The organism is Diaphorobacter oryzae DSM 22780 (genome assembly GCF_059568935.1).
Genome location: NZ_JCANUL010000012.1, coordinates 1 through 55,165 on the forward strand (window position 1 = coordinate 1; position 55,165 = coordinate 55,165).

Annotated in this window: 53 protein-coding genes, 2 tRNA genes and 1 riboswitch (1 of these 56 cut by a window edge); of the genes, 22 read left to right on the forward strand and 33 right to left on the reverse strand. The window is 68.7% G+C overall.

The window, feature by feature from the left end:
* The 6 genes from BP68_RS15810 to BP68_RS15835 all read right to left on the reverse strand — a co-directional run.
* Nucleotides 1–931: plasmid recombination protein (locus tag BP68_RS15810; protein ID WP_496373487.1), on the reverse strand; the 931-nt coding region annotated here is incomplete at its 3' end.
* Between the two features lie 3 nt (nt 932–934).
* Nucleotides 935–1,135, reverse strand: coding sequence for a DNA-binding protein (locus BP68_RS15815; RefSeq protein WP_496373489.1), 201 nt, complete (start codon nt 1,133–1,135; stop codon nt 935–937).
* 764 nt (nt 1,136–1,899) lie between these two features.
* Nucleotides 1,900–1,989, reverse strand: a tRNA-Ser gene (locus BP68_RS15820).
* Between the two features lie 76 nt (nt 1,990–2,065).
* On the reverse strand, nt 2,066–3,007 hold the full coding sequence (locus BP68_RS15825; RefSeq protein ID WP_496373706.1) for a bestrophin family protein: 942 nt from the start codon (nt 3,005–3,007) through the stop codon (nt 2,066–2,068).
* Nucleotides 3,008–3,406: 399 nt separating this feature from the next.
* On the reverse strand, nt 3,407–4,399 hold the full coding sequence (locus BP68_RS15830) for a tripartite tricarboxylate transporter substrate binding protein BugE (protein WP_496373491.1): 993 nt from the start codon (nt 4,397–4,399) through the stop codon (nt 3,407–3,409).
* Between the two features lie 51 nt (nt 4,400–4,450).
* The gene (locus BP68_RS15835) at nt 4,451–5,689 is read right to left on the reverse strand and encodes an alpha-hydroxy acid oxidase (protein WP_496373708.1); all 1,239 of its coding nucleotides are present in this window, start codon (nt 5,687–5,689) and stop codon (nt 4,451–4,453) included.
* A 111-nt stretch (nt 5,690–5,800) separates the two neighbouring features.
* Between BP68_RS15835 and BP68_RS15840 the strand changes: the two genes are divergently transcribed.
* Entirely contained in the window at nt 5,801–6,700 is a 900-nt protein-coding gene (locus BP68_RS15840; protein ID WP_496373493.1) for a LysR family transcriptional regulator, read from the forward strand.
* 155 nt (nt 6,701–6,855) lie between these two features.
* Here BP68_RS15840 and BP68_RS15845 read toward each other — a convergent pair.
* The 3 genes from BP68_RS15845 to BP68_RS15855 all read right to left on the reverse strand — a co-directional run bounded on the left by BP68_RS15845 (nt 6,856) and on the right by BP68_RS15855 (nt 10,172).
* Nucleotides 6,856–6,932 (reverse strand) — tRNA-Val (locus BP68_RS15845).
* A gap of 58 nt (nt 6,933–6,990) precedes the next feature.
* Entirely contained in the window at nt 6,991–9,213 is a 2,223-nt protein-coding gene (locus tag BP68_RS15850) for a RelA/SpoT family protein (RefSeq protein ID WP_496373710.1), read from the reverse strand.
* Between the two features lie 20 nt (nt 9,214–9,233).
* Nucleotides 9,234–10,172, reverse strand: a complete 939-nt coding sequence (locus tag BP68_RS15855) for an alpha/beta fold hydrolase (RefSeq protein WP_496373495.1) — start codon at nt 10,170–10,172, stop codon at nt 9,234–9,236.
* Nucleotides 10,173–10,241: 69 nt separating this feature from the next.
* Here BP68_RS15855 and BP68_RS15860 point away from each other — a divergent pair, with 69 nt between their 5' ends.
* The gene (locus tag BP68_RS15860; protein WP_496373497.1) at nt 10,242–11,024 is read left to right on the forward strand and encodes a 3-hydroxybutyrate dehydrogenase; all 783 of its coding nucleotides are present in this window, start codon (nt 10,242–10,244) and stop codon (nt 11,022–11,024) included.
* Nucleotides 11,025–11,110: 86 nt separating this feature from the next.
* Here the strand turns inward: BP68_RS15860 and BP68_RS15865 are convergent, their stop codons facing one another.
* Nucleotides 11,111–11,827: an SIMPL domain-containing protein gene (locus BP68_RS15865; RefSeq protein ID WP_496373499.1), complete on the reverse strand. Its 717-nt coding sequence runs from the start codon at nt 11,825–11,827 to the stop codon at nt 11,111–11,113.
* A 222-nt stretch (nt 11,828–12,049) separates the two neighbouring features.
* Here BP68_RS15865 and ompR point away from each other — a divergent pair, with 222 nt between their 5' ends.
* Nucleotides 12,050–12,781, forward strand: coding sequence for an osmolarity response regulator transcription factor OmpR (gene ompR / locus BP68_RS15870; RefSeq protein ID WP_496373501.1), 732 nt, complete (start codon nt 12,050–12,052; stop codon nt 12,779–12,781).
* Between the two features lie 82 nt (nt 12,782–12,863).
* Nucleotides 12,864–14,369: a sensor histidine kinase family protein gene (locus BP68_RS15875; RefSeq protein WP_496373503.1), complete on the forward strand. Its 1,506-nt coding sequence runs from the start codon at nt 12,864–12,866 to the stop codon at nt 14,367–14,369.
* A gap of 72 nt (nt 14,370–14,441) precedes the next feature.
* On the opposite strand, the gene ispF is transcribed toward BP68_RS15875, so the two are convergent.
* Nucleotides 14,442–14,921: a 2-C-methyl-D-erythritol 2,4-cyclodiphosphate synthase gene (ispF, locus tag BP68_RS15880; protein WP_496373505.1), complete on the reverse strand. Its 480-nt coding sequence runs from the start codon at nt 14,919–14,921 to the stop codon at nt 14,442–14,444.
* Between the two features lie 20 nt (nt 14,922–14,941).
* Complete coding sequence (locus BP68_RS15885) at nt 14,942–15,814, reverse strand: IspD/TarI family cytidylyltransferase (RefSeq protein ID WP_496373507.1); 873 nt, start codon at nt 15,812–15,814, stop codon at nt 14,942–14,944.
* Between the two features lie 90 nt (nt 15,815–15,904).
* On the opposite strand from BP68_RS15885, the gene mfd reads away from it, so the two are divergent.
* Complete coding sequence (mfd, locus tag BP68_RS15890) at nt 15,905–19,390, forward strand: transcription-repair coupling factor (protein ID WP_496373509.1); 3,486 nt, start codon at nt 15,905–15,907, stop codon at nt 19,388–19,390.
* 3 nt (nt 19,391–19,393) lie between these two features.
* Nucleotides 19,394–20,074, forward strand: a complete 681-nt coding sequence (locus tag BP68_RS15895) for a hypothetical protein (RefSeq protein WP_496373511.1) — start codon at nt 19,394–19,396, stop codon at nt 20,072–20,074.
* A gap of 118 nt (nt 20,075–20,192) precedes the next feature.
* Here BP68_RS15895 and mtlD read toward each other — a convergent pair whose 3' ends face one another.
* On the reverse strand, nt 20,193–22,367 hold the full coding sequence (gene mtlD / locus BP68_RS15900; protein WP_496373513.1) for a bifunctional mannitol-1-phosphate dehydrogenase/phosphatase: 2,175 nt from the start codon (nt 22,365–22,367) through the stop codon (nt 20,193–20,195).
* A gap of 510 nt (nt 22,368–22,877) precedes the next feature.
* Between mtlD and BP68_RS15905 the strand changes: the two genes are divergently transcribed.
* From BP68_RS15905 to BP68_RS15925, 5 genes are all read left to right on the forward strand, one after another.
* Complete coding sequence (locus BP68_RS15905) at nt 22,878–23,117, forward strand: sigma factor (RefSeq protein WP_496373515.1); 240 nt, start codon at nt 22,878–22,880, stop codon at nt 23,115–23,117.
* Nucleotides 23,118–23,149: 32 nt separating this feature from the next.
* On the forward strand, nt 23,150–23,278 hold the full coding sequence (locus tag BP68_RS15910) for a hypothetical protein (protein ID WP_496373517.1): 129 nt from the start codon (nt 23,150–23,152) through the stop codon (nt 23,276–23,278).
* A gap of 9 nt (nt 23,279–23,287) precedes the next feature.
* The gene (locus tag BP68_RS15915) at nt 23,288–23,449 is read left to right on the forward strand and encodes a hypothetical protein (protein WP_496373712.1); all 162 of its coding nucleotides are present in this window, start codon (nt 23,288–23,290) and stop codon (nt 23,447–23,449) included.
* Between the two features lie 72 nt (nt 23,450–23,521).
* Nucleotides 23,522–24,229, forward strand: a complete 708-nt coding sequence (serB, locus tag BP68_RS15920) for a phosphoserine phosphatase SerB (RefSeq protein WP_496373519.1) — start codon at nt 23,522–23,524, stop codon at nt 24,227–24,229.
* 246 nt (nt 24,230–24,475) lie between these two features.
* Complete coding sequence (locus tag BP68_RS15925) at nt 24,476–25,261, forward strand: MetQ/NlpA family ABC transporter substrate-binding protein (RefSeq protein ID WP_496373521.1); 786 nt, start codon at nt 24,476–24,478, stop codon at nt 25,259–25,261.
* Between the two features lie 134 nt (nt 25,262–25,395).
* Here BP68_RS15925 and BP68_RS15930 read toward each other — a convergent pair whose 3' ends face one another.
* The 4 genes from BP68_RS15930 to BP68_RS15945 all read right to left on the reverse strand — a co-directional run bounded on the left by BP68_RS15930 (nt 25,396) and on the right by BP68_RS15945 (nt 31,363).
* Nucleotides 25,396–27,021, reverse strand: a complete 1,626-nt coding sequence (locus tag BP68_RS15930; protein WP_496373523.1) for a SpoVR family protein — start codon at nt 27,019–27,021, stop codon at nt 25,396–25,398.
* On the reverse strand, nt 27,018–28,286 hold the full coding sequence (locus tag BP68_RS15935; protein ID WP_496373525.1) for a YeaH/YhbH family protein: 1,269 nt from the start codon (nt 28,284–28,286) through the stop codon (nt 27,018–27,020). Before BP68_RS15935 ends, BP68_RS15930 begins: the two co-directional genes overlap by 4 nt.
* A 45-nt stretch (nt 28,287–28,331) precedes the next feature.
* Nucleotides 28,332–30,254, reverse strand: a complete 1,923-nt coding sequence (locus tag BP68_RS15940) for a PrkA family serine protein kinase (protein ID WP_496373527.1) — start codon at nt 30,252–30,254, stop codon at nt 28,332–28,334.
* 200 nt (nt 30,255–30,454) lie between these two features.
* Nucleotides 30,455–31,363 (reverse strand): HTH-type transcriptional regulator ArgP, encoded by a 909-nt coding sequence (locus BP68_RS15945; RefSeq protein WP_496373529.1) that lies wholly within the window; start codon nt 31,361–31,363, stop codon nt 30,455–30,457.
* Between the two features lie 69 nt (nt 31,364–31,432).
* On the opposite strand from BP68_RS15945, the gene BP68_RS15950 reads away from it, so the two are divergent.
* Entirely contained in the window at nt 31,433–32,062 is a 630-nt protein-coding gene (locus tag BP68_RS15950) for a LysE/ArgO family amino acid transporter (protein ID WP_496373531.1), read from the forward strand.
* A gap of 60 nt (nt 32,063–32,122) precedes the next feature.
* On the opposite strand, the gene BP68_RS15955 is transcribed toward BP68_RS15950, so the two are convergent.
* Nucleotides 32,123–32,995 (reverse strand): LysR substrate-binding domain-containing protein, encoded by an 873-nt coding sequence (locus BP68_RS15955; protein ID WP_496373533.1) that lies wholly within the window; start codon nt 32,993–32,995, stop codon nt 32,123–32,125.
* Between the two features lie 200 nt (nt 32,996–33,195).
* On the opposite strand from BP68_RS15955, the gene BP68_RS15960 reads away from it, so the two are divergent.
* The 5 genes from BP68_RS15960 to phnX are packed head-to-tail and all read left to right on the forward strand — an operon-like array spanning nt 33,196 to nt 39,122.
* Nucleotides 33,196–34,230 (forward strand): putative 2-aminoethylphosphonate ABC transporter substrate-binding protein, encoded by a 1,035-nt coding sequence (locus tag BP68_RS15960; RefSeq protein ID WP_496373535.1) that lies wholly within the window; start codon nt 33,196–33,198, stop codon nt 34,228–34,230.
* A 9-nt stretch (nt 34,231–34,239) separates the two neighbouring features.
* Entirely contained in the window at nt 34,240–35,316 is a 1,077-nt protein-coding gene (locus tag BP68_RS15965; protein WP_496373714.1) for an ABC transporter ATP-binding protein, read from the forward strand.
* 18 nt (nt 35,317–35,334) lie between these two features.
* Nucleotides 35,335–37,122, forward strand: coding sequence for a putative 2-aminoethylphosphonate ABC transporter permease subunit (locus BP68_RS15970; protein WP_496373537.1), 1,788 nt, complete (start codon nt 35,335–35,337; stop codon nt 37,120–37,122).
* Nucleotides 37,123–37,155: 33 nt separating this feature from the next.
* The gene (locus BP68_RS15975; protein WP_496373539.1) at nt 37,156–38,280 is read left to right on the forward strand and encodes a TIGR03364 family FAD-dependent oxidoreductase; all 1,125 of its coding nucleotides are present in this window, start codon (nt 37,156–37,158) and stop codon (nt 38,278–38,280) included.
* Nucleotides 38,281–38,288: 8 nt separating this feature from the next.
* Complete coding sequence (gene phnX / locus BP68_RS15980; protein ID WP_496373541.1) at nt 38,289–39,122, forward strand: phosphonoacetaldehyde hydrolase; 834 nt, start codon at nt 38,289–38,291, stop codon at nt 39,120–39,122.
* Nucleotides 39,123–39,125: 3 nt separating this feature from the next.
* Here the strand turns inward: phnX and BP68_RS15985 are convergent, their stop codons facing one another.
* Nucleotides 39,126–39,602 (reverse strand): RrF2 family transcriptional regulator, encoded by a 477-nt coding sequence (locus BP68_RS15985; protein WP_496373543.1) that lies wholly within the window; start codon nt 39,600–39,602, stop codon nt 39,126–39,128.
* Between the two features lie 89 nt (nt 39,603–39,691).
* Here BP68_RS15985 and ytfE point away from each other — a divergent pair, with 89 nt between their 5' ends.
* Nucleotides 39,692–40,411: an iron-sulfur cluster repair protein YtfE gene (gene ytfE, locus BP68_RS15990; protein ID WP_496373545.1), complete on the forward strand. Its 720-nt coding sequence runs from the start codon at nt 39,692–39,694 to the stop codon at nt 40,409–40,411.
* 30 nt (nt 40,412–40,441) lie between these two features.
* Here the strand turns inward: ytfE and BP68_RS15995 are convergent, their stop codons facing one another.
* Nucleotides 40,442–40,813: a translation initiation factor Sui1 gene (locus tag BP68_RS15995; protein WP_496373547.1), complete on the reverse strand. Its 372-nt coding sequence runs from the start codon at nt 40,811–40,813 to the stop codon at nt 40,442–40,444.
* A 192-nt stretch (nt 40,814–41,005) separates the two neighbouring features.
* Here BP68_RS15995 and BP68_RS16000 point away from each other — a divergent pair, with 192 nt between their 5' ends.
* Complete coding sequence (locus tag BP68_RS16000) at nt 41,006–42,301, forward strand: DEAD/DEAH box helicase (RefSeq protein WP_496373549.1); 1,296 nt, start codon at nt 41,006–41,008, stop codon at nt 42,299–42,301.
* On the opposite strand, the gene BP68_RS16005 is transcribed toward BP68_RS16000, so the two are convergent.
* Nucleotides 42,286–42,606 (reverse strand): DUF6172 family protein, encoded by a 321-nt coding sequence (locus BP68_RS16005; RefSeq protein ID WP_496373551.1) that lies wholly within the window; start codon nt 42,604–42,606, stop codon nt 42,286–42,288. The two genes, BP68_RS16000 and BP68_RS16005, sit on opposite strands and share 16 nt — an antisense overlap.
* Nucleotides 42,607–42,765: 159 nt before the next feature.
* On the opposite strand from BP68_RS16005, the gene BP68_RS16010 reads away from it, so the two are divergent.
* Nucleotides 42,766–43,365, forward strand: coding sequence for a 3'-5' exonuclease (locus BP68_RS16010; protein ID WP_496373553.1), 600 nt, complete (start codon nt 42,766–42,768; stop codon nt 43,363–43,365).
* An 80-nt stretch (nt 43,366–43,445) separates the two neighbouring features.
* Here the strand turns inward: BP68_RS16010 and BP68_RS16015 are convergent, their stop codons facing one another.
* From BP68_RS16015 to BP68_RS16045, 7 genes are all read right to left on the reverse strand, one after another.
* Nucleotides 43,446–43,682: a DUF3820 family protein gene (locus BP68_RS16015; protein WP_496373555.1), complete on the reverse strand. Its 237-nt coding sequence runs from the start codon at nt 43,680–43,682 to the stop codon at nt 43,446–43,448.
* Nucleotides 43,682–44,128, reverse strand: coding sequence for a CopD family protein (locus BP68_RS16020; protein ID WP_496373557.1), 447 nt, complete (start codon nt 44,126–44,128; stop codon nt 43,682–43,684). The genes BP68_RS16015 and BP68_RS16020 overlap by 1 nt, the downstream gene beginning before the upstream one ends.
* Before the next feature lie 23 nt (nt 44,129–44,151).
* Nucleotides 44,152–45,153: an aldo/keto reductase gene (locus tag BP68_RS16025; RefSeq protein ID WP_496373559.1), complete on the reverse strand. Its 1,002-nt coding sequence runs from the start codon at nt 45,151–45,153 to the stop codon at nt 44,152–44,154.
* Nucleotides 45,154–45,177: 24 nt separating this feature from the next.
* Nucleotides 45,178–45,411 carry a SlyX family protein gene (locus BP68_RS16030; RefSeq protein WP_496373561.1) on the reverse strand — a complete coding sequence of 78 codons (234 nt, stop codon included), beginning with the start codon at nt 45,409–45,411 and terminating at the stop codon, nt 45,178–45,180.
* Between the two features lie 6 nt (nt 45,412–45,417).
* Nucleotides 45,418–46,614 carry an aminotransferase-like domain-containing protein gene (locus BP68_RS16035; RefSeq protein ID WP_496373563.1) on the reverse strand — a complete coding sequence of 399 codons (1,197 nt, stop codon included), beginning with the start codon at nt 46,612–46,614 and terminating at the stop codon, nt 45,418–45,420.
* Nucleotides 46,615–46,702: 88 nt separating this feature from the next.
* Nucleotides 46,703–47,686, reverse strand: a complete 984-nt coding sequence (locus tag BP68_RS16040) for a Bug family tripartite tricarboxylate transporter substrate binding protein (protein WP_496373565.1) — start codon at nt 47,684–47,686, stop codon at nt 46,703–46,705.
* 42 nt (nt 47,687–47,728) lie between these two features.
* Nucleotides 47,729–49,192: an amidase gene (locus BP68_RS16045; RefSeq protein WP_496373567.1), complete on the reverse strand. Its 1,464-nt coding sequence runs from the start codon at nt 49,190–49,192 to the stop codon at nt 47,729–47,731.
* A gap of 118 nt (nt 49,193–49,310) precedes the next feature.
* Between BP68_RS16045 and BP68_RS16050 the strand changes: the two genes are divergently transcribed.
* Nucleotides 49,311–50,246: a LysR substrate-binding domain-containing protein gene (locus tag BP68_RS16050; RefSeq protein WP_496373568.1), complete on the forward strand. Its 936-nt coding sequence runs from the start codon at nt 49,311–49,313 to the stop codon at nt 50,244–50,246.
* Between the two features lie 5 nt (nt 50,247–50,251).
* Nucleotides 50,252–50,890, forward strand: coding sequence for an endonuclease III (nth, locus tag BP68_RS16055; protein WP_496373715.1), 639 nt, complete (start codon nt 50,252–50,254; stop codon nt 50,888–50,890).
* 80 nt (nt 50,891–50,970) lie between these two features.
* Here the strand turns inward: nth and cobT are convergent, their stop codons facing one another.
* The 5 genes from cobT to BP68_RS16080 form a co-directional block, all read right to left on the reverse strand.
* Nucleotides 50,971–52,029 carry a nicotinate-nucleotide--dimethylbenzimidazole phosphoribosyltransferase gene (gene cobT, locus BP68_RS16060; protein WP_496373569.1) on the reverse strand — a complete coding sequence of 353 codons (1,059 nt, stop codon included), beginning with the start codon at nt 52,027–52,029 and terminating at the stop codon, nt 50,971–50,973.
* 68 nt (nt 52,030–52,097) lie between these two features.
* Nucleotides 52,098–52,859: a 5,6-dimethylbenzimidazole synthase gene (bluB, locus tag BP68_RS16065; RefSeq protein ID WP_496373570.1), complete on the reverse strand. Its 762-nt coding sequence runs from the start codon at nt 52,857–52,859 to the stop codon at nt 52,098–52,100.
* 47 nt (nt 52,860–52,906) lie between these two features.
* A riboswitch (cobalamin riboswitch) is annotated at nt 52,907–53,099 on the reverse strand.
* 11 nt (nt 53,100–53,110) lie between these two features.
* The gene (locus tag BP68_RS16070; RefSeq protein WP_496373572.1) at nt 53,111–54,577 is read right to left on the reverse strand and encodes a cobyric acid synthase; all 1,467 of its coding nucleotides are present in this window, start codon (nt 54,575–54,577) and stop codon (nt 53,111–53,113) included.
* Between the two features lie 22 nt (nt 54,578–54,599).
* Nucleotides 54,600–54,995 carry a DUF3037 domain-containing protein gene (locus tag BP68_RS16075; RefSeq protein WP_496373574.1) on the reverse strand — a complete coding sequence of 132 codons (396 nt, stop codon included), beginning with the start codon at nt 54,993–54,995 and terminating at the stop codon, nt 54,600–54,602.
* A protein-coding gene (locus BP68_RS16080) for a HipA family kinase (protein ID WP_496373717.1) crosses the window boundary here: on the reverse strand, nt 54,982–55,165 show its 3' portion. It continues 602 nt past the right edge of the window; 184 of the gene's 786 nt are visible here — the last part of the coding sequence; its start codon lies off the right edge, out of view; it ends in the stop codon at nt 54,982–54,984. The genes BP68_RS16075 and BP68_RS16080 overlap by 14 nt, the downstream gene beginning before the upstream one ends.

A 55,165-nucleotide genomic window follows, 5' to 3' on the forward strand; every position in this document is an offset into this window, starting at 1 on the left:
GCCTGTTCACCGCAAGCCCCACGTCGGGGAGGACTGCCTTCTCTTGCAGAGCCGGAAGGGCCTCAAAACTCTCCATCTCGTCAATTGCGACAGAGCATAGAGTTTTGGTGCCCGCGGCCACACGCTGCGCGTGACTTGGTTCCCGAGTCGGCCCCTTGCCCTTGCTCGTAAAAATCTGCGCCATGGTGCGCATCCGCTTCTGGCGAGGGGCGACCTCCAAGCCGAGTTGCCGCATGTACGAACCAGGGTCAAGCTCAATCGACCTCCGCACGGCGGGCCAAGTGGGATCATTCAGCAGAGCGGGCAAGGCCTGCCGATAGTGCGCCAGAACCATCGTGACGGCTTCTGCCTTGTCCTCGCCGCGCAGCTTCTGCGCAGGAGGCGACAGCCCATGGCGGATACCGACCTCGGTGTAGAGGGTCTCGCGCCACCTATTGAGCTGAGCGGGACTTCCACACACTTTTCCGCCCTGCATTCGACCTTCCAGGAGCGGAAGCACCAGCACATGCATGTGCGGAGCACCTTCATCCAAGTGCACATCGGCGCTCAGGATGTTGCGGGGATCGCAAAAGTGCCGGCCCATCCAGGCCAGGCAATCGTTGAAATAGGCGCGATGGTTCTCCGCATTGAAACCGGGCGGCAGGCTAAAGATGACCTCCACGGCGAGCACCACGTTTTTTCGCAGTGGCTTGAGGCCGCGGCCCTTGCCCAGGCCTGCAGCACGCAGCATCGCCCGGGCAGCATGCGTGATCGCCAGGCTCGCGCCGTGACCGGCGTCCGGGCCGGCCAGGGCGTAGTTCAAACGAACGCGCTCTGGGTCAATATGCGGTTGAAGACGCTCGCGCTTGTTATGGCGCCCCGCTTCCAGCAGTTGTCGGAAGGTATGGATACGCCCAATGCGCATGACGCCGCACAGGGCTGGAGCGGCCATCCGTTATCCCTCAATGCCCAGGAGGCGGCGCAAGTCGGCCACAGGCCACGCAAGGCGACCATGGACCCGAATCGGGCGCAGGGGACCGTTTTCATGACAGGCCCAGAGGCGAAGCGTCTGCGGCTTGCGGTTGAGGTGGATTGCAGCTTCGGTGGTCGGCAGTGCTGCGCGGGTTTCCTGGATCAGGGGCTTGATCGAAACCATGGGGGCTCCAGCAAGGGGGAGCCAACTCAGTTTTCTTTGAGTGCATGACATCCCCCGGATTGACGGGAAATTGCCAAGCACTCCTGCGCTACAGCCTTCTTGCGCACTCCTGCCGTATCGACCACAGATCGGTCAAAAGGCTGGATGCACGTACATATGTTAGTGGGCGCGTTGAAATAGTCAAGACGCAGACGGTGATTGCCAAGGGCCGAGGCGGCGCCTGTGGTCGCGGAGATGAGGCCACGCCTACATGGGCAAGCGATTTAGCACTGCTCCAGGCGCACCACGGTGCGGTAGCCGATGGCATGTGCATAGCGCTGCGCACGTCGCAGTGACGGCGTGGCCTTGCTGCCTTCCAGGCCGCGCGATGGTACTTTGCGCAGTGCCCATACGCTCGGCCACGTCTGCCTACTTCAGCCCGGCACGGGTGCACATTGCAAGCAGGTCGCGGACCATCGCAAATTCGCCGGCTTGGGCTTCATACCCTGCTCGGGTTGACGGTGCGGCCAGTAGTTCACCCCTCAAGGGGTTAAGCGGTTTCAATCGCCCGTGCGGGTGGCCAGCGTCATCTTCACAAAGGAAGGCCTGCAGTACCAGCCGGCGGCAGCCTTGCCCACTGTAAGCTCACCGGGCTAAGAGCTTTTTTGTTTCTGGCGCTGGATGGCTACATGGCGCAAAATCCTGTACCGCTGGCTACATGGTGGCTACATGACCCGGAAAAGAAAAACCCCGCTATTTTTTTTATAGCGGGGTTTCCTTTGTATTGGCGGAGAGGGTGGGATTCGAACCCACGGTAGTGTTGCCACTACGCCTGATTTCGAGTCAGGTACATTCGACCACTCTGCCACCTCTCCTGTGTGTCGAAGCATAAGAGTATAGCAAGGTTTCGGAGGGCTGCAGGAGATTGCGCCAAAGAAGCGGCGGCGCGCCTCAAGTCAACTGGAAATTCATGGCTTGAACGGGTGGAGGCAGGTCTTTCTCGCCCAAGGACTCGCGCAGATTGATCTCGATCGCCCGGCACAACGTGTCCAGGGGCAAATCGTTGCTCTCCAGACCAAAGGGTTCCTCGATCTCGTCGCCCAATGCGTCCAGGCCAAAGAAGGTGTAGGCCACGATACCCACAACGAAGGGAGTCATGAAGCCCGTGGTGTCCACCAGTCCGAAGGGCAGCAAGAAGCAATACATGTACGCCGTGCGGTGCAACAGCAAGGTGTACGAAAACGGAATGGGCGTGTTCTTGATGCGTTCACAGGACGCGGCAGATGCGGTCAATGACGACAGGGTGGAATCCAACACCGCCGCCAGGCACGGGTCTATCTGACCCGCGCGCACACAGCTCCCCAGGTCCCGCCCCATGTAGAGCATGACCGCGCTCGCCGGATCCTGCGTCGCGCGCACAGCCTCGAACTCCGGCGGGGTCAGCCACTTCTGCAGCGGCGCTTCGTCGCGTTGGTTTCGCAACTGCAAGCGCAACGCATGCACAAAGGCAATCGCACGGTGGACCATGCGCACGCGCACGTCCGTTTCGCGGCGTACCGAATCGACGGGCTCTGAATTCTGTATGAAGCCCTGGCACTGGCGGGACAAAGAGCGGGTGCGGTGCACGATCTCCCCCCACAGCTTGCGGGCCTCCCAATAGCGGTCGTAGGCCGTCGTGTTGCGGAAACCCAAAAAAATGGCCAACGGCAGACCGATCAGCGTGAAGGGTATCGCCGTGAGCGTGATCTTGATGCTGAACAGATTGCCATGCGCGATCGTGACCAAGGTCGCGAGCAGGATATTGAGCAACAGCGTGCGCCGAATACGCTGCAGCACCGAACCTCGCAATATGAGGAACAGACGAAGCCCGGACGGCCGCTCACGAACGATCATTTTTTCAAACCAAAGGGTAACCCCTAATTGAACCACAACAGATAGGTTGTCTGCGGTTTTCACCAACTCCCGTCCAGCGGTCGTCTTGTTTGCGAATCAAAAGACTTCCGCACCGGACCACGATGAGCCCAAAAGCACCAGCGCTTATGCGTTCAAGATCGGGCAGCGACAGGACCTGAAGAATGGCTCAGGCAGGGACTTCAGAAAACGCAAAACGGGCCGCACAGGCCCGTCTCGTATGGATACTTGCAATGGAGGCAGGGCTTCAAACCCGCGACAGTACCGCCGCCACACCTGATTTCAAGTCAGGCACCTGCGATCACCCTGCCGCCTCTCCTGTGCATCGAAGCATGCGGGTCTAGCAGGTTTTTGCCAACTGCCAGGCAAGCAACCCCGCACTCACTCTGCTGAAATCCGCCGCTCGGTGGCGATCTTGCGGTACACCGCATTCTCGGCCGCGATCTCGCGCGCGAACTCCTCCGGGCGGTTGCCAATCACGCGCGAGCCCGTGTCCTCGATCTGGCGGCGCACCTCGGGGCTGCTCAGTGCGCGCTGCACGGCCGCTTGCACGCGCGACACGACTTCGGGCGACAGCCCCTTGGGGCCAACGATGCCGTAGAACGCGCTGCGGTTCACCTCGTCCAGCCCCAGTTCCTTAAATGTGGGCACCTGGGGCAGTTGCGGCAGGCGCTCGGGCGCGGCCACCGCGAGGGCCACGAGGCGGCCTGCCTTGATGAAAGGCAGCGCCGAGGGCAGGTTGTCGAAAACGATGGGGATCTGGCCCGCCACGGCGTCGTTGAGCGCCGGGCTCGACCCGCGATAGGGCACATGCATGAGCGCCAACCCGGCGCGGCTCGCCATCAGCTCCGTGAGCATGTGACCGATGGAGCCCGTACCCGCCGTACCGTAGGCGTGCTTGTGGGGATTCTTCTTCACTTCGTCCACGAAGGCCGCGAAAGTCTGCGCCTTGAAGCCCGGATGCACGGCCAACACGTTGGGTGTGGCGGCGATGTTGATGATGGGCGCGAAGTCGGTCAACGGGTTGTACGGCAGGCGCGCATTGATGGCCGGGTTGGTCGCCGTGGTGGACACGGTGGCCACGCCAAGCGTGTAGCCATCGGGCTGGGCGCGTGCAGCTTCGTGTGCGCCGATCGATCCGCCCCCGCCGCCCTTGTTGTCCACCACCAGTGGCTGGCCCAGTGCCTCACCTACACGCGGTGCGATGGCGCGCGCAACAATGTCGGTGGTGCCGCCCGCGGCGAACGGCACGATGAGCCGCACGGGCCGCGCCGGGTACGGATCGGCGGCGGCCGCGCCAGTCACGGCGCCCGCCGCCAGGGCCAGGCCGCACAGCAGCACACGAGCGCTGGGGCGCGAAGAAGGAATCGGCATGGGGAATGTCTCCTGAAGTGGATGTCGTAGAGAAAAAGAAGGCGTACCCGCTCAGCCGCAGCGGCGGATGAGGTGCTGCGGCCCGAGGTCCGCACAGGCCATGGCGCCCAGCATGGCGAGGTTGCGGTCCACCTCGTCGCGCAGCAACCCGATGGCGTGGAGCACCCCGGCTTCGCCGGCCACGGCGGCCGCATAGTTGAAGGGGCGGCCCACGAGCACCATGCGCGCGCCGAGCGCGATGGCCTTGAGCACGTCGGAGCCGCGCCGGAAGCCTCCGTCGATGAGCACGGGGTAACCGGGCCCCACGGCGGCCACCACGGCTTCGATCACGCGCATGGCCGACACGGCACCGTCGAGCTGGCGGCCGCCGTGGTTGGACAGCACCACGCCGTCGGCCCCCACGCGCTGGGCCTGCAGCGCGTCCTCCACGCTCAGCACTCCCTTCACGACCAGCGGTCCCTTCCAGCGCCGGCGGATGGCCTCGAGGTGACTCCAGTTCAAATGGTCGCGCGCCGAGAAATCACGCAGCACGGTGGACGACACGATGGGCGCGCCGCGCGTGGCGAACGAATTCTCGAAATGCGGCATGCCATGGCACAGCAGCGTGCGCAGGAACGTGCCCGCTACCCAGCGCGGCCGCACGAGGCCATCCCATGCCAGGCGCAGACTGGGCTTGAGCGGCGTCGAGAAGCCCGTGCGGATGTTGTTCTCGCGGTTGGCCGAGATGGGAATGTCCACCGTGACCACGAGCGTGCGGAAGCCCGCGCGCTCCACGCGATCGATCAGCGCGTCGATGCGCGCCTGGTCGCCGGGCAGGTAGGCCTGGAACCAGGTGCCCGGGCTCTCGCGCGCCACCTCTTCCAGCGGGATCAGCGAGGTGCCGCTCATCACCGACGCAATGCCCGCACGCCGCGCCGCACGTGCCAGAACGAGGTCGCCCCGGTAGGTAGACAGCGCGTTGATGCCCATGGGCGCGATGCCGAAGGGACTGCTGTAACGCTCGCCGAACAGCTCCACGGACTGCGAGCGCTGCGACACGTCGCGCAGCACGCGCGTGGTGAAAGCGTAGTCGCCAAAGACCTCCCGGTTGTCACGCAGCGAGGCGTTGTCCTCGGCAGCGCCCGCGATGTAGCCAAAGATGGGCCGCGGCAGACGCCGGCGTGCCGCTTCCTCGAAGTCGTGCAGCGACAGCATGCGACGCAACACGGCCGGTGGGCGCGGCGCAGGCGCCTGCGCGGCGGCCAGTGCGGGCTGCGGAGCAGTGGATGAGGAAACAGTGGTGGTGGCCATGTCGCGGGCGTGGATTTCGTTCGGATGGAACGCCACTTTAGGTTTCCATTTCAATGCATGAAAGCGAAATATTTAGAATTCATTTATTCGCCTTTTGCCAACTAAAATCCTATGCAATCCCCTTCGATCAAGCAGCTCGAAGCCTTCTGGTGGGCCGCCACCTGCGCCAACTTCGCTACGGCCGCGCAGCGTGTGCACCTGTCGGTGTCTTCGCTGTCCAAGCGCATCAGCGAGCTGGAATCGGTGTTGGGCCAAGCACTGTTCGACCGCAGCGGCCACCGCGCCGTGCTCACCGAAGCCGGCGAGCGCCTACTGCCCGCCGCACTCGATGTACTCAACGCCATGGCGGCTCTGGGCCACGCCCTCGACACGCGCACTGCGCTCACGGGCCACTGCCGCTTCGGTGTGGGTGATCTCTCGGCACTCACCTGGCTGCCGGCCTTCGTGGCGGCAGCCCGGCAGGCGCACCCGCACCTGGTGCTGGAGCCCTACGTGGACGTGGGGGGCGTGCTGGAGCGCCGCCTGGACGATGGCGAACTCGACTTCGCAGTGATCGCGGGTCGCTCGTCACGCAGCACCTTGCTCTCGCAGCCCGTGGGCGCCGCCCGCTTCGCCTGGGCCGCCGCACCTGCCCTGCCGGGCACGGGCCGGCCTGGTGCGGGCGCGCTGCTGCAGCGCCATGCGCTGGTCACGCTGCCGCCGAACGCGGGCACCACGCGGCTGCTCGACGACTGGTTGCTCGCACACCGCGCCACGGTGCGCGAGCGCATTCTGTGCAACAGCTGGGGGGCCGTGGCTGGCATGCTGCGCGCGGGCGTGGGCATAGGCTTCCTGCCCGCGGGCTGGATCGGCACGCTGGGCCTGCGCGCCGTGGGCGGTCGTGCGCCACTGGCGCCGCTGCACTACACATTTCAGTGGCGGCGCGGCGATGCACGGGCACTGATCCCCGCCATGCAGCGGCTGGCGCAGGATCAGGTGGACTTTTCTGCCCCACCCGCACTGGCTGCCTAACCCCCCCAACCCGTCACGGAAAAGCCGGAGCCGGAAACAGTACTCAGATACGAAAAAGCCGCCTTGGATAAGGCGGCTTGATCTCAGGAGAAATTGCGTGCATTTCTCTGCGCTTCCCTTGAAATCTGAAGCCTGGTGCTCTTCAGAGGGAAACTTGGTAGGCGCGATTGGACTCGAACCAACGACCCCCACCATGTCAAGGTGGTGCTCTAACCAGCTGAGCTACGCGCCTGTGTTTGTTCGAGAAGCGAGAGTATATCAGTAAAAACCGCTCTCAAAAAAGAGTGTGGTCAGCGTCTGCGCGCCGACCGCACTCCCTGTACGGAAGCGACGATGCCCAGGACCTTGTTCAACCGCCCGGCATCGGAGACTTCCACGGTGAAGGTCATCCATGCCGTTCCCTTCACCGACTGGGTCTGCACGCCGATTACGTTCGTCTTCTCGCGCGCGAACACCTCGGAGATGTCGCGCAGCAGGCCCTGGCGGTCCGATGCCTCCACCGCCACATCAACGGGATAGACGGCGATCTCCCCGGCCCGGGGCGGCGGCCTTCCCCATTCCACGTCAATCACACGCTCGGCGTTGCGCGCGGCCATTTCACGGAAGTTGCTGCAGTCTGCGCGGTGCACGCTGACGCCCTTGCCCCGGGTCACAAAGCCGCGGATCTCATCGGGCGGCGCGGGCTTGCAGCATTTGGCCAGCTGCGTCATGAGCGAATCCACGCCGACCACCAGGACGCCACCCTTGGGCGCTCCATCGCCGGTGCGCGCCTTCTTGAGCAGCAGGTCCGGCACCTCCTCTACCGGCTCAGGCGGGCGCAGCAGGGTTTCGATGGTGCGCAGAGAAAGCTCGTCCTTGCCCACCACCTCGAACAATGCTTCCGCAGACTTGAAGCCCAGCTGCAAGGCCAGATCGTCCAGTTTGACGGCCGTCTTGCCCTCGCGCTGCAGCAGCTTTTCCACCAGCTCGCGGCCGCGCGCGACCGTCGCATGGGTGGCCTGCGCGTTGAACCAGGCCCGCACCTTGGCCTTGGCGCGGCTGCTGGTGATGTAGCCCAGTTCGGCATTGAGCCAGTCGCGCGAGGGCCGTCCTTCTTTCACGGTGGATATTTCCACCGTTTGGCCGTTTTGCAGCGGCGTGTTGAGCGGAACCATGGCGCCATCCACGCGCGCGCCGCGGCAGCGGTGGCCCACGCTGGTGTGCACCGCGTAGGCGAAGTCGACGGGCGTTGCCCCCTGAGGCAGCTCCACCACGGCAGCGTCGGGCGTCAGCACGTAGATGCGGTCTTCGAACAGGCCGCTGCGACTGGCCGAGCCGACCAGGTCCCGCTCCCACGCCAGCAACTGGCGCAGCACGGCGATCTTGGCGTCGTAGTCGCTGCTGGCCGACACGCCCGCATAGCCTTTGGTGCCGGCCTCCTTGTAGGCCCAGTGCGCGGCCACGCCGTGCTCGGCATGGTCGTGCATGGCCTGGGTGCGGATCTGGATTTCTATGGCCTTGCCCCCCTCGTCGCGCACCACGGTGTGCAGCGACTGGTAGCCATTGGGCTTGGGGCGGGCGATGTAGTCGTCGAACTCCGCCTCGATCGGACGGAAATGGCTGTGCACCCAGCTCAAGGCCGCATAGCAGTCCTTGACGCTGGGCACGATCACGCGCAGCGCGCGGATGTCGAACACCTGGTCGAAGTTGAGCGACTTGCCGCGCATCTTCTTCACGATGCTGTAGATGTGCTTGGGGCGCCCCCGCACGCTGGCGCTGATGCTGCGCGCGCGCAGCTCGGATTCCAGCCGGCTGCGCAGCTGCTCCATGTACAGCTCGCGCTCCACGCGCTTTTCGTCGAGCAGGCGCGCCACTTCCTTGTAGGTGTCGGGCTCCAGAAAGCGGAAGGCCAGGTCTTCCAGCTCCCATTTCATCTGCCAGATGCCCAGCCGGTTGGCCAGCGGGGCGAACACCTGCAGCGCCTCGCGCGCCAGGGCCGGAGACACCGTGCGCTTGGCGGCCGCGTAGTAGCGCAGCGTCTGCAGGCGCGATGCCAGGCGCAGCATCACCACGCGCAGATCGCGCGAGAAGGCCAGCAGCATCTTGCGCACGTTCTCGGTCTGCGTCGCCTCGTCATCCACCTGCAGGCCGGCCACCTGCGCCTCGCGCGCCTGGAGCTGCACGCGCATGAGCTTGGTGGTCTCCATGGCCAGGGCCGCGAAATTGCTGCCGAAGGCCTTGCTGATCACCTCCTCGGGCTTGTTGAGGTGCGCGCAGGTGTAGACCAGATAGACCGCCGCCTGCATGGTCTCCGAGCCGCCCAGATTCCGCAGGATGGTGGCCACCGCGTCTGCGTGGGCCAGCGTGTTCTCCCCGGTTTCCAGCGATTCGCCGATCAGCAGCGGCTCTGCAAAGGCGCGGGCACGCACCAGCGCGTCCACATGCCCGGGGTCGGCCAACGCCGTGGCGGCGATGAGCTGCGGCACCGCCTCAGGGCGCCCTGCCGTGCCCGCGGCGCCCTGCGCCATGGGCATCTGGCCAATCGAACTGCTCTTCATGCTGCCGCCCCCTCCTGCCCACCCAGCAGAAAGCGCGAGACCACGTCCACCTGCCCTTCATCGACCAGCGTCGGGGCATGGCCGACCTCCGCAAACTCCACCAGGCGCGCGCGCGGGCCGCGCTGCGTCATCTGCTGCGCCGTCTGCGGCGACAGCAGGTCGGACTGTGCGCCGCGCAGCAGCAGCACCTGCGCCGTGATCTGCTCGTAGATCTGCCACATCTGCTGCTCGCCGGCACGCGCCATGTCCTGCGTCAGTGCGCGAAACGGCACGGCGATGGCCGGGTCATAGTGCAGCGCCAGGCCGCCCTGCGCCGCGGAGCGCACCATGGCCCGCGACAGTTCCAGCCATTGCGCGGGCGTGTGCGGGCCGAAGCTGCGCGAAATCTCCCACAGCGCGTCGGCCGCCTGCTGCAGCGAATCGAAATGCGCCGGCTCGCCCAGGTACTGTCCGATGCGTTCCAGGGCCTGCCACTCGATGCTGGGCCCCACGTCGTTGAGCACCAGGCGCCGCACGGGCACCGGCAACGGCAGGCCCGGCTGGCCGCACACCACCATGCCGATGAGCCCGCCCATGCTCGTGCCCACCCAGTCCAGCGCACCGATGGGCGCCTGCTGCTGCAGATCGGCCAGAAGGGCCAGCATGTCGGCCACGTACAGGGGCAGCTGGTAGCCCATGGGGTCGGCCAGCCAGTCGCTGCGGCCGCGGCCGACCACGTCGGGGCAGACCACGCGCGCATGGCCGCTCAGTGCGCGGGCCAGCGTGTCGAAGTCCCGTCCCTGCCGCGCCAGGCCATGCACGCAGACGATGACATGCGGATGGGCCGGGTCGCCCGTGCCATTCCACTCCCAGTAGGCCATGCGGTGGCCCTCAGTGGCGCCCCCCGTGGCCGCGTGACTGGGACACGGTACGTATTTCAGCGTAGGTTGAATCATGGAAACGGTACCGTCATGCAGCGCTCGATAATGCCTGCGCTGCATCCTAATTCATTCGGAGAGACTCTCATGCTGAACGGCAAGACCGCCCTCGTCACCGGTTCCACCAGCGGCATCGGCCTTGGCATCGCCAAGGCCCTGGCACGCCAGGGGGCGAACATCGTACTCAACGGATTCGGCGACGTGGACGGGCCACGCGCCGAAGTCCTGGCCGCCGGCCAGGCCGCGGGCGCGCGCGTGGCCTACCACGGCGCGGACATGAGCCGCCCCGGGGAAATCGAAGACATGCTCAAGTACGCCGCCGCCCAGTTCGGCCGCGTGGACATCCTGGTGAACAACGCCGGCATCCAGCATGTGGCCAGCGTGCAGGACTTCCCCGTCGAGAAGTGGGACGCCATCATCGCCATCAACCTCACCAGCGCCTTCCACACCACGCGCCTGGCGCTGCCGGCCATGCTGGCCAACAACTGGGGGCGCATCATCAACGTGGCCTCGGTCCACGGACTGGTGGGCTCGGCGCAGAAGTCCGCCTACGTGGCGGCCAAGCACGGCATCGTCGGCCTGACCAAGGTGACGGCCCTGGAGAACGCCACCACCGGCGTGACCTGCAACGCGATCTGCCCGGGCTGGGTGCTGACCCCGCTGGTGCAAAAGCAGGTGGATGCCAAGGCCGCCGCCTTGGGCATCTCCAACGAGGACGCCAAGAAGCTGCTGTTGGGCGAGAAGGAGCCTTCCATGCAGTTCACCACGCCCGAAGAGCTGGGCGAGCTCGCCGCGTTCTTCTGTTCAAAGGCCGCCGACAACGTGCGCGGCGTGGCCTGGAACATGGATGGCGGCTGGGCCGCCCAGTGAGCCGACACCGGCGATGAGGCCATTGCTACTGATACTGTAGCTGACAGCGCCCGCCAATCGGGCGCTGCAGGTCTCAAACGCCGAAATCAGCGCAGCTGCACCGAGCCCGAGACGGTGACCACCACCTGGGCCTTGCCGGCCTCGACCGGCACCGGCGCATCGGACGCGTAGGACGCCGCCTTGGCCTCCATGGCCATCATGCGCGGGCGCGGGCCGGGCACCATCTCGTTGCTGTGGACCGCCACCTCGCGCAGGCCGTAGCCGCCAAAGCCGAAGCCGCGCGCCAGCTCGGTGGCGCGCACCTTGAACGCCTCGATCGCCCGGGACTGGGCCTCGCCCTCCACCTTGGCGCGCGCCTCGCGCGACAGGTCGAAGGCGGCCTGGCTGATCGTCAGGCTCTGGATCTTCGCCGCCGTGCCCGTGATGCGCGCGAAGTCGCGCCCCTCCAGCACCAGTTCCGCGCGGCCCTGCCAGCCGGTGATCTTGCCGTCCTTGCCGTAGCGCGGGTACATGCCGAAGGTGCCCGTGCGCACCTCCATCTGCTGCGGCTGGGCGGCGCGGCGGGCCTCGGCCATCGCCGCGTCCAGCGCCTGCCGGAGCTGGGTCTGCACTGCCGCAGCGTCCGGCGCCTCCTTGGTGGTGCCCAGCGTCAATACCAGCACATCCTGCTGCACCTCCACCGTGCCGGATGCCGACAGCTGCAGCACGTTCTGCGGCGGCGCCGATGCGCCATTTTGAGCGAACACGGCAGAAGCACCCGCCAACAAAGCGCAAGCAGCTATCATTTTTGAATATTTCTTCATCTTGGTTCTTTCCTTCCTGGTGCTGGCCGGCCGGCGACTGCGGCAGCCATGGACAGATACGCTAACAGCGCCATGCCGCACCCTTGGTGAATGCCGGGTAATGCCATTGCGAGGCCTCGCAAAACCTGTAACAGTTGGTCAGACCCCTCGGAAAAACCTGAACTTCGGGCCACAAGCTGGTCAGAATCGGCTCTGTTACAAATTGGACTGGGGAAAGACAGCATGGCTTCAACAACCAACCGTACCGACAAAGTGCTCGTGGTCGACGACGACGCGCGCATCCGCGACCTGCTGCGCCGCTATCTGACGCAGGAAGGCTTCGAAGTCATGGTTGCGGAAGACGGCAAGGCGCTCAACCGCATCCTGCTGCGCGAGACCGTGGACCTGATCGTGCTCGACCTGATGATGCCCGGCGAGGACGGCCTGTCGATCTGCCGGCGCCTGCGCGCGGCCAACGACCGCACGCCCATCATCATGCTCACCGCCAAGGGCGAGGACGTGGACCGCATCGTCGGCCTGGAAGTGGGCGCCGACGATTACCTGGGCAAGCCCTTCAACCCGCGCGAGTTGCTGGCGCGCATCCACGCCGTGCTGCGCCGCCGCCCGCCGCAGGAGGCGCCGGGCGCCCCCTCGGGCGACAACGAGGTCGTGACCTTCGGCCCCTTCACCTTCGACCTGGGCACGCGCGCGCTGCAAAGGAACGGCGAGGAGCTGCCGCTGACCACGGGCGAGTTCGCCATGCTCAAGGCCCTGGTGCGCCACCCGCGCCAGCCGCTGTCGCGCGAAAAGCTCGCCCTGCTGGCGCGCGGACGCGAGTTCGAGCCCTTCGACCGCAGCCTGGACGTGCAGATCTCGCGCCTGCGCAAGCTGGTCGAGGTGGACGCCGCCGCGCCGCGCTACATCCAGACCGTCTGGGGCGTGGGCTACGTGTTCGTGCCGGACGGCACGAACTGACCCGCCCTTTCCGCGGCGGACGCGGCGGGCCCGGCCCTGCGGGCACCGCGTCCCTCCAGATGCCCTGCCAACCTGCCTATCCATGAGCGCCCTTCACGACGCCCCCTCCGACGCCACCAGCCCGGCGCCGCTGGAGGCCTCCATCACCCGCCGGCCCCAGCGTTCGCGCGTGGGGCTGAATCTTTTCTGGCGCACCTTCTTCCTGCTGGCGATCCTGCTGGTGGGCAGCATCCTGGCCTGGCTGCAGACGCTGCGCGCGCTGGAGTTTGAGCCGCGCGCGCTGCAGACGGCGCAGCAGATCGCCTCGCTGGTCAACCTGAGCCGCGCGGCGCTCATCCACTCGGACGCCATCGCCCGCGTCTCCCTGCTCAAGACCATGGCCGACCAGGAAGGCGTGCGCATCCTGCCGCGCGAGCCGGGCGACAAGTTCGAGCTGCTCGCCCCCTCGGCGCTGGGCTCGCGCCTGTCCGAAGAGCTCATGCAGCGCCTGGGGCCCGGTACCATCGTGGCCAGCAGCGTGAACGGCGAGCATGGCCTGTGGGTGGGCTTCACCATCAACGGCGACCCCAACTGGCTGCTCATGGACCGCTCGCGCCTGAGCGCCGCCGGCGGCAAGACCTGGATGATCTGGCTCATCACCGCCGGCGCGCTGTCGCTGGCGGGAGCCGCGGTCATCGCCCGGCTCATCAACCGCCCGCTCAAGCAGCTCAGCGACGCCGCCAACCGCGTGCGCGACGGCGACTTCGCCAACAGCCGGCTTGACGAAGAGGCCGTGACCAGCGAGATCCGCGAGGTCAACATCGGCTTCAACCGCATGGCGCAAAAGCTCGCCAAGCTGGAGCAGGACCGCGCCGTGATGCTGGCCGGCATCTCGCACGACCTGCGCACGCCGCTGGCGCGCCTGCGCCTGGAGACCGAGATGAGCGTCACCGACGAAGTGGCGCGCGAACACATGGTGGCCGACATCGTGCAGCTCGACGCCACCATCGACAAGTTCCTCGACTACGCGCGCCCGGACACCGTGGCGCTCAGCCCCGTCAACCTGCATGGCGTGGTGTCGTCGTGCGTGTACGCGGTGCAGGACCACCGCGAGCTGCAGATCACGATGAGCGTGCCCGAGGACCTGATCGTGATGGCCGACGAGGTGGAGCTGGCCCGCGTGATCTCCAACCTGCTGGAGAACGCGCGCCGCTACGGCAAGAACCGCGAGACCGGCATCACCACGGTGGACATCGCCGCCAAGGCGCGCGAGAAATGGGTGCTGGTCAAGCTGCGCGACCACGGCCCCGGCGCGCCGCCGGAGCAGCTGGCCAACCTCACCAAGCCGTTCTTCCGCGGCGACGCGGCCCGCACGGCGGCGGCCGGTGCCGGGCTGGGGCTGTCCATCGTGGACAAGACCGTGCAGCGCATGGGTGGCATCTTCGCGCTGGCCAATTCGGCCTCGGGCGGGCTGGTCGCCCATATCCAGCTGCAGCGCGCCACCAACCTGCCCGAGGGGCAGGACCCGCAGCAGCGCCTGCAGCGCCCGCAGATCAAGCGCCACCTGCCACCCCGCAGCGGCACGCCGCCGCCGCGTCAAAAACCATAGCTGTCAGCGCTTGTCAGACGGACGATTCAGGCATGTTCATGCCTGAAATCACCGATTGGCAAGCGCAACCAGCTACTCTTTCAATAGCAGCACGGCGGCGCGCGCCTCGATGGACAGGCCCTGCCCCACCGGGCCCAGGCGCTCGGCCGTCTTGGCCTTCACGTTCACCCGGTCGGGCGGCAGGCCCAGGGCGGCGGCGATGCGCTCGCGCATGGCCGGTATGTGCGCCGCCAGGCGCGGCGCCTGCGCCACCACGGTGCTGTCGATGTTGCCGATGGCGTAGCCCCGGTCGCGCACGCGGCGCGCCGCCTCGGTCAGCAGCACCACCGAATCCGCGCCGTGAAAGCGCGCGTCGGTGTCCGGGAAATGGCTGCCGATGTCGCCCAGCGCCGCCGCGCCCAGCAGCGCGTCGGTGATGGCGTGCAGCAGCACGTCGGCGTCCGAATGGCCCAGCAGGCCCATGGCATGGGGAATCTCCACGCCGCCGATGACCAGGCGCCGCCCGGGCACCAGCGCATGCACGTCCCATCCCTCGCCAATCCTGAAATCCATGCCTGCTCCGTTCATTGCTGTCACTGTGTCCTGTGGGAAAACAAGGTCTTGGCGGGCTCGCTGGCAGCCGCGCCGCGGTCGCCGCCAAAGCGCTCCAAGGTGGCGCCGTGCATGCGCTGGGCCAGCACGGCCTCGGCCAGGGCGAAGTCGTCCGGGTACGTGACCTTGAAGTTCTGCGCGCCGCCCGGCACCAGCCGCGGGCGCAGGCCCATGGCCTCCATGGCGCTGGCCTCGTCGGTGGCCGCCGCGCCCACATGCTCCAGCGCGCGGCGCAGCGGGCCGATGCGGAACATCTGCGGCGTCTGGGCCAGCCACTTGTCGCTGCGGTCCACGGTGGAGGCCACGCGCACGCCGCCCGGGCCGTCGGTGGCGGTCTTCAGCGTGTCGGCCAGCTTGTGCGCCAGCAGGCCGCCCACGCCGTCGTGCTGGCAGGCGTCGATGAGCGCGTCGATCTGCGCCGTGGTCACCAGGCAGCGCGCCGCGTCGTGCACCAGCACCCAGTCGTCCTCGGCGGCGCCGCGCGCCTGCAGGGCCTTGAGTCCGCCCAGCACCGTGTCGGCGCGCGTGGCGCCGCCGCAGGGCACGGCAAAGAAGGCGGGGTGCGGATGGCCGTCAAAGAAACCGTCGCCCGGCGCCACGGCCACCAGCGTGCCCGCCAGCCGCGCCACGCCCGCAAACGCCGCCAGGGTGTGCAGCACCATGGGCAGTCCCGCCACGGGCTGGTACTGCTTGGGCTGGTACTGCTTGGGCTGGTACTGCTTGGGCTGGACGGCACCGCCGGCCGGCGCCGCGGCGCGCACGGCCCGCGTGCCCGTGCCCGCGCAGGGCACCAGCCCCCAGAAGCGCCCTGGCACGTGGCGGGCAGGGGCGGAGGCGGGCAGCAGGTCGGTCATGGGTGGGCATTCTAGAATCTCCGGTTACCGCCCCGAGCCGCCCGGCGCGCGCTGCACCTGCATTCGCAGCCGCCCGCCGGCACCACCCGCATGGACCTGCCCAAACTCTCCCCCGGAAAACGATTCACGCTGCCCCGCCCCGTGGGCAGCGCCGACGCCCTGCTGCTGGCCCGCCTGGGCGAGCGCGAGAAGGCCGCCGGGCGCACTACCGCCATCGTCACGGCCGACGCCACCGATGCGCAGCGGCTCATCGACGAGATGGCCTTCTTCGCGCCCGAGCTGCGCTGCGCCCTGTTTCCCGACTGGGAAACCCTGCCCTACGACAGCTTCTCGCCGCACCAGGACCTGATCAGCGAGCGCCTGGCCACGCTGTGGCGCATTTCGCAGAAGGACAAGGACACCGGGGCTGACGTGGTGCTGGTGCCCGCCACCACGGCGCTGTACCGCCTGGCGCCGCCCGCGTTCCTGGCGGGCTATACCTTCCACTTCAAGGTCAAGCAGCGGCTGGACGAGGCCAAGCTGCGCGCGCAGCTCACGCTCGCGGGCTACCAGCATGTCTCGCAGGTGGTGGGCCATGGCGAATACGCCGTGCGCGGCGGGCTCATCGACCTGTTTCCCATGGGCTCGGCCGTGCCCTACCGGGTGGACCTGTTCGACGACGAGATCGACTCCATCCGCACCTTCGACCCCGACACGCAGCGCAGCCTCTACCCCGTGCCCGAGGTGCGGCTGCTGCCCGGGCGCGAGTTCCCCATGGACGAGGCGGCGCGCGCCAAGTTCCGCCAGCGCTGGCGCGAGCTGCTGGAGGGCGACCCCACGCGCAGCCGCATCTACAAGGACATGGGCAACGGCGTGGCCACGGCCGGCATCGAGTACTACCTACCGCTGTTCTTCGACGACACCGCCACCGTGTTCGACTATCTGGGCGAGCAGGCCACGGTGGTGCTGCACGGCGACCTGGAGACCGCCTTCCAGCGCTTCTGGCAGGACACGCGCGACCGCTACCGCCTGATCCAGGGCGACCCCGACCACCCCACCCTGCCGCCCGAGGCCCTGTTCCTAGGCACCGAGCAGTTCTACGTGCAGGCCAACCAGCACGCCCAGCTGTCGCTGCGCCCCCGCGGGGACGACGCCGCCGACGACGCCCGGTTCCAGAAGCTGGGCGACCTGGCCGTGGTGCGCGGCGCCGAGGACCCGCTGGCCAAACTGCAGGCCCATATCCGCGCCACGCCGCAGCGCGTGCTGCTGCTGGCCGAGAGCGACGGCCGGCGCGAGAGCCTGCTGGACTTCCTGCGCGCCTCGGGCCTGAACCCGCCGGCATTCGACAGCCTGGCCGAATTCCAGTCCACGCCCGAGGAGCGCGTGGGCATCGCCACGGCGGCGCTGGCCACGGGCTTCGCCTGGCCGGAGGAAGGCCTGGATCTGGTCACCGAGACGGAGCTGTTCGCCGCCGGCAGCACCACGCGCCGGCGCAAGAAGCAGGAGCAGGCCAGCGACGTCGAGGCGCTGATCAAGGACCTGTCCGAGCTGAAGGTGGGCGACCCGGTGGTGCACAGCCAGCACGGCATCGGCCGCTACCGGGGCCTGATCCACATGGACGTGGGCAACCGCAACCCCGACGGCAGCCCCGCCCTACAGGAATTCCTGCACCTGGAATACGCCGACAAGGCCGTGCTCTACGTGCCCGTGAGCCAGCTGCAGCTCATCGGCCGCTACACGGGCGTGTCCGCCGAAGAGGCGCCGCTGCACAAGCTGGGCAGCGGCCAGTGGGAAAAGGCCAAGCGCAAGGCGGCCGAGCAGGTGCGCGACGCCGCGGCCGAGCTGCTCAACATCTACGCCCGCCGCGCCGCGCGCGAGGGCCATGCCTTCCGCTACTCGCCCAATGACTACGAGCAGTTCGCCAACGACTTCGGCTTCGAGGAAACGGCGGACCAGAAGGCCGCCATCCACGCTGTGGTGCAGGACATGATCAGCCCCCGCCCCATGGACCGCCTGGTCTGCGGCGACGTGGGCTTCGGCAAGACCGAGGTCGCCCTGCGCGCCTGCTTCGTGGCCGTGACCGGCGGCAAGCAGGTGGCGTTCCTGGCGCCCACCACGCTGCTGGCCGAGCAGCACTACCGCACGCTTTGCGACCGCTTCGCCAAATGGCCCGTGAAGGTGGCCGAGGTCTCGCGCTTTCGCTCGGGCAAGGAGATCTCCGCCGCCGTCAAGGGCATTGCCGACGGCACGGTGGACATCGTGGTCGGCACGCACAAGCTGCTCAGCGAATCGACCCAGTTCAAGAACCTGGGCCTGCTCATCATCGACGAGGAACACCGCTTCGGCGTGCGCCACAAGGAGGCCATGAAGGCCTTGCGCGCCGAGGTGGACGTGCTCACCCTCACCGCCACGCCCATCCCGCGCACCATGGGCATGGCGCTGGAGGGCCTGCGCGACCTGTCCGTGATCGCCACCGCGCCGCAGCGCCGCCTGGCCATCAAGACCTTCGTGCGCAGCGAGAACACGGGCGTGATCCGCGAGGCCGTGCTGCGCGAGCTGAAGCGCGGCGGCCAGTGCTACTTCCTGCACAACGAGGTGGAGACCATCGAGAACCGGCGCCAGAAGCTGGAGGAAATCCTGCCCGAGGCGCGCATCGCCGTGGCCCACGGCCAGATGCCCGAGCGCGAGCTGGAAAAGGTGATGCGCGACTTCGTGGCGCAGCGCTACAACATCCTGCTGTGCTCGACCATCATCGAGACCGGCATCGACGTGCCCACGGCCAACACCATCCTCATCAGCCGCGCCGACAAGTTCGGCCTGGCGCAGCTGCACCAGCTGCGCGGCCGCGTGGGCCGCAGCCACCACCAGGCCTATGCCTACCTGATGGTGCCGGACATCGAGGGCCTGACCAAGCAGGCCCAGCAGCGCCTGGACGCCATCCAGCAGATGGAGGAACTGGGCAGCGGCTTTTACCTGGCCATGCACGACCTGGAAATCCGCGGCGCGGGCGAGGTGCTGGGCGAGAGCCAGAGCGGCAACATGCTGGAGGTGGGCTTCCAGCTCTACAACGAAATGCTGTCCGAGGCCGTGCGCAGCCTGAAGGCCGGCAAGGAGCCCGACCTGCTCGCCCCCCTGTCCGCCACGACCGACATCAACCTGCACGCACCCGCCCTGCTGCCCGACGACTACTGCGGCGACGTGCACCTGCGCCTGTCGTTCTACAAGAAGCTGGCCACAGCCAGGACCAGCGACCAGATCGACGGCCTGCTCGAAGAGATCGTGGACCGCTTCGGCAAGCTGCCGCCGCAGGCGCAGACGCTGCTGGACGTGCACCGCCTGCGCGTGCTGAGCCAGCCCTACGGCGTGGTGAAGGTGGACGCGGCGCCCGGCGTGATCCACATCACCTTCAAGCCGCAGCCGCCCATCGACCCGATGAGCATCATCCAGCTGATCCAGAAGAACAAGCACATCCGGCTGGCGGGCAACGAGAAGCTGCGCATCGAGCGCGAGCTGCCCGACCCCGCGGCCCGCGCCCAGATGGTGCGCGACGTGCTGCGCAGCCTGGGCCAGCCGCTGGCCGAGGCCGTGCCGGCCTGAGCCATGTTCCTGGAAGCCACCCTGGCCCTGCTGGCCCTGGCCGCCGCCCTGGCCGCCCGGCCCTGGCGCCTGCTGGCCAGCCGCAAGCCCCTGGTGCACGAGGCGCACGGCGCGCCCGCCGCGCTGTGGACGCCGCTGCTGGCCACGCTGGCGCTGCTGCCCTGGGCCTGGGCGCTGCCCACGCTGCACGCCATGCCGCTGCAGCTGCAGTGGTCGGGCGCCTGCCTGGTCACGCTCATGCTGGGCTGGCCTCTGGCCGTGCCGGCGCTGCTGGCCGTGGGCACCATTGCGGCGCTGATCTCCCCCGGCCTGGGCTGGCCCGAGGCCCTGGGCCTGTCGGTCTGGCAGGGCGTGGTGCCCGCAACCCTCACGCTGCTGCTGGGCGTGCTGCTGCGCCGGCTCTCCGGCAACCGCGCCCTGGGCGGCGCGCGCATCTTCGTCTACGTGCTGGGCCGGGGCTTCCTGGGCACGGCGCTGTGCGTGTTCGTGGCCGGCTCGCTGTCGCAGTGGGCGGGCCATGTGCTGCCGGGCGTGGGCGAGCAGCTGTCGCTGGTGGCGCGCTGGCTCATGGCCTGGGGCGACGCGGTGATCACCGGCATGCTGTGCGCGGTGTTCGTGGCCTTCAAGCCCGAATGGCTGGCCACCTGGTCGGACACGCTGTACCTGCACGACAAAAAGCCATGAAGCGCGCATCCACACAGCGCAAGAAGCTATTAATTCAATAGCACTCGATGCACACGGGGTGCCCGTGCGCCTGTGACACCGGTTTTTCCAGGTGCGGCACGTTGACGCCGTCTGCCGCTCAGCCCAGGGCCGCCCCCGTGGCCCGCTCCCAGCGGTAGTCCAAGCCGCCGGCCTGCAGCCCGTCGAACGGCACCTGCACGGCGGCCAGCAGCGCGGCATCGGCCACGGGGTCCAGGCCGTCGAACGGCGCGCCATGGTATTCGCCGCGCCAGGCCAGCACGTCCTGCAGCGCCCCGCGCCGGGCGTACAGCGCGCGCATCGCCTGGCACTCGTCCTCCTCGGCCGCCTGCGGGTGGTGCAGCGCGTAGTGCACGGCCAGCGCCGCGCCAAAGGCCAGCGCCGGCGCGGCCACGCCCTGGGCGGCGGCCATGGCCAGGCTGCCCAGCACGCGCTCGCCGCGCTGCAGCTTGCGCAGCGGGTCGCGCCCCACGCGCTCGCACGGGTCCTTGAAGGCATGGGCGCAGCGGTTGCGGAAGGTGGCGACGAACTCGGGCAGCCGCGCGCGCAACGCCGGGAACTGCGCCGCCAGCGCGGGGGCCAGCTCCGCGTCGAGCAGCTGGTCCATCAGCGCCTGCACGCGCGCATCGCCCATGGCATGGCCGATGCTGGGGTAGCCCAGCAGCGCCGCATACCAGGCGACGATGGCGTGCGTGCCGTTCCACAGCCGGTTCTTCAGCAGCTGGATGGCCCCGATGTCGGCCACTGTGTCGATCTGGCGCAGGTGCTCCAGCAGGTCGCTGCCCCGTTGCACGTACAGCGGCATGTCGGTCTCGCTGTTGAACAGGATCAGGTGCAGCGGCGCCAGCGCGCTGGCGGGCTCGCCGGCATCGCGCAGCGTGTTCACATGCGGGGCCACCACCTCGGCCGTGTCGTCCGGCAACGCCTCGGCCCAGTCGTCCGCATGGGGCGACGACTCGCGCACGGCCTCCACGTTCTTCTTGTACAGCTCGCTCTTGATGCGCAGCTGGCGCACCAGCGCGTCTTCGCTCAGTTTGGAGACGATGCGCGTGACCACCGTCTCGCTGAAACGCGTGCGCTCCAGAATCCGGCGGCAGACCTGGGGCGCCACCTGCTGCTGCAGCGCCGCCTCCACCTGCGCGCGCACGAACTCGGCGCCGCCCACCTTGTTGAGCACGACCAGCACCGTCAGCTCCCGCCCGTGCGCGGCAAAGCGCTCGGCCAGCCCCTGCGCGATCACGCCCGCCTGCGCGGCCACGGCCTGCTCGGGCACGCACAGCGCCACGATCTCGCAGTCGCGGTACATGCCGGCCACGGCATCCGTGTCGGCGGCGTCGATCACGCGCAGCTGCTCGATGGTCTGGTCGAACGCCAGGCTGCCGTAGCGCACGCTGAACTTGCCGAACGCGTCGATGGCCTCGCGCAGCAGCGCATTGCCCGTGGAGGCGATGATTTCGCAGGGCCGCGTATAGCCGTCCCAGTGCGAGAACACCTGCGCCAGATACCCGCCGCCCATGGCCCCGAAGCCGTGGATGCCGGCCTTGAGCAGGTTCACCGCCTGCGGAAATGGCTCGGTCACGGCGGGCATGGACATCTTGGGCGTGCAGGCCGCCAGGTCCTGCAGAAACTCGCTCAGGCCGCCGTAGACCCCGAAGGCGCGCCGCGCCACGGCAGGCGGCGGCAGCTGGATGTCTTCGACCAGGATCACCACGCCGCCCGCATCGGCGGCCGAGCGCACGCCGTTTTCCGAATCCTCGAACATCAGGCATTGCGCCGGCTGGCTGTTCAGCGCCTCGGCCGCGCGCACAAAGATCTCGGGGTGTGGCTTGCCCTGCGCCACCTCGTCGCCGCACACGCACAGGTCGAAGTACTTGTAGATGTTGGCGTTGATGAGGTATTCCTCGGCAATGGCGCGGCGGCTGGACGTGGCCACGGCCATCTTCAGGCCCGACTTGCGCAGCCGCTCCAGCACGGGCAGCAGGCCCGGCTTGATGGGCACGCCCTGCGTGCGCACATGCGCCAGCTCCAGCTCGTCGGCCCGGCGACGGATGGCGGCATACGGAAAGTCCTGCCCGTAGTGCTGTTTGGCAAGCGCTTCGGCCTTGGTCGCGCTCAGACCCAGTGAACCCAGGAGCACGGGCTCGGTGAAAGGCTTGCCAAACAGTTCTTCGGAGGCTTGGGGCAGGGTCTGGAACCGCAGGCGTTCGGTGTCGAACATGGTTCCATCCATGTCAAAGATGGCGGTATCGATCGTCTTGCCCTGGAATTGAAGCATCGAGTTCCTTTGTCAAATTTGCTGCATTGCAAAAAAATTCTAGCGAGCGATGCAACAAAAGCCGGCTTTTTTCACAATTTATCTGGCTATTTGCAGCATTTGCATGCATTTCAAAAATGCTGTATTTGGGCTGCGCCCGGCGGCACCGGCTCTGCGGCCCCCACGCCCCGGACAACACCCGAATGGCCGCCGGCCCGATCCGATAGGCCGCAATTACATGAAAAACCCATGAAATGCCCATCCACAAAGCGCAAACAGCTATCAATTAAATAGCATTCATTGCTTGAAGCGCTGCGCCCCATGCCCCAGCCCGGGAGCGCCCCCCGATCGGTGTCGCGCCGGCCGCAGGGCATGGCGCCACGCACCGCCCTGTGCGCGGTGCCCAAGGTCCACGGCCAGCGTCAGCCACGCCCCGCTCACTACGCCCCCCGCATCGGACAAGCCAACGAATAGGAATTGTTTTTATTTAGAACGCCAGGTATCTTCATTGCCCCCGCCCGACGACTTCCCATGCAGCCGGTTCCGTTCCATGCGCAGGTGGATCACCTCTTTCGCGAGCACCATGCGTGGCTGCGCGGCCGCCTGTTGCGGCGCGTCTCCTGCCGCAGCGAAGCGGAGGACGTGGCGTCGGAAACCTTCCTGCAGCTGAGCGAGGACGGCGGACGCACCGACATCCGCGACCCGCGGGCCTTTCTCACCACCATCGCCAAGCGCGTCCTGTTCCAGCAGTGGCGGCGCCAGGACCTGTAGCAGGCCTATATCGACACCCTGCGCCACATGCCATGGCGCTGTCCCCGGAGGGGCATGCCGTGCTCGTGGCGCCATCGCGCACCTCGGCCTTTGGCGTGAAAGAGGCCGTACGCCGCGCACGCATGCACCCAATCCCTTCGGCGCACGGCTTCCTGACCTGACAGTACCTCCTGCACACCGGGCGCATGCTGGGCATGGGCGGGCGCATCGCGGTGCTGCTGGCCGGCCTGGCGACCTCCGCCGTGGCGCTGGCCGGGCTGGCGGTCTGGTGGACGCGCTGGCGCGCCCGCTCACGCGCCGGCGCCCAGCGCCCGCCGCGGCCCCGCCCGTAGAATCCCGCTGCCACCGCGCCCCTGGCGTCCCGCCCGCGCCGGCGCCCCCTCCCTTTCCTGCACACGCCTCTTATGACCGCCTCCTTTGCACCCGGAATCACCGTCCAGGGCACGCTGCCTTCCACCCGCCTGGCCGACTACAAGCTGATCGCCTTCGACATGGACTCCACGCTCATCAGCATCGAATGCGTGGACGAGATCGCCGACTTCGTCGGCCGCAAGGCCGAGGTGGCCGCCATCACCGAGGCCGCCATGCAGGGCCTGATTGCCGACTTCAAGGACAGCCTGCGCCAGCGCGTGGCGCTGCTCAAGGGCGTGACCACGACCGACCTGGAGCGCGTGTTCACCGAGCGCCTGCGCTTCAACCCGGGCGCGGCGGAACTCATCGCCGCCGCCAAGGCCGCCGGCATGGCCACGCTGCTGGTCTCGGGCGGCTTCACCTATTTCGCCGACCGCGTGAAGTCCCACCTGGGCATCGACTTCGCACGCGCCAACGTGCTGGAGGTCGAGGGCGGCCAGCTCACCGGCCGCATGGTGGACCAGCCCTGGGGCGACATCTGCGACGGCGCGGAAAAGCGCCGCACGCTGTTGGAGGTGGCCTCGCTCATGGGCATCGACCCGCGCCAGGCCATCGCCGTGGGCGACGGCGCCAACGACCTGCCCATGATGGGCGCGGCCGGCCTGTCGGTGGCCTACCACGCCAAGCCCGCCGTGCGCGCCCAGGCCCAGGTGGCCATCAACCAGGGCGGGCTGGACCGGCTGCTCGAAGTGCTGCGCTGAAGCCGCGGCACGCGACAAGCTCTCATATTCATAGCTATTAGCGCTTACCAAATAAGCGCTTTTGCCGTTTTTCATCCACATCTCAATGGATAAAAAACCATTCGTATATATGAATATGAAAATAAAAACGTCGCACCCGCACACCGGCCGTCTTACACTGCGCCCCTGTCAACCGCCCTTGCGCATCATTGCCCCGCTGCACCAGGCAGCGCTGCCGAGTAACCCATCCAAAGGAATCCGTTCGCCATGTTGAAGAAAACCCTGTCCGCCATTGCCCTGGCCGCCGTTGCGCTGGGTGCGCAGGCCGCCGACGTGCTCAAGGTAGCCGCCACGGCCGTGCCGCATGCGGAAATCCTGAACTTCGTGAAGCCCCAGCTCCAGGCCCAGGGCGTAGACCTGCAGGTCAAGGAGTTCAGCGACTACGTGCAGCCCAACGCCGCCGTGGAGGACAAGCAGCTGGACGCCAACTTCTTCCAGCACCAGCCCTACCTGGACAGCTACAACAAGGACCGCAAGAGCAGCCTGGTGGCCGTGCCCAACGGCAAGGTGCACGTGGAGCCGTTCGGCGCCTATTCCAGCAAGATCAAGAACATCAAGGACCTGAAGGCTGGCGCCTCCGTGGCCATCCCCAACGACCCCTCCAACGGCGGCCGCGCCCTGATCCTGCTGGCCAAGCAGGGCCTGATCGAACTGAAGGACCCCAAGAGCCTCACGCCCACGCCGCTGGACGTGGTGAAGAACCCCAAGAAGCTCAAGTTCAAGGAACTCGAGGCCCCGCTGCTGCCCCGCGCCCTGGCCGACGTGGACCTGGCCCTGATCAACACCAACTACGCCATCGAGGCCAAGCTCAACCCCACCAAGGATGCGCTGTTCATCGAAGGCGCCGATTCGCCCTACACCAACATCGTCGCCGCCCGCGCCGACCGTGCGAACGACGCCAACATCGCCAAGCTGATCAAGGCCCTGCATTCGCCCGAAGTGAAGAAGTTCATCCAGGACAAGTACAAGGGCGCCGTGGTGCCGGCGTTCTAAGCCCGCCCATCACCCTGATCACCCCCTGCCAAAGCGCTGCCCATGGGCAGCGCTTTTTGATATGTTATTAATAGCTAATCGCGCTTGATACGCAAGGCCATCAAGCGCATTTCACTTAAATCCACCCACCACACTCAGGCGGGCGGCGCCGGCACGCTGTGCAGCAGCACCGGCAGCTCGCCATGGCCGTTGACGCTTTCGAGCTGCACGCCAAAGCCCCACAGGCGCGCCACATGCTTGAGCACCTCCAGCGCGTCGTCGGCCAGGGGGCGGCCCTGGTACTGGGTGTGGCGCAGCGTGAGGCAGCGGTCGCCACGCAGGTTCACGTTCCAGACCTGGATGTTGGGCTCGCGCACCCCCAGGTCGTACTGACGGGACAGCAGCTGGCGCAGCTGGCGGTAGCCGTCCTCGTCGTGGATGGCGCTGACCAGCAGCTCGCGCTCGCCGGGGTCGTCGTGGATGGCGAACAGGCGCATGTCGCGCATCAGTTGCGGGCTCAGGAACTGGCCGATGAAGCTCTCGTCCTTGAAGTTCTGCATGGCGTGGTGCAGCGCCGGCAGCCAGGGCGTGCCGGCCATGTCGGGGAACCAGCGCCGGTCTTCCTCGGTGGGGTTCTGGCAGATGCGCCGGATGTCGCTGTACATGGCGAAGCCCAGGGCGTAGGGGTTGATGCCGCTGTAGGCGCGGTGCCCCGCCGGCGGCTGGTAGATCACGTTGGTGTGCGATGACAGCCATTCGATCATCACGCCATCGGTAAGCCAGCCCTCGTCGTACAGGGTGTTGAGCAGGGTGTAGTGCCAGAACGTGGCCCAGCCCTCGTTCATCACCTGGGTCTGGCGCTGCGGGTAGAAGTACTGGGCGATCTTGCGCACGATGCGCACGATCTCGCGCTGCCAGGGCTCCAGCAGCGGCGCATTCTTCTCGATGAAGTAGAGGATGTTTTCCTCCGGCTCCTTGGGAAAACGCTCTGCCTCCTGGGCCTCGCTGTCCTTGCCGCGCCGCCTGGGCAAGGTGCGCCACAGCACGTTGACCTGCTGCTGCACGTAGGCCTCGCGCTGCTCGAGTTCGGCGCGCTCGCGCGCCAGGCTTTTCTTGGACGGACGGCAATAGCGGTCGACCCCGAAGTTGGCCAGCGCGTGGCACGAATCCAGCAGCTGCTCGACGGCATCCAGCCCGTAGCGCTCCTCGCATTGGGAGACGAAGTCGCGGGCATAGACCAGATAGTCGATGATGCTGCCCGAATCCGCCCACATGCGAAACAGGTAGTTGTTCTTGAAGAAGCTGTTGTGCCCGTAGGCCGCGTGGGCGATCACCAGCGCCTGCATGGCGGTGGAGTTTTCCTCCATCAAGTAGCTGATGCAGGGGTTGGCGTTGATGACGATCTCGTACGCCAGCCCCATGGCGCCCCGCCGGTAGCGCCGCTCGGTGGCCAGGAACTCCTTGCCGTAGCTCCAGTGGCGGTAGTTGACCGGCATGCCCACGCTGGCGTAGGCGTCCATCATCTGCTCGGCGGAGATGATTTCGAGCTGGTTGGGGTAGGTGTCCAGGCCGTAACGCTCGGCCGTGGCGGCAATGACCGCGTGGTAGCGCTCGATCAGCTCGAAGGTCCAGTCGCTGGGGTCGGGCAGGGGGCGGTCGGGGCGCTCCCGGGCCTGCAGCGGGGCGCGGGGCACGCCGCGCTGGCGCTCGCCCGCGGCGGCCGGCCTGCCGGCCTTCCTGCTTGCCCGGCGTTCCAGGGCGGGGTACAGAGAGAGGTTCATACCGATACCCCCTCTTTCTTGAACAGGTCGCGAAACACCGGGTAGATCTCGCCCGGCTCGGACACCTTGCGCATGGCGAAGTGAGGAAACAGCCGCGCCAGCTGGCTGTATTCATCCCACAGGTTCTGCTCCTCCTGCGCCACCTGCACGTAGGCGAAGTAGCGCACCAGCGGCAGGATTTTCTCCGCCAGCAGGCTGCGGCAGTGGGCGCCGTCGTCCTGGAAGTTGTCGCCGTCGCTGGCCTGGGCCACGTAGATGTTCCAGTCGTCCGCGGGGTAGCGCGCGCGCACGATCTGGTCGAGCAGCACCAGCGCGCTGCTGACCACCGTGCCGCCGCTCTCGGTGGAATGGAAGAACTCGTCCTCGCTCACCTCGGCGGCCTGGGTGTGGTGGCGGATGAAGACGATGTCGATCTTCTCGTAGTGGCGCGTGAGAAACAGGTACAGCAGGATGAAGAAGCGCTTGGCCAGGTCCTTGCGCGCCTGGTCCATGGAGCCGGACACGTCCATCACGCAGAACATCACGGCCTGGGTGGTGGGCACCGGCACCCGGGTGCGGTTGCGAAAACGCAGGTCCAGGGGGTCGAGAAAGGCCACCTTGTCCATGCGCTCCTTCAGCGCGTCGATGCGCTGCTGCAGCTCGGCCACGGCCTCGCTGGTGCCGTCGTCCTGGGCCAGCAGGGCATCCAGCTGCGCCTGCAGGACCTGCAGCTCGCGCTGTGGTGCCTTGGTCAGGGCAATGCGCCGCCCCTGGGCGCCGCGCATGGTGCGCAGCAGCGCCAGGTTGTGCGGCGTGCCCTCGTGGCTGTAGCCGGCGCGGCGCGTCTTGTACTGCAACGTTTCACCAATGTGGGTGCGCAGCAGGCGCGGCAGTGCCAGGTCTTCAAAGAACAGCTGCATGAACTCTTCCTTGGACAGGGTGAAGGTGAAGTCATCTTCCCCCTCCCCGCTGTCACTGGCCTGCGAGCCCGCCCCGCCCCCGCCGCCCTGGGGCCGGGGAATGCGGTCGCCGCGCACATGGTCGCTGTTGCCCGCATGCACGGTGTCGCGTATGCCGCCCGGGCCGTGGTGAAACACCGGCTCGCGGATGTCCTTCCTGGGGATGGTGATGTTCTCGGCCTGCTCGATATGGCGGATGTCGCGCGCAGACACGGCACGCCGCACCGCCTCGCCAATCTGCTCCTTGAAGCGGCGTACGAAACGCTCGCGGTTGCCCACCGATTTGTTCTTGCCTGCAAGCCTGCGGTCGATGATTTGCAATGCCATCTGTGTCCCCCTGCATGGCCCGGCGCGTAACGTCCGGCGGGCCGGTCAGCTGCTCTTGCGCACGCGCAGGTACCACTCGCACAGCAGGCGCACCTGCTTGGGCGTGTAGCCCTTGGCCTCCATGCGGGTGACGAAGTCCTCGTGCTTGCGCGCATCCTCGGCGCTGGCCTTGGCGTTGAAGCTGATGACGGGCAGCAGCTCCTCGGTGTTGGAGAACATCTTCTTCTCGATCACCAGGCGCAGCTTCTCGTAGCTGGTCCAGCTCGGGTTCTTGCCCTGGTGGTTGGCACGCGCGCGCAGCACGAAGTTGACGATCTCGTTGCGGAAGTCCTTGGGGTTGGCGATGCCCGCGGGCTTCTCGATCTTCTCCAGCTCGGCGTTGAGGGCATTGCGGTCGAACACCTCGCCGGTGTCGGTGTCGCGGTATTCGCTGTCCTGGATCCAGTAGTCGGCATAGGTGACGTAGCGGTCGAAGATGTTCTGGCCGTACTCGCTGTAGCTCTCCAGGTAGGCGGTCTGGATCTCCTTGCCGATGAACTCGGCGTAGCGCTGCGACAGGTATTCCTTGATGTAGCCGATGTACTTGGTCTCCAGCTCCGCGGGGAACTGCTCGCGCTCGATCTGCCGCTCCAGTACGTACATCAGGTGCACCGGGTTGGCCGCCACCTCGGTGCTGTCGTAGTTGAAGACCTTGGCCAATATCTTGAAGGCGAAGCGCGTGGAGATGCCCGACATGCCCTCGTCCACGCCGGCATAGTCGCGGTACTCCTGGTAGCTCTTGGCGCGCGGATCGGTGTCCTTGAGGCTCTCGCCGTCATAGACCTGCATCTTGCTGAAGATGCTGGAGTTCTCCGGCTCCTTCAGCCGCGTGAGCACCGAGAACTGCGCCATCATCTTGAGCGTGCCGGGCGCGCACACGGCCTTGGCCAGCGACGATTCGCGGATCAGCTTCTCGTAGATCCTCACCTCCTCTGAAACGCGCAGGCAGTAAGGCACCTTGACGATGTAGATGCGGTCCAGGAAGGCCTCGTTATTCTTGTTGTTGCGGAAGGCCTTCCACTCGCTCTCGTTGCTGTGCGCCAGCACCAGGCCGTCGAAGGGAATGGCGCCAAAGCCCTCCGTGCCCTTGTAGTTGCTCTCCTGCGTGGCGGTCAGCAGCGGGTGCAGCACCTTGATGGGCGCCTTGAACATTTCCACGAACTCCAGCAGGCCCTGGTTGGCCAGGCACAGGCCACCCGAGTAGCTGTAGGCATCGGTGTCGTCCTGTGCGAAGTTCTCCAGCTTGCGGATGTCCACCTTGCCCACCAGGCTGGAGATGTCCTGGTTGTTCTCGTCGCCCGGCTCGGTCTTGGCAATCGCCACCTGCTTGAGGATGCTGGGATAGCGCTTGACGACGCGGAATTGGCGAATGTCGCCGCCAAACTCGTCCAGCCGCTTCACGGCCCAGGGCGAGAGCACATGCTGCAGACAGCGCCGCGGAATGCCGAACTGCGCCTCCAGCACCGGCCCGTCCTCCATGGCATCGAACAGTCCCAGCGGCGACTCGTTCACCGGCGAACCCTTGAGCGCGTAGAACGGCACCTTCTGCATGAGGTACTTCAGGCGCTCGGCGATCGAACTCTTGCCGCCGCCCACCGGCCCCAGCAGGTACAGGATCTGCTTGCGCTCCTCCAGCCCCTGGGCCGCGTGGCGGAAATAGCTCACCACCTGCTCAATGGCATCTTCCATGCCATAGAACTCGGCAAAGGCGGGATAGCGGCGGATGACCTTGTTGGCGAACAGGCGCGACAGGCGCGGGTCATGGCGCGTGTCCACCATCTCCGGTTCGCCTATGGCCGCCAGCATGCGCTGTGCGGCACTGCCGTAGGCCATGGGATCGCGCTGGCACAGGGCGAGGTATTCGTCGACCGACATTTCCTCTTCGCGCAAGCGAGCGTAGCGGGCAGCTGAGTTGCTGATGGCGTCCATACGACCTCCCGTGGCGGCACCCCGGGGCCCAGCAGTGCCGCAAAGTTGCAAGGCATTCACTACCGCATGGGGTTGTTGTAGCACCTTGCACCCGCTTTGGATAGGCCGTAAAAGCCATACCTTTCTGCGGCGGGTGCAGATCGCGGACGCTGCACGGCAGGAACGGGGCGCACCCGCCCGCCGGGGACCGGCCCCGCAGGTCAGGCCGCGGGAGGTTCCAGCCACTGCCGCGCGGCGGCCATGACGCAGTGCGTGAGCCGCTCCAGGGCCGATTGGGCCGTGCGCGGGTGGGCCCAGTACATGGGCACGTCCATCGCAGAGCCCGGCAGCATCTCCACCAGCCGGCCTTCGGCCAGTTGCTGTCGGATCAGCGCCGTGGGGTGCATGCCCCAGCCCATACCGGCCTCGCAGGCGCGCACGTAGCCAAAGTTGGACGGCAGGAAATGCCGCGGCGCATGCGCGCGCGAGGCCAGGCCGTTGGCCTGCATCCACTGGTCCTGCAGACGGTCCTTGCGGTCGTAGATCATCATGGGCGCGCGGGCCAGGGCGGCGGCCGTCACGCCCTCGGCAAAGTGCCGCTCCACGAAGGCCGGGCTGGCCGCCGCCACATAGCGCATGGTGCCCAGCGGCCAGGTGTTGCAGCCGGCGATGCTGGTGCTCGTGGCGGTGACGGCGGCGATCACCTCGCCCTGGCGCAGGCGCTGGGCCGTGTGCTCCTGGTCGTCGATGCGCAGGTCCAGCAGCTCGTTGCCGCCCGCGGTGAAGGCGGCCATGGCGTCCATGAACCAGGTGGACAGCGAATCGGCATTCACCGCGAGCTTGAGCGTGGGCGCCGGCGCGGGCGCGTCGGGCAGCAGGTCGGGGTTGGTGCGGCGCAGCTGGTTTTCCAGCAGCGCCACCTGCTCCAGGTGCAGGCACAGACGCAAGCCTGCTTCCGTGCCGGTGCAGGGGTTGCCGCGCTGCACCAGCACCTGGCCCACACGCTCCTCCAGCTGCTTGATGCGTTGCGACACGGCCGAGGGCGTGACGTGCAGGCGGCGGGCCGCACGCTCGAAGCTGCCCTCGCGCACCACGGCGGCAAGGGCCTCCAGTCCGGCGTAGTCCAGCATTTAGCTTTACTAAATATTGTTTAGATGTTTTAAGTGTACTTAATGCCTGTGGCTACCTACCATCCAGGCATGTTCAATGCTGCTGCTTCGTCCTCCTGGCTCGCGGGTTTCACCGTGTGCCTGTCGCTCATCGTGTCCATCGGGGCGCAAAACCTGTACGTGCTGCGCCAGGCCGTGCAGGGCGAGCATGTGCGCGTGTGCGTGGCCTGGTGCGTGCTCAGCGATGCGCTACTGGTGGGGCTGGGCGTGGCGGGCATGGCGCAACTGCTGGGCAGCTCGCCCACGCTGGCGCATTGGCTGCAGCTGGGCGGTGCGCTGTTTCTGCTGGCCTACGGCCTGTTTGCCTGGCACCGTGCCCTTTTTGCGCCCGATGCGGGGCTGGACGCCTCGGGCGGCCGCGCGGCGCGCGGCGTGCTGGGCGTGGTGAGCGGGCTGGCGGTCATCACGCTGCTCAATCCCCATGTGTACCTGGACACGGTGGTGCTCATCGGCTCCATCGGCGCGCGCCAGGACGGCTGGCTCAAATGGATCTTCGTGCTGGGCGCTGCCTCGGCCAGCCTGACCTGGTTCGTGGTGCTGGCCTTCGCGGGGCGGCGCCTGCAAGGCGTGTTTGCCAACCCGCGCGCCTGGCGGGTGCTGGACATGCTCACGGGCGCCATGATGTTCGTGCTGGCCTGGTGGGTGTGGCAGGGCGCGTGACGGGCTGCTACGCGCCCCGTGAAGCGCCCGTGAAGCGCCTGCGCCACGCCGTGGGCCCGGCTACGCGGCCGAGGCAGCCAGGCCGCACTCGGCCAGAAAGGCGCCGATAAGCCGCGCATCGCGCCGCTCGCGCAGGCAGTACAGGTATTCCGCCAGGCAGGGCACATCCTCCTCGAAGGGCAGGACCACGAGGTCGGGGTGCGCCGAGGCCTCGTGGCGCGCGAACACGCTCACGCCCATGGCGCGGATCACCGCCTCGCGGATGGCCTCGCGGCTCGCGATCTCCAGCACCTGGCGCGGCGCCACGCCGGCCTGCGCGAGCATCTCCTCGGTGCGCTGGCGCGTCATGGAGCCGCGCTCGCGCAGGATCAGCCCGCAACCTGCCAGTTCTGCCACCCGCACCGCCCGCCTCCCCGCCAGCGGATGGCTGCGGTGCACCACCAGCGCCAGCGGATCCGAGCCCAGCTCCAGGCGCAGCAGGCGCGCATCTCCCTCCAGGTGCGACGAGGTGGCCAGATCCACGCGGAACTCGAGCAGCGCGTCGCCCGTCTGGCGGGAATTGCCCGCGCCGATCACCACCTCCACGCGCGGATAGCGCGCCTGGTAGCGCTTGACGATGTCGAGGATGTAGTACGGCGCCGTCGCGCCGATGCGCAGCAGGCCGTGGTTCGCGTCGCCCGCATTGCGCAGCGCGAACTCCACGCTGCTCTCCTGCTGCAGCAGCTGCTCCACCATGGGCAGCAGGCGCACCCCCTCGTCGGTGATCGCCAGACGCCCGCCCTGGCGGCGAAACAGCTCCACGCCGTAATGCTCCTCGAGCGCGCGGATCTGCGTGGTCACCGTGGGCTGGCTCAGGCCCAGTTGCTTGGCGGCCAGCGTGATGCTGCCCAGCCGGGCCACGAGGAAGAAGGATTTCAGTTGCGTGACAAACATGGGCCTCCACGGCGGACCGGCGCGCACGGGCGGCGCGGCGCCGGCATTTCACCACAGGGCGCCACCCAAATCCGCCAATACCGGGTTTGAAAAACTTCCGTTGTGTGACACAGGTGTTTCACCGGCGCTTTCTACATTGGCGTCACGGGTGGTCCGGCAGGCCACCTGCCAACGAACCACCCACACCACTGGAAACCGCCATGCGCAACCCCCTCGCCTCCTGGAGCCGCCGCTTCGCCATCGCCGCCACCGTGCTGGCCGCATCCACCTTCGCCCACGCCGCCAAGACCGAGCTGCTGGTCTACAGCGCGCTGGAGGCCGACCAGATCAAGGCCTACAAGACCGCGTTCGAGAAGGAGCACCCCGAGATCGAGCTGAAGTTCGTGCGCGACAGCACCGGCATCATCACGGCCCGCCTGCTCGCCGAGAAGGGCAACCCCCAGGCCGACGCCATCTGGGGCCTGGCCGCCACCTCGCTGATGCTGCTCGACAAGGAAGGCATGCTGCAGCCCTACGCCCCCAAGGGCCTGGAGCAGGTGCGCGCCACCATGCGCGACACGCGCGCCGTGCCCACCTGGGTGGGCATGGACCTGTGGTCCTCGGCCCTGTGCTTCAACACCGTGGAAGCCGCCAAGCGCAAGCTGCCCACGCCCGCCAGCTGGGCCGACCTGGCGCAGCCCGTCTACAAGGGCACGATCACCATGCCCCACCCCGCGTCGAGCGGCACGGGCTTCCTCATGGTGTCGGCCTGGCTGCAGATGATGGGCGAGCAAAAGGGCTGGGCCTTCATGGATGCGCTGCACCAGAACATCGGCGTGTACACGCACAGCGGCTCCAAGCCCTGCCGCCAGGCCGGCGCCGGCGAGTTCCCCGTAGGTCTGAGCTTCGAGTACCGCGCCGCCAAGACCAAGAAGGACGGCGCCCCCATCGACATCGTCTTCCCCAAGGAAGGCCTGGGCTGGGAAGTGGAAGCCACGGCCGTGATGAAGACCAGCAAGAAGCAGGACGCCGCCAAGGCCCTGGCCGACTGGGCCGTGACCCGCCAGGCCAACCAGCTCTACGCCGCCAACTTCGCCGTGCTGGCCCTGCCCGCGGCGCAGGAAAAGCTCGACCACGTTCCCGCCAACCTCGAATCGCTGCTGGCCAAGAACGACTTCAACTGGGCCGCCGCCAACCGCGACCGCATCCTGGCCGAGTGGAGCCGCCGCTACGAAGCCAAGGCCGAGAAGAAGTAAGCCGTGGGCATGCTCTCGATCCAGAACATCACCAAGCAGTTCCGCGGCAACGCGGTGCTGCGCGCCATCGACCTCGACGTGGAACCCGGCGAGTTCGTGAGCCTGCTGGGGCCCTCGGGCTGCGGCAAGACCACGCTGCTGCGCATCGTCTGCGGCATCGAGTCGCCCGACGCGGGCCGCGTGCTGCTGCACGAACGCGACATCACGCGCCTGCCCGCCGCCGGGCGCGGCTTCGGGGTGGTGTTCCAAAGCTACGCACTGTTCCCCAACCTCACGGCGGCGCAGAACGTGGCCTTCGGCCTGCACGGTCAGCCCCCCGCCGTGGTGCGCGAACGCGTGGCCGAGATGCTCTCGCTCGTGAGCCTGACCGAGCAGGCCGGCCGCTACCCGGCCCAGCTCTCGGGCGGCCAGCAGCAGCGCATCGCGCTGGCGCGCGCCCTCGCCCCCCGGCCCGAACTGCTGCTGCTCGACGAGCCCCTGTCCGCCCTCGACGCCCAGGTGCGTGCCGAGCTGCGCGGCGAGATGCGCCGCCTGCAGCGCCAGCTCGGCATCACCTCCATCATGGTCACGCACGACCAGGAAGAGGCGCTGTCGATGGCCGACCGCGTGGTGCTCATGCACCAGGGCCGCATCGAACAGCAGGGCTCGCCCGAGCAGCTCTACGCCCAGCCCGCCAGCCGCTTCGCGGCGGGCTTCGTGGGCCGCATGAACCTGCTGCCCGCCGTGGTCGAGGGCAACGCCCGGGTGCGCGTGGGCGCGGAGCTCCTCGACTGCGCCACCCCGGGATACCGCGCGGGCAGCCCGCTGCTCGTGGGCCTGCGCCCCGAGAGCGTGGTGCTGCACCCCGCCCTGCCCACGGCACTGCCCAACCTGCAGCGCGCGCGCGTGGTCGAGACCATCTTCCTCGGCCCCGTCGTGCTCGTGCGCCTGTACAGCGAGACGCTGCAGTGCACGCTGGATGCGCAATGGCCGCTGCGCCATGACGCCCAGTTGCCCGATTGGCTGCATGGCGAGGTCCTCGTGGAACTGCCCGCCGCCGCGCTGCAGCCGCTGGCGCTGCCCGACTCCATGCGGCAGGCGGCCTGAGCCCTGGAAGACGCTGCCATGAACACGACCACGGCTCCCCTGCCCTCCCCTTTGCCCACCACCATGCACGCGCCCGCCGCTCCGCACCGCCCCCCGCGCGCCAGGCCCGTGCAGCCCGCACCGCAGCCGCACAGCCCGCCGCGCACACGCGCCGCGCTGGAGCACCCGCTGCTCGCCTTGCTGCTGGCCGGCGCCCTTGCGGCGCTTCTGCTCGCGGTGCTGGCGCCCGTGGTGGCGCTGCTGGCGCAAAGCCTGTGGAACGCCGACGGCAGCTTCGCCGGCCTGTCCCACTTCGCGGCCTACCTGCGCAGCCCCGGCGTGGGCGCATCGCTCACCAACAGCCTGTGGCTCTCGGCGCTGTCGGCCACACTGTGCGTGGCGCTGGCCTATGTCTACGCCTACGCGGTCACGCAAAGCTGCATGCCGCTGGCGCGCTTCTTCCGCGCCGTGGCGCTCATACCGCTGCTCGCGCCCTCGCTGCTCATGGCGATCAGCCTCATCTACCTGTTCGGCAGCCAGGGGCTGCTCAAGGACTGGCTGCTGGGCGCCTCGGCCTACGGGCCCATCGGCATCGTCATGGGCGCGGTGCTGTGGACCTTCCCGCACGCGCTGCTCATCCTGTGCACCACCCTGGCCGCCAGCGACGGCCGCCTGCACGAGGCCGCCACCACGCTGGGCGCGGGGCGCTGGCGCATCTTTCGCCAGGTCACGCTGCCGGCCAGCGGCTACGGGCTCATGATCTCGTGGGTGGTGGTGTTCGTGCTCGTCATCACCGACTTCGGCGTGCCCAAGGTCATCGGCGGCAACACGCAGATGCTGGCCACCGACATCTACAAGCAGGTGATCGGCCAGCAGAACCTGCCCATGGGCGCCGTGGTGGCCATGCTGCTGCTGGTGCCCGCGGGGCTGGCGTTCTGGGCCGAACAGCACCTGCGCGCGCGCCAGTCGGCCACCCTGGGCGTGCGCGCCGTTCCCCACGTGCCCCGGCCGCACGCGCCGCTGGACCGCGCGCTGCTGCTGTACTGCGGCACGGTCGCGGTCGTGCTGGTCGGCGTCATGGGCACGGCCATCTACGCCTCGCTCGTGAGCTTCTGGCCCTACAACCTCACGCTCTCGCTCAAGAACTACCGCTTCGACCTCATGGACGGCGGCGGTTGGGCCAGCTACGGCAACTCGGTGCGTCTGGCACTGGGCACGGCCGTGGCGGGCGCGCTGCTGAGCTTCGTGACGGCCTACCTGGTGGCCAAGCCCACGCGCTTTTCGCGGTCGCGGCAGTGGCTGAACGCCGTCGCCACCCTGCCCATGGCCGTGCCGGGCCTGGCGCTGGGCCTGGGCTACATCCTGTTCTTCAACGCGGCCTGGAACCCGCTGCAGGGCCTGTACGGCAGCATGGCGCTGCTCGTGGCCTGCACGGTGGCGCATTTCTACTCGGTGGCGCACATCACGCAGCTGGCAGCACTGCAGCAGCTCGACGCCGAGTACGAGCGCGCGGCGCAGGCCCTGGGCATTCCGTTCTGGCAGATGCTCTGGCGCGTGCACCTGCCCGTGTGCCTGCCCACGCTGATGCAGGTGGCCGGCTACTTCTTCGTGAACGCCATGACCACCGTGTCGGCCGTGGTGTTCATCTACTCGCCCGAGACCACGCTCGCATCAATTGCTGTGCTCGCCATGGACGACGCCGGCGACATTGCCCCGGCGGCGGCCATGGCCACGCTGATCTTTGCCACGGCGGCCGCGGGCCGGCTGCTCATCGGCCTGGCCGACCGGGCGCAGGCGCGCCACACGCAGCGTTGGCGCACGCGCTAGCCCTCTTTCGTTTCTTCCTTCCGTTCTTCTCCCATGACATACGACATCATCGTTGTAGGGGCCGGCATTGTCGGTCTCTCCCATGCCTACATCGCAGCGCGGCGAGGCCTCAAGGTGCTTGTGATCGAGCGCGACGCGGCCTGCGCGGGCGCGTCGGTGCGCAACTTCGGCTTCGTCACCGTGACGGGCCAGCGCGCCGGCGCCCACTGGCAGCGCGCCATGCGCTCGCGCGATCTGTGGGCCGAGATCGCGCCCCAGGCCGGCATCGAGGTGCTGCACCAGGGCCTGTGGCTCACGGCACGCCGCCCCGCCGCGCACGCGGTGCTCGAAGCCTTCATGCAGACCGACATGGCCCAGGGCTGCACGCTGCTCACGCCCCAGGCCGCCGCGGAGCGCCACCCCGCACTGCGCACGCAAGGACTGCAGTCGGTGCTCTACAGCCCGCACGAGCTGCGCGTGGAATCACGCACGGCCATCCCGCGCCTGGCGCAGTGGCTGGCCGAGGCGCATGGCGTGGACTTCCGCTTCGGCGAGGCCGTGCTGGAGGTGGCGCCGCCGCGCGTGCGCACCGTGCGCGGCGACTATGCAGCCGACCGCGTGGTGGTCTGCACCAACGCCGACCCGGGCAGCCTGTACGCGCCCGCGTGGGCCGCACAGGGCCTGAACCAGTGCCAGTTGCAGATGCTGCGCGTGCGCCCGCAGGCGGGGTTCACGCTCAATGGCTCGGTGATGGGCGACCTGAGCCTGGTGCGCTATGAGGGCTACAGTGCCATGCAACCCGCATCCATACTGCGTGAACAGCTACAAAATGAAGAGCACGAATCCCTGGCGCACGGCATCCACCTGATCGTGGTGCAGAGCGCCGACGGCAGCCTAGTCGTGGGCGACTCGCACCACTACGGCACGCCCGGCGGCCCCGCGCCCGCGCCCTTCGCACAGGAGCATGTGGACGCGCTGATCCTGCGCCACCTGCGCGAGGCACTGCAGCTCACCGAGGCCACCGTCGTCGAACGCTGGGTGGGCTGCTACCCCGTCTCGCCCAGCGAGACCTGCATCGTGCAGGCCCCCGATGACGCCACGCGCCTCGTCGCCGTCACCAGCGGCTCGGGCGCCAGCACCGCGCTCGGCCTGGCCGAGGAAGTCCTGTCCGCCTGGTGAACCGCCCCATGACCGCCACCACACCCCACCCCGCCCTGCAGGCCGTCGTCTTCGACTGGGCCGGCACCATCCTCGACTTCGGCAGCCGCGCACCCATGGCGGCCTTCGTCGAACTGTTCCAGCGCTACGGCGTGGCCATCAGCATCGCCGAGGCGCGCGTGCCCATGGGCCTGGCCAAGTGGGACCACATCCACGCGCTGGGCCACACGCCGCGCATCGCGGCCGAATGGCTGCGCGTGCACGGCCGCGCCTTCGGCGACGCGGACTGCGACGAGCTGTACCGCGTGTTCACCCCCATGAACGCCGCCAGCGTACGCCACCACGCGGAGCTGATCCCCGGCGCCCTGACCACCGTGCGGGCGCTGCGCGCACAGGGCCTCAAGATCGGATCGACCACGGGCTACAACCGCCCCATCATGGACGAGCTCGTGCCGCTGGCCACGGCCCAGGGCTACGTGCCCGACAACCTCGTGTGCGCGGGCGACATGGCCAGCGCCCGCCCCGGCCCTTTGATGATGGTGCGCACGCTGTCCGACCTGCAGGTCTGGCCGCCCCGCGCCGTCATCAAGGTGGACGACACCGCGCCCGGCATCCAGGAAGGCCTGGCCGTGGGCTGCTGGACCGTGGGCCTGGCCGTCACCGGCAACACGCTCGGGCTGTCGCTGCAGGAATGGCAGGCGCTTGATGCCGTGCAGCAGCAGCAGATGCGCGCGCAGGCCACGCAGCAGCTGCGCGAGGCCGGCGCCCACTATGTGATCGACGGCGTGGCCGATCTGCCGCCCGTGGTCGAGGACATTCGCGCCCGCCTCAGCCGCGGGGAATCCCCCGTCGGGACGGACTGAGGTTCAGCCCGCCGGGGGCAGGCCCGGCACGAAGCGCAGCACCTGCATCCGCGCACCCGCGCGCGGTGCAGGTGCCGGCGCCACCAAGTCCGCCACCGTCAGGCCGTCCAGCACCGCCAGATAGGCCTGCGTGGCATCGGCCAGCACGGTCTGCAGGCGGCAACGGTTGATCATGCGGCACTGGTTGAGATCCGCATTGAAGCACTCGACCATGTCGAAATCGGTCTCGGTCGCGCGCACCACGGCGCCCAGATTGATCTCCCGCGCGGGCTTCATCAGCCGCATACCGCCGCCGCGGCCGCGCGTGGTGTCCAGCAACCCCTGCGCCGCGAGCTGCTGCACAACTTTCATGAGATGGCTGCGCGAAATGCCATGCGCCTCGGCCACCTCGCTGATGGTCACGGGTTGCTCGCGCTCCTGGCTGGCGGCGCAGTACATCAGCACGCGCAGCGTGTAGTCGGTCCACTGGGTCAGTCGCATGGTTTTGCCCTGGGGCAACATAAAGGTTCACACGGGATGGATTTTAATGAATAAAATATTCACACCAAATGAATCTTTAGGAATCCCTCATGAATGCCATCGCCCCAGCCGCCATCGACCCCAGCCAGGCCATCGGCCAGATTGCCGTACAACTGCCCGGCGCCACCGCCGTGTTCCGCCGCCTCAAGCTTGACTTCTGCTGCGGCGGCCAGGTGAGCCTGCGCCAGGCCGCCGGCGAAAAGGGGCTGGACCTGCAAGCCGTGGTGGACGAACTCTCCACCCTGCAGCGCCCCACTGCGCTGCCCGATGCCGGCACGCCCGCCGAACTGATCGACCACATTCTTTCGCGCTACCACGAGGTGCACCGCGCCCAGCTGCCCGAGCTGATCCGCATGGCCCGCCGCGTGGAGGCCGTGCACCGCGGCAACCCCCATGTGCCCGTCGGCCTGGCCGACGCGCTGGAGGCCATGCACGATGAGCTGCAGTCGCACATGCACAAGGAGGAAGTGGTGCTGTTCCCCATGCTGCGCGCCGGCGGCAATGCCTTCGTGAACCAGCCCATCGACATGATGCGCACCGAGCACACCGACCACGGCGAGGCGCTGGAGCGCATCGCCAGCCTGACCAACGACATCACGCCGCCCCAGGGTGCCTGCAACACCTGGCGCGCGCTGTATGCCGGCCTGGCCCAGCTCAGCGACGACCTGGTCAACCACATCCACCTGGAGAACAACGTGCTGTTCCCGCAGTTCGAGGCCGCCGCCTCGCAAGGCTGCGGCGCCTCGGCCTGCGCCTGCTCCGGCGCCTGATGGCGGTGCCGCCCGGCACACGGGCCAGCGTCAACCGCCCGCGCGCCGGACCTTGTGGCCCTGCTTGTGCAGCGCGGCCATCACGCGCTCCACATGGTCGCCCTGCACCTCGATCACGCCTTCCTTCACGGTGCCGCCGCTGCCGCACGCGGACTTGAGCTGCTTGCCCAGTTGCTCCAGCGCCGCGGCATCCGCCAGCACGCCCTTGACCACGGTGACGACCTTGCCTCCGCGGCCCTTGGACTCACGCGACACGCGCACGATGCCGTCGCCCGCAGGCACGGGCCGGCTGGATGCGCAGCTGCACTGCGCCACGGGCTGGCGGCAGCCGGGACACATGCGGCCCGCGTCGGTGGAATAGACCAGCCCGCTCAGGCTGCCCAGGTCACGCAAGGATTTCATGGAAGGGACAAAGGTTCTCTGCAGATGCGCCCGGCACACTAGCGCAGGATGGTGAAACCCGGCAAGCACGGGGCCATCCCGGGCCGCCAGCCACCGGCGCCACCCCGACTGCGGCGACAATGCGCGACTGTCTCCCATGCCCGCGCCGCTGCCCTGCGCGCACCTTGCGCGCCGCGCCGGCGCCGTTCGCCCATGTCCTTTGCCTCCCTCGGCCTGTCCCCGGCCCTCGTCCACGCTGCCAGCCAGCTGGGCCTTTCCACGCCCACGCCCATCCAGGCGGCGGCCATACCGGCCATCCTGCAGGGCCAGGACCTGCTGGGCGCCGCGCAGACGGGCTCGGGCAAGACCGCCGCCTTCGCCCTGCCCCTGCTGCAACAGCTGCTGCCGGGCGCCGCCACCGGATCGCGGCGCGTGCGCGCGCTGGTGCTGGTGCCCACGCGTGAACTGGCCGCCCAGGTGGGCGAGGTGCTGCGCAGCCTGGCCCAGCACCTGCAGCAGCCGCTCAAGGTGGCCGTCGTATTTGGCGGCGTCTCCATCAACCCGCAGATGCTGCGGCTGCGCGGCGGCGCCGACATCGTGGTGGCCACGCCGGGGCGCCTGCTCGACCTGGTGCAGCACAACGCGCTGCGCCTGTCCGCCGTGGAGCACCTGGTGCTGGACGAGGCCGACCGCCTGCTCGACCTGGGCTTTGCCGACGAGCTGAACCGCGTGCTGGCCCTGCTGCCCGCGTCGCCCGGGCAGCGGCAGAACCTGTTCTTCTCAGCCACCTTCCCGGCGGCGGTGCAGGCGCTGGCCGACGGCCTGCTGCACGACCCGGTGCGGGTAGAAGTGCCCCACACGCCGGGCAGCGAGCCGGCCATCGAGCAGCGCGCCATTGCCGTCGATGCCCGTCGCCGCACGCAACTGCTGCGCCACCTGATCCAGGCGCACGGCTGGTCGCGTGTGCTGGTGTTCGTCGCCACGCAGTACGCGGCCGAGCATGTGGCCGAAAAGCTCTACCAGGCCGGCATCTACGCCACGCCCTTCCACGGCGGCCTGAGCCAGGGCACGCGCAGCCAGGTGCTGCAGGAATTCAAGGACGAGCGCTGGCAGGTGGTGGTGACGACCGACCTGGCCGCGCGCGGCATCGACATTGCGCAACTGCCCGCGGTGGTCAACTTCGACCTGCCGCGCTCGGCGGTGGACTATGTGCACCGCATCGGCCGCACGGGGCGCGCGGGCGAGGCCGGCGTGGCCGTGAGCTTCGTGACGGCGGACGCCGAGGCGCATTTCCGCCTCATCGAAAAGCGCCAGCACCTGGCCCTGCCGCGCGAACAGATCGCGGGCTTCGAGCCGACCGAGACGGCCGCGCCCGCGCGCGTCACCGATCCCCACGGCACGGGGGGCATCAAGGGCAAACGCCCCAGCAAGAAGGACAAGCTGCGCGCTGCTGCAGCGGCGGCGGCTGCCGACGCCCAGGGCGGAAAGCCGCCTCAGTCGTCGGCCTGAGGCGCCTGCTCCTGGCGGGCCGGCGGCTCCTGGCGGTGGCCGTGGCAGGCCAGGATCTCCAGGTAGAACTGCGTCCCGCCCTCCTTGGCCAGGGCATCGACCCGCTGGATCAGCGAACCCACGGGCACCGGCACGGCGGTGTCCTGGCTCGGGCCGAACTTGCAGTCGAAGCCCCAGTAGTCCACGCCCTCGGGCAGTGCGCGGCCGCGCTCGCGCCGGAGGTATTTGCGGATGGCGTGCTTGGTGGCGTCAAGCACGCGGTCGGGGTTCTTGCCTTCGATATGGAGCTGGAATGTCTTGCGCATGGAAGTCCTTCAGTGCGGAGAAATCGCCCGGGAGCCTGTGGGACTTGGAGCGTCGATAGCGCCGGCGGCCCCGCAGGGGGCGCGGTGCGCAGGGGCGTGATTATGCGGCGCGGCCCTGCGCCCTTGGGCAAAGCCCGGTATCCTGCGCCAGGACTTTTCATGCGCACCACCCACACCACTCCCAGCAAAGAGCAGATCGCCATGCTCGCCCCCTTCGAGCGCCTGGGCCTCGACCGCATCCACCTGGTCGCCACGCCGGCCCAGGCCGAGAAGGCCTGCGCGGCGCTGGCCGCCGTGCCGGTCTGGGGCTTCGACACCGAATCCAAGCCCACCTTCGTACAGGGCGAAGTCTCCGACGGCCCGCACATCGTGCAGTTGGCCACCGAGGAGCGCGCCTGGGTCTTCCAGCTGCACGACCCCGGCTGCCGCGCCCGCGTGGCCGAACTGCTGGCCCTGCGCGGCGTGACCAAGGCCGGATTCGGCCTGGGCGACGACCGCAAGCGCATCAGCGCCAAGCTGGGCGTGGAGCCCGAGGGCGTGCTGGAACTCAACGCCGTGTTCCGCAAGCAGGGCTACCGCAAGGACATGGGCGTCAAGGGCGCCGTGGCCGTGCTGTTCCAGCAGCGCTTCATCAAGTCCAAGAAGGCCGCCACCTCGAACTGGGCCAACCCACGCCTGACCGAATCGCAACTGGTGTACGCCGCCAACGACGCCTGGGCAGCGGCGCGCGTGTTCCACGCGCTGGGCCTGCCAAGCTGACTGCGCCAGGGCCCAAACTTCAAGTGTTTTAGGCCTCCAGCGCTTATACAGCAATCGCCAGCAGCTATCAAATTTGATGACTACTGCGCCGACTGCCCACGCAGCGGCGCCAACAGGTCGCGCAGGCCGTTGTGGTCCAGCTCGTACATGAGCGCCAGCAGCTGGCCGATCTCGCCACGCGGAAAGCCTTCGCGCGCGAACCAGTGCAGGTAGTTGGCCGGCAGGTCGGCGATGACCGTGCCGCGGTGCTTGCCGAAGGGCATCTCGCGCGTGAGCAGCAGTTGCAGCCGCTGCGCGTCGCAGCCGGGAATGTCCATTACATGCCCAGCCCGCCGTAGCGAAACGCCATGCCCGTGAGCGCAAAGCCCATCGACAGCAGCGTGACGGCCGCCACATGCCAGGCCATCAGCGGCAGCGTTTCGGCGCGCAGCGTGGGGATCACCCGCAGGCGCGCATGGGCGGCCACCAGCGCCGTGGCGGCCAGCAGCGCCAGCTTGAGCGCCACGGCGCGCTCCAGCGGCGCATCGGGGCTGAACCATTGGCCCCAGTCGGGTACGAGCTGCAGCGCCATCCACAGGCCCGTGGCCACCTGGATGGCCAGTGCCGGCATGCCCACATGCTCGTAGCCCTGCTCGAAGTCCAACAGCACCTGGGGCGAGCGCTGGCGCAGCGCGCGCGGCAGCACGGTGAGGGCCAGCACCAGGTGGCCGCCGGTCCACACGGTGGCGGCCAGCAGGTGCAGGGCAAAGACATAGGGGTACATGGTCGCGCCCTTGGCCGTGCGGTTCAGGCGCGGCGTGCCTGCAGCGGGTAGGCCGGGTCGGTGTAGCCCGGCGTGGAGGGATGGCCGGGCGCCACCAAGCTGTCGATGAGCGCCTCGTCCTCGGCCGTGACCGCGTAGTCCAGCGCGGGCAGATAGTCCTGCCACTGCGCCAGCGTGCGCGGCCCGGCGATGACGGAGCTGACGCCGCGGTGCGCCAGCACCCAGGCCGTGGCGAACTGCGCCAGCGTCACGCCGCGCGCCTGGGCGTGCTGCATGAGCCGCTGCGCGATCGCGAGCGATTCCTCACGGAACTCGGTCTCGCCCAGGCGGCGGTCGCCGCGTCCGGCGCGCGAGCCGGCCTCGGGTGCATGGCCCGGCAGGTACTTGCCGGTGAGCACGCCGCGCGCCACCGGGCTGTAGGGCGTCACGCCCAGGCCGTAATGCTGGCAGGCCGGCAGGATCTCGACCTCGGGCATGCGGTTGAGCAGGTTGTAGTACGGCTGGCACACCACGGGGCCGGGCATGCCGATGCGGCGCGCGCCGTGCACCAGCTCGGCGATGCGCCAGGCGCGGAAGTTGGACACGCCCCAGTAGCGGATCTTGCCGGCGCGCAGCAGCGCCTCGATGGCGAACAGCGGCTCCTCCAGGTCCATGCCCTCGTAGTCGCGGTGCAGGTACAGGATGTCCACATGGTCGGTCTGCAGGCGCTCCAGGCTGGCCTCCACCTCGCGCAGCATCCAGCTGCGCGCATAGCGGCTTTCGTTGGGCCGGTCGGACATCTTGTTGCCCAGCTTGGTGGCCAGCACCCAGTCGTGACGCTGGCCCTGCAGCAGCTTGCCCAGCATGCGCTCGGACGCGCCCTTGGTGTACACGTCGGCCGTGTCCATGTAGTTCACGCCCTGATCGCGCGCGTGGGCGATGATGGCTGCGGCCTCGGCCTCGCCGGTCTGGTCGCCGAACATCATGGTGCCCAGGCACAGCGGGGACACCAGGAGCTGGCTCTTGCCTAGATGGCGGTATTGCATGGGTGCGCCCTCTTGCGAATGGTTTCAGTAATGCGGCGGCAGCTCGTCGCGCAGGTTGCGCACGGCCGCGCCGCCGCCGCCCTCGGGCATCTGCTGGCGCAGTTGCACCACGGTGCGCGCCAGCTCGTCGAGCTGTTGCTGCTGGCGGTAGATGGTCAGGTTGAGCTGGTCCAGCAGGTCTTCGGTGAAGGCGGCCTTGACCTCCAGCGCCTCGATGCGCTGTTCCAGCTGCTGCGTGCGCTGCGCGGTATCGGTCATGCCCGCTCAGCCGGCCAGGGCCTGCGCCAGGCGGGCCACGCCTTCGCGGATCCTGGCCACGTCCGCCGTCGCGAACGACAGGCGCAGCGTGGACGGGTCCGGGTTCTGACTGAAGAACGGCGTGCCCGGCACGAAGGCCACGCCCTTGTCGATGGCGCGCTTGGCCAGCGCACCCGCGTCGCGCTCCTGTCCGCGCGCGCCCGTCAGGCGCACCCAGAGGAACAGGCCGCCGCGCGGCTGCACGAACTGCACCGCATCGCCCAGCTCGGCACGCAGCGCATCGCCCATGGCCTGGGCGCGCTCGGCATACACGGCGCGCACATGGGCCAGGGTGGCGGGCATGGCGCCGCTCTTGAGGTATTGCGCGGCCGTGGCCTGGGCATAGGTGCTGGTGTGCGCGTCGCTGAACTGCTTGCACATCACGGCGCGCGCCAGCAGCTCGGGCGGCGCGACCAGCCAGCCCACGCGCAGGCCGGGGGAGAGCACCTTGGAGAGCGAGCCGCAATGCGCCAGCCATTCACGGCTGCCGGGCACCTGGCTGGACAGCGCCAGCAGGCTGGGCGGCGGCGGCTCGCCAAAGTACAGGTCGCCATAGGGGTCGTCCTCCACCACCAGCACCTGGTGGCGGGCCGCCAGCTCCAGCACGCGCTTGCGGCGCTCCAGCGTGAGCGTGGCCCCGCTGGGGTTGCCGAAGGTGGGAATCAGGTAGACCAGCTTGGGCGCGTGCTCGACGATCAGGCGCTCCAGCGCATCGGGCTGCACGCCCTCGCCGTCGATGGGGGCGCTGATCACCTCGGCGCCATACAGGCGGAAGCACTGGATGGTGGCCAGGAACGTGGGCCCCTCGACGATCACCTTGTCGCCGGGGTTGATCATGGTCTTGCCAAGCAGGTCCAGCGCCTGCTGGCTGCCGGTGGTGACCACGAGCTGCTCGGGCGCCAGCGCCGCCACGCCCTTGGCCTGCATGAAGGCGGCCAACTGCTCGCGCAGCGGCTGGTAGCCCTCGGTGGCGCCGTACTGCAGCGCGGTGCCCGGCTCCTCGTCCAGCGCGCGCTCGGTGGCGGCGCGGATGCCGGCCACGTCGAACATGGCGCTGTCGGGGAAACCACCCGCAAAGCTGATGATGCCGGGCTTGCCCAGCAGCTTGAACAGCTCGCGGATGGCGGAGGTTTCTACGTTGTTCAGTCGGTCGGCGAATTGCATGGGCGGAAGGCTCCCGGTGGGCGGAATGGAAAACGCGAAGCGCCCATTGTCGCCAATCCCGCCGCAGCTTTCCGTCAATCGGGCCCGATCAATCGACCCGTATGTCCGAGCGCGCCGCCACCGCGCGCATCAAAGGCAGCTCGCGCTCGATGCGCTCTTGCAGCGCGCTGCCCGGGCCCCAGGCGGGCGAGAGGCCGATGTCCACCAGCTTCTGGCGCAGCGCGGCATCGGCCATCACGTCGGCCAGGGCCTTTTCCACCTTCAGCCGGATGGGCGCGGGCAGCCCGGCGGGCGCCAGGAAGGCGAACCAGGTGTCCATGTGAAAGCCCGGAAAGCCGCTCTCGGCCACCGTGGGCACCTGGGGCAGCAGGGGCAGGCGCTGCGCGCCCAGCGTGGCGACGGCGCGGATCTTGCCGGCCTTGATGAGCGGCGTGGTGGCCACCACCGTGTCCACCGCCAGCTGCACCTGGCCGCCCATGAGCGCGGTGAGGCTGGGCGAGCTGCCGTTGTAGGGCACATGCATCATGCGCAGCCCCGTGGCGGTCTTGAGCATCTCGCCGCCGAAGTGCACCGACGAGCCCGTGCCGTACGAGCCGTACGAGAACCGCTGCGGCGCCGCCTGGGTCTGCGCCACCAGCTCCTGCAGCGTGCGGCCCGGGGTGTCGCCATGCGCCACGAGCACCAGGCCCATGTCGGCCACCAGGCCCAGCGGCGTGAAGCTGCGCAGCGGGTCGTAGGGCAGCGACGCGCGGATGGCCGGGTTGTGCGTGAGCGTGGTGCTGGCGCCCAGGAACAGCGTGTAGCCATCGGGCTGGGCCTTGGCCACCAGGCTGCCCGCCACCACGGTGCCCGCGCCGGGGCGGTTCTCGACAATCACGGGCTGGCCCAGCCGCTCCGTCAGGCCCGTAGCCAGCAGCCTTCCCAGGATGTCGGTGGCGCCACCGGGGGCAAAGGGCACGATCAGCTTGATCGGCCGGTCGGGATAGCCCTGCGCGAAAGCGGCGGGGGCGGCAAGCGCCGCCGCGCCCGCCGCGAGGCAGGCCAGAAAACGGGTACGGGTGAGCAAGGCCATGGCACGGGTCTCCTTTGTAGTAGGTCTGGGAAATGGGGGGGCTCAACCCAGCAGCGGGCTGCGCTGGCGCGCATAGCCGCTGGCCTGGTCGTAGGCGTGGCCGATCTGCAGCACGGCCAGGTCGGCCTGGGCGGGCCCGATGATCTGCAGCCCCGCGGGCAGGCCCTGCGGCCCGAAGCCCGCGGGCGCCGCCAGGGCCGGCAGGCCGGCCATCGTGGCGGGCACCACGGCCTGCATCCAGCGGTGGTAGGTGTCCATGGCGCGGCCGCCCACGGCGTGGGGCCAGTCGAGCGTGGCGTCGAACGGGAACACCTGGGCGGCCGGCAGCACCAGGAAGTCGCAGGAATCGAACAGGCGGCGCAGCGTCTCGTACCAGGCCGAGCGCACGCGGGCCGCGTCGTACACCTGCATGGCGGACAGGGCGCGCCCGCGCTCGATTTCCCACAGCGCCTCGGGCTTGAGCTGCGCGCGCCGGGCAGGGTCGTCGTACAGCGCGCCATTGGCGCCCGCCACGCTGAAGCTGCGCAGGTCGATCCAGGCGCGCCACAGGCGCTCGAAGTCGAAGGCGGGCAGCACCTCCTGCACCACGCAGCCCATCTCGGTGAAGTGCCGCAGCGCGGCGCGGCAGGTGTCCAGCAGGCCCGGCTCGGTGGGCAGGTGCCCCCCCAGATCGCCCAGCCAGCCGATGCGCGCGCCGCGCCAGTCGCGCGCCAGCTGCGCGCCCCAGTCCTGGCGCCCTTCACCGCGGCGCGTGAGCGGCAGGCGCGCATCGAACCCCGCCTGCACCGACAGCAGCAGCGCCAGGTCCGGGATGTTGCGCGCCATGGGCCCCGCCACGCTGAACTGCTGGAAGAACACCTCTTCCGTGGGCCCGTGCGGCACGCAGCCCGCGGACGTGCGCAGGCCGTAGACGTTGTTGAACGCCGCCGGCGTGCGCAGCGAGCCCATCATGTCCGAGCCGTCGGCCACGGGCAGCATGCGCAGCGCCACGGCCACGCCCGCGCCGCCGCTGCTGCCGCCGGCCGAGCGCGTGGGATCGAAGGCATTGCGCGTGGTGCCATAGACCGGGTTGTAGGTGTGGCCGCCCAGGCCGAACTCCGGTGAATTGCTGCGCGCCACGAACAGGCTGCCGCCGGCGCGCATGCGCTCGAAGATGACGGCGTCGGCCTGCGACACCTGCCCCGCGAAGAGCGGCGAGCCCTTGGTCGTCACCATGCCCGCCACGGGCATGATGTCCTTGGGCGCCTGCGGAAAGCCGTGCAGCGGGCCCAGGCTCTGGCCCTTCGCCAGGCGCTCGTCCAGTCCGCGCGCCTGGGCGCGCAACGCATCGCGGTCCACGGGTGCCACCAGGGCATTGACCACGGGGTTGATCCGGTCGATGTGCGCGCAGTACGCCTCAAGCACCTCCACGCACGACAGTTCGCGCGCATGGATGGCCCGTGACAGCTGTGTCGCCGTCCACTCGACGATCGCGTTCGCGCGGGCCGATGGGGTGAATGAATCCATGAAACTCCTCATGCTGGGCAGCCAAATGCCAGGGCAGGATACGCAGCCCCTCGTTTTCCGACAATCGACGTTTTCTTGATGCCGCCTTGCGTTTTACGCAAGGCATGAAAGGTCTGACATGCTTGCCCACCGCCTGCAGGACACCGCGCTGCGCTACTTCCTTGAGGTCGTGCGCGCGGGCTCGGTCAGCGAGGCCGCCGTGCGGCTCAGCGTCACGCCGTCGGCCGTGAGCCGCCAGGTGGCGGGCCTGGAGGAACAGCTGGGCATTCCGCTGTTCGAGCGCCGCCCGCGCGGCATGGTGCCCAGCCCCGCGGGCGAGCTGCTGGCGGCCCACGCCCGGCGCGGCGCCCTGGAGGCCGACCGCGTGGTGTCGGACATCCAGGCGCTGCAGGGGCTGCGGCGCGGGCTCATCCGCGTGTGCGCCTCGGGGGGCTTCGCGATCGAGTTCCTGCCGCGCGCGATGGCGCTGTTTCGCGCGCAGCACCCCGGCATGCAGTTCCACCTGCAGGCGGCCACGCCGGCCGCCGTGACCCAGGCCGTGCTGGACGGCGACGCCGACATCGGCCTGACCTACAGCCGCGCGGCCGAGCGCGACATCGATGTGCAGCACCACCAAGTCTCGCCCGTGATCGCCATCATGCGGCCCGACCATCCGCTGGCCTGCCACGCCAGCGTGACGCTCGCGCAGATGCACCCCTACCCCATCGCCCTGCCCGATGACGACAACACCGCGCGCCAACTGTTCGACATCGCCTGCAGCCACCGCCGCCTGGTGTTCGAGCCGGCGCTGGTCACCGGCCAGTTCGAGGCGCTCACGCATTTCGTGCTGCATGGCGGCGGGCTGTCGCTTGGCGGCGAGGTCACCGTGCGCGAGCGCGTGCGCCGCGGCGAGCTGCACGCCGCGCTGATCCGCGAGCGCGCCCTGAGCCACCGGGCCATCGAGCTGCAGACGCTGGCCGGCCGCACCCTGCCCGAGGGCGTGCGCGCCTTCCTCTACCATCTGCGCGCGCTGCTGCCCGCAGCGGAACCGACGACAACGCACAACGCCCCATGACCCGCATGAAAACCACGGACATCGAGCCCTTCTTCGCCACCCTGAAGGCCGCCAACCCCATGCCCAACACCGAGCTGGAATACACCACGGTGTTCGAACTGCTCGCCGCCGTACTGCTGTCGGCCCAGGCCACGGACGTGGGCGTGAACAAGGCCACGCGCCGCCTGTTTCCCGTGGCGGGCACGCCCCAGGCCATCATCGACCTGGGACTGGAAGGCCTGGAGGACTACATCAAGACCATCGGCCTGTACCGCACCAAGGCCAGGAACCTGATGGAGACCTGCCGCATCCTGGTGCAGCAGCACGGCGGCCAGGTGCCGCGCACGCGCGAGGCGCTGGAGGCGCTGCCCGGCGTGGGCCGCAAGACGGCCAACGTGGTGCTCAACGTGGCCTTCGGCCAGCCCACCATGGCGGTGGACACGCATATCTTCCGCGTGAGCAACCGCACCGGCCTGGCACCCGGCAAGAACCCGCTGGCGGTGGAGATGCAGCTGCTCAAGCGCGTGCCGCCGGCGTACGCGGTGGACTCGCACCACTGGCTGATCCTGCTGGGCCGCTACGTCTGCCAGGCGCGCAAGCCGCGCTGCTGGGAATGCGTGGTGGCGCCGTACTGTGGCTACACGCCCAAGACGCCGGCGCCGTGATGGCGCTCGGGAGTTGAAAGCCAAACAGGCCTGCAGCGCTTATCCATCAAGCGCAATAAGCTCCTATTTATATAGCAAAATCAGTCACTGGGGCCGGCCACGCCGGCCGAGGCAAAGCTGGCCATCTCGCGCAGCACGCGGCAGGCGGATTCCAGCAGCGGCCAGGCCAGCGCGGCACCCGAGCCCTCGCCCAGGCGCAGCTGGAGCTGCAGCAGCGGCTCGGCCTGCAGCGCCTGCAGCATGTGCACGTGGCCGCGCTCATCCGAGCGGTGGGCGAACACGCAGCGCTGCAGCACATGCGGCCGCAGGCGGGCGGCCACCAGCACGGCGGCGCTGGTGATGAAGCCGTCGACCACGACCACGCGGCGCTCGCTGGCGGCCTGCAGCACGGCGCCGGTGAGCGTGGCCACCTCGAAGCCGCCCAGCGCCGCCAGCGCGGCCAGCGGTTCGGTGGCGCCGGCGTTGGCCGCCAGCGCCTGCTCCAGCACGGCCCGCTTACGCGCGACGCCCGCGGCGTCCAGCCCCGTGCCGGGGCCCACGCATTCGGCCAGCGGCACGCCGGCCAGGCGCGCCAGCAGCAGCGAGGCGACGGAGGTGTTGCCAATACCCATCTCGCCCAGCAGCAGCGCATTGCCCGGCATGGCGCGCACGATGTCCATGCCATGGGCCAGTGCCTGTGCGCATTGCGCCTGCGTCATGGCCGGGCCGATGCTCGCGTCCTGCGTGCCGGCGGCGACGCGGCAGCTCACAAGGCGCGGCATGCCGGGCTGCGTTGCACGCGCCGTGATTTCGCGCGCCACGCCGCAGTCGGCCACGGTGAGCTGCAGCCCGTGCTGGCGCGCCAGCACGCTCACGGCGGCGCCGCCGGCGAGGAAGTTTTCCACCATCTGCCAGGTCACGTCGCTCGGATAGGCCGACACGCCACGCGCGGCCAGGCCATGGTCGGCCGCGCACACCAGCATCTGCGGTGCCTGCAGCGCGGGCGCCTCGCTGCCCAGGATCTGGCCCAGGCGCAGCATCAGCGCCTCCAGCCGGCCCAGGGCGCCCAGGGGCTTGGTCTTGTGGTCGATCAGGTGCTGCAGGCGCGCCGTGAGGGTGGCGTCGGTCAGGTCGCAAACGGGGGGCAGAAAGGCATTCATGTCGTGTTCAACGGTGAGCAAAAAGGCTGGGGACGGCCCGTGCGTACGGGCAAGGGCCGGGGCCCGGTTTAGGCCTGGGGATGACGGATGTGCTGCGCCGCCGCCTGGTCGCGCTGCAAATGGGCGATGAGCGGCTGCTGGTCGTCGCGCTGGCCCCATTGCTCGAAGAACACCAGGTCTTCCATGGGCAGGCGCGGCAGCCAGCCGGCGGTCTCCAGCTCGGGCTTGGCGTGAAAGTGGCTGACATGGCCCACGCACAGGTAGGCAACGGGGATGATGTCCTGGGGGATGCCCAGCGCCTCCTGCAGGTCGGCCTGGTGGAAGATGCTGACCCAGCCCACGCCCAGCCCCTCGGCGCGCGCGGCCAGCCACAGGTTCTGCACGGCGCAGACGCTGCTGTACAGGTCCATGGTCTTCATGTGCGTGCGCCCCAGCACCACGGAGCCGGTGCGCGCGCGGTCGCAGGTGATGCAGATGCCAAGGGGCGCCTCGACGATGCCTTCGAGCTTGAGGCGCTGGTACGTCGCGCGCCTGTCGCCGTCGAACATGTCGGCCGCCTCGGCGTGCGCCTTGGCAAAGGCGGCGTGCACCCGGCGCTTGGTCTCGGGCGCGCGCACCACCAGGAAGTTCCAGGGCTGCATGAAACCCACCGAGGGCGCGTAGTGCGCGGCGGTGAGAATGCGGCTGAGCGCCTCATCGGGCACCGGCCTGGGCAGGAACTGCCCGCGCACGTCACGGCGCGAAAAAATGGTCTGGTAGATGGCGTCGCGGGCCTCTTGCGTGAAGGCGTGAACGCTCTGCGTGGCTGGCGCCGGCGCGCTGGTATTCATGGCAGTCCCCTGTGCGTGAATCAACGACGCACTGCCCGGCCTTGCAGCACGATATGAATGCTCAGGCCGGTCTTCTGGCTTGGATTCACCTGACCCGCCGCGCCTTCCCGGCCTTGGCGGCCAGTGGCATCGTGCGGGGGTCATCGTCCTTACAGCGTTGGGCACGCAGCGGATTCGCACCGCCTTCCCGATTCTCCCGTTGCCTCAGCGGCAGCGGGCACCTGAGGGCGGCGATGATAGCAGCGCGCCCTCTACGCGCGGGCGATCAGCGCTTGCAGCACGCCCGGCTCCGTATGCCGGGCCAGGCAGTCGGCCAGGGCATCAAACACCTCATCCAGCGTGGGGGCTTGCGCGCCAAACAGCGCGCGCACCACGGCGGGGTCCTCAAACATCCCATGCAGGTACAGGCCCAGCACATGGCCCGCCGAGTTCTGCCAGGCCAGGCCGGGCACCACCTCGCGCGCCACATCGCCCTGGGCGGCCATGGCCGGGTGCTGCGCGGTCTGGCCGTGGTGGATTTCATAGCCCTGCACTTCCCCCCCTGCCAGCGCCTGCCACGCACCCTGCACCGCGCCGAAACGCGTGCGCGTGGGCCGCACGGTCTTGGCGGCCTCGAAGCTGGTCACCAGCGGCAGCAGGCCCAGGCCGGGCGCATTGCCATCCACGCCCACGGTGTCGATCAGCGCCTCGCCCAGCATCTGCAGGCCGCCGCAGATGCCCAGCACGCGCCCGCCGCGCGCGGCGTGGCGGGCGACCGCCGCATCCAGCCCCTGGGCACGCAGCCAGGCCAGGTCCGCCGCCGTGGCCTTGGAGCCGGGCAGGATGATCCAGTCGGCGCCGTCCACCTCGGCCGGGCAGCGCGCCCAGGTGAGCTGCACCCCCGGGACGTTCTTCAGCGGCTGGAACTCGTCCAGGTTGCTGATGCGCGGATAGGCGACGACGGCGATGCGCGTGTGAATGGCGCCCTGGCCGGTGCTGCGGGCGTCGAACACGCCGTCTTCCTCGGGCAGGCCGTGGTGCCACTGCATGGGGATGGTGGCGACCACGGGCACGCCGGTCTTGTCCTGCAGCATCTGCGGCGCGGGGGCCAGCAGCGCCGCGTCGCCACGGAACTTGTTGAGCACGAAGCCGTGGATGAGCGCGCGCTCGTCCTCGGGCAGCAGCGCCCAAGTGCCGTACAGGTGGGCGAAGGCGCCGCCGCGGTCGATGTCGGTCACCAGCAGGCAGCGCGCCTGCGCATGCCGCGCCACGCGCATGTTGACCACGTCGCTGGCCATGAGGTTGATCTCGGCGGGCGAGCCCGCGCCCTCGATGACCACCACGTCGTTCTCGGCACACAGCGCGTCGAGCGCGGCCGCGATCTGCGGCCACACGCGCTGGCTGCGCCCGCGCCAGGGCAGCTGCGAGAGTTCGTCGCTCACCTGCCCCAGCAGCACCACCTGGCTCTTGGTGTCGGCCTCGGGCTTGAGCAGTAGCGGGTTCATGCGCACGTCGGGCACGGCGCGCGCGGCCAGGGCCTGGAAGTACTGCGCGCTGCCGATCTCGCCAAAGGCGTCGCCCTCGGCGGCCACCACGCGCGCGTTGTTGCTCATGTTTTGCGCCTTGAAGGGCGCCACCTTCAGGCCTTGGTTGGCGTAGTGGCGGCACAGTGCCGTGGCCAGCCAGCTCTTGCCGGCGCCGCTGCTGGTGCCCAGCACCATGATGCAGGAGGCGGTCATGGATCGTCCTTCTTGTCGTTGTTCAGGGTTGCGGCAGCCGCACCATGCGGTCGAGGATGCGCCGCAGGGCCTCCTGCGAGTCGGTGCACAGGCCCGTGTGCACGGGCGATGTCTGGATGATGCTGCTGCGCTTGGCCGTAAGCCAGTGAAAGCGCGCGCGCAAGGGCAACTGCGCGATCGGGCCGCCTTCGGGCACGCCCGCACAGATGGCGACGATGGCCTGCAAATGGCGGCGCACGGTCTGCACGTCGGCCCGCGGGTCCAGCGCCAGCAGGCGCGGCTCGTCCAGTTCCACGGCCGCCTGCAGGAAGCGCGTGCGCTGGCATGAAACGATCACGCCCGCGTTGATGAACTCTTCGCGCTCCACGCGCGGCACCACCCGCACGATGGCGTAGTCGTAGACCTCAGCCGCGGGCATCAATCGCTCCTTGCAGCCAGCGGCCGCGCTCGGCCAGGCGCGCCTCGAAATAGCGCACGTAGGCCGCGCGGTGCGCGGCGGGGTCGGCCAGCGCACCATCCGCATGGTCGGCGGCAGCCTGCTCCAGAAAGCTGTCGGGTACGGCGGCCACGCAGGCCTGCAGCGCCTGG

Excerpts from the sequence above, each read along its gene's own strand:
- BP68_RS16030 (WP_496373561.1), bottom strand. The coding sequence starts at position 45,411 with ATGACCGATACCGCGCAGCGCACGCAGCAGCTGGAACAGCGCATCGAG.
- BP68_RS16045 (WP_496373567.1), bottom strand. The coding sequence starts at position 49,192 with ATGGATTCATTCACCCCATCGGCCCGCGCGAACGCGATCGTCGAGTGG.
- ytfE (WP_496373545.1), top strand. The coding sequence starts at position 39,692 with ATGAATGCCATCGCCCCAGCCGCCATCGACCCCAGCCAGGCCATCGGC.
- BP68_RS16040 (WP_496373565.1), bottom strand. The coding sequence starts at position 47,686 with ATGGCCTTGCTCACCCGTACCCGTTTTCTGGCCTGCCTCGCGGCGGGC.
- cobT (WP_496373569.1), bottom strand. The coding sequence starts at position 52,029 with ATGAATGCCTTTCTGCCCCCCGTTTGCGACCTGACCGACGCCACCCTC.
- BP68_RS15885 (WP_496373507.1), bottom strand. The coding sequence starts at position 15,814 with ATGACCGACCTGCTGCCCGCCTCCGCCCCTGCCCGCCACGTGCCAGGG.
- ompR (WP_496373501.1), top strand. The coding sequence starts at position 12,050 with ATGGCTTCAACAACCAACCGTACCGACAAAGTGCTCGTGGTCGACGAC.
- BP68_RS15985 (WP_496373543.1), bottom strand. The coding sequence starts at position 39,602 with ATGCGACTGACCCAGTGGACCGACTACACGCTGCGCGTGCTGATGTAC.
- BP68_RS15960 (WP_496373535.1), top strand. The coding sequence starts at position 33,196 with ATGCGCAACCCCCTCGCCTCCTGGAGCCGCCGCTTCGCCATCGCCGCC.
- BP68_RS15825 (WP_496373706.1), bottom strand. The coding sequence starts at position 3,007 with ATGATCGTTCGTGAGCGGCCGTCCGGGCTTCGTCTGTTCCTCATATTG.
- BP68_RS15925 (WP_496373521.1), top strand. The coding sequence starts at position 24,476 with ATGTTGAAGAAAACCCTGTCCGCCATTGCCCTGGCCGCCGTTGCGCTG.
- serB (WP_496373519.1), top strand. The coding sequence starts at position 23,522 with ATGACCGCCTCCTTTGCACCCGGAATCACCGTCCAGGGCACGCTGCCT.
- BP68_RS15835 (WP_496373708.1), bottom strand. The coding sequence starts at position 5,689 with ATGGCCACCACCACTGTTTCCTCATCCACTGCTCCGCAGCCCGCACTG.
- BP68_RS15830 (WP_496373491.1), bottom strand. The coding sequence starts at position 4,399 with ATGCCGATTCCTTCTTCGCGCCCCAGCGCTCGTGTGCTGCTGTGCGGC.
- BP68_RS15850 (WP_496373710.1), bottom strand. The coding sequence starts at position 9,213 with ATGCCCATGGCGCAGGGCGCCGCGGGCACGGCAGGGCGCCCTGAGGCG.
- BP68_RS16025 (WP_496373559.1), bottom strand. The coding sequence starts at position 45,153 with ATGCAATACCGCCATCTAGGCAAGAGCCAGCTCCTGGTGTCCCCGCTG.
- nth (WP_496373715.1), top strand. The coding sequence starts at position 50,252 with ATGAAAACCACGGACATCGAGCCCTTCTTCGCCACCCTGAAGGCCGCC.
- BP68_RS15945 (WP_496373529.1), bottom strand. The coding sequence starts at position 31,363 with ATGCTGGACTACGCCGGACTGGAGGCCCTTGCCGCCGTGGTGCGCGAG.
- BP68_RS16005 (WP_496373551.1), bottom strand. The coding sequence starts at position 42,606 with ATGCGCAAGACATTCCAGCTCCATATCGAAGGCAAGAACCCCGACCGC.
- BP68_RS15875 (WP_496373503.1), top strand. The coding sequence starts at position 12,864 with ATGAGCGCCCTTCACGACGCCCCCTCCGACGCCACCAGCCCGGCGCCG.
- BP68_RS15975 (WP_496373539.1), top strand. The coding sequence starts at position 37,156 with ATGACATACGACATCATCGTTGTAGGGGCCGGCATTGTCGGTCTCTCC.
- BP68_RS16035 (WP_496373563.1), bottom strand. The coding sequence starts at position 46,614 with ATGCAATTCGCCGACCGACTGAACAACGTAGAAACCTCCGCCATCCGC.
- BP68_RS15935 (WP_496373525.1), bottom strand. The coding sequence starts at position 28,286 with ATGGCATTGCAAATCATCGACCGCAGGCTTGCAGGCAAGAACAAATCG.
- BP68_RS15970 (WP_496373537.1), top strand. The coding sequence starts at position 35,335 with ATGAACACGACCACGGCTCCCCTGCCCTCCCCTTTGCCCACCACCATG.
- BP68_RS15840 (WP_496373493.1), top strand. The coding sequence starts at position 5,801 with ATGCAATCCCCTTCGATCAAGCAGCTCGAAGCCTTCTGGTGGGCCGCC.
- BP68_RS16015 (WP_496373555.1), bottom strand. The coding sequence starts at position 43,682 with ATGGACATTCCCGGCTGCGACGCGCAGCGGCTGCAACTGCTGCTCACG.
- BP68_RS16075 (WP_496373574.1), bottom strand. The coding sequence starts at position 54,995 with ATGCCCGCGGCTGAGGTCTACGACTACGCCATCGTGCGGGTGGTGCCG.
- BP68_RS15955 (WP_496373533.1), bottom strand. The coding sequence starts at position 32,995 with ATGTTTGTCACGCAACTGAAATCCTTCTTCCTCGTGGCCCGGCTGGGC.
- BP68_RS15950 (WP_496373531.1), top strand. The coding sequence starts at position 31,433 with ATGTTCAATGCTGCTGCTTCGTCCTCCTGGCTCGCGGGTTTCACCGTG.
- BP68_RS16000 (WP_496373549.1), top strand. The coding sequence starts at position 41,006 with ATGTCCTTTGCCTCCCTCGGCCTGTCCCCGGCCCTCGTCCACGCTGCC.
- BP68_RS15965 (WP_496373714.1), top strand. The coding sequence starts at position 34,240 with ATGCTCTCGATCCAGAACATCACCAAGCAGTTCCGCGGCAACGCGGTG.
- BP68_RS15930 (WP_496373523.1), bottom strand. The coding sequence starts at position 27,021 with ATGAACCTCTCTCTGTACCCCGCCCTGGAACGCCGGGCAAGCAGGAAG.
- mtlD (WP_496373513.1), bottom strand. The coding sequence starts at position 22,367 with ATGCTTCAATTCCAGGGCAAGACGATCGATACCGCCATCTTTGACATG.
- BP68_RS15910 (WP_496373517.1), top strand. The coding sequence starts at position 23,150 with ATGGCGCTGTCCCCGGAGGGGCATGCCGTGCTCGTGGCGCCATCGCGC.
- BP68_RS15860 (WP_496373497.1), top strand. The coding sequence starts at position 10,242 with ATGCTGAACGGCAAGACCGCCCTCGTCACCGGTTCCACCAGCGGCATC.
- bluB (WP_496373570.1), bottom strand. The coding sequence starts at position 52,859 with ATGAATACCAGCGCGCCGGCGCCAGCCACGCAGAGCGTTCACGCCTTC.
- ispF (WP_496373505.1), bottom strand. The coding sequence starts at position 14,921 with ATGGATTTCAGGATTGGCGAGGGATGGGACGTGCATGCGCTGGTGCCC.
- BP68_RS15855 (WP_496373495.1), bottom strand. The coding sequence starts at position 10,172 with ATGATTCAACCTACGCTGAAATACGTACCGTGTCCCAGTCACGCGGCC.
- BP68_RS15940 (WP_496373527.1), bottom strand. The coding sequence starts at position 30,254 with ATGGACGCCATCAGCAACTCAGCTGCCCGCTACGCTCGCTTGCGCGAA.
- BP68_RS15905 (WP_496373515.1), top strand. The coding sequence starts at position 22,878 with ATGCAGCCGGTTCCGTTCCATGCGCAGGTGGATCACCTCTTTCGCGAG.
- BP68_RS15865 (WP_496373499.1), bottom strand. The coding sequence starts at position 11,827 with ATGAAGAAATATTCAAAAATGATAGCTGCTTGCGCTTTGTTGGCGGGT.
- mfd (WP_496373509.1), top strand. The coding sequence starts at position 15,905 with ATGGACCTGCCCAAACTCTCCCCCGGAAAACGATTCACGCTGCCCCGC.
- BP68_RS15895 (WP_496373511.1), top strand. The coding sequence starts at position 19,394 with ATGTTCCTGGAAGCCACCCTGGCCCTGCTGGCCCTGGCCGCCGCCCTG.
- BP68_RS16050 (WP_496373568.1), top strand. The coding sequence starts at position 49,311 with ATGCTTGCCCACCGCCTGCAGGACACCGCGCTGCGCTACTTCCTTGAG.
- phnX (WP_496373541.1), top strand. The coding sequence starts at position 38,289 with ATGACCGCCACCACACCCCACCCCGCCCTGCAGGCCGTCGTCTTCGAC.
- BP68_RS15815 (WP_496373489.1), bottom strand. The coding sequence starts at position 1,135 with ATGGTTTCGATCAAGCCCCTGATCCAGGAAACCCGCGCAGCACTGCCG.
- BP68_RS16070 (WP_496373572.1), bottom strand. The coding sequence starts at position 54,577 with ATGACCGCCTCCTGCATCATGGTGCTGGGCACCAGCAGCGGCGCCGGC.
- BP68_RS16020 (WP_496373557.1), bottom strand. The coding sequence starts at position 44,128 with ATGTACCCCTATGTCTTTGCCCTGCACCTGCTGGCCGCCACCGTGTGG.
- BP68_RS16010 (WP_496373553.1), top strand. The coding sequence starts at position 42,766 with ATGCGCACCACCCACACCACTCCCAGCAAAGAGCAGATCGCCATGCTC.
- BP68_RS15995 (WP_496373547.1), bottom strand. The coding sequence starts at position 40,813 with ATGAAATCCTTGCGTGACCTGGGCAGCCTGAGCGGGCTGGTCTATTCC.